This window comes from Burkholderia sp. AU6039 (assembly GCF_002223365.1).
In the GTDB taxonomy this organism is placed as follows: domain Bacteria; phylum Pseudomonadota; class Gammaproteobacteria; order Burkholderiales; family Burkholderiaceae; genus Burkholderia.
This window is the reverse complement of record NZ_NKFK01000049.1, coordinates 1-57242: the sequence shown is the minus strand read 5'-3', so window position 1 is coordinate 57242 and position 57242 is coordinate 1. Positions and strand designations below refer to the sequence as shown.

Sequence of the window (57242 nt, the reverse complement as noted above, 5' to 3'; positions counted from 1 at the left end):
CAACGAAGCTGTCGACGCCATCGCGCGAGGCAGTCGACGCGAATGGAAGCAGCAAAGCCATTACCACCGTCGTTCGCTGGCCGAGAACGCGATGTACCGGTTCAAGACGCTCACGGGTCCGTGCCTGTGGGCACATCGTACCGATACCCAGGCGACCGAAGTTGCCGTTCGAGTGGGCGTGCTCAACCGCATGGCCGAACTCGGCCGCCCGCAGTCCGTCCGCATCGCCTGAGATCATGAACAAAGGCATCACTTCGCCCTCACACCTGATTTGTGCAACAACGCCCCTGCGTGGCACTGGATTTACGATGCCAGAGTGGGCAAACGTCGGGGCGAGACTCGACAGAATGAACGGGACGCCCGGTTTCTCTGTCAATCTCGACGGAGGTGCGTCGTCGACGATGGGTGTTATCGGCGCGGAGGGCAAGACCGCATTGGAGGTGAAGGCCGAAGTTATCAACAATCGTTACTTTCACTCGCTCCAAAGAAAATTGATCTGTCAGGCTCGACAGGTGACAAGCGCACCCGAATTGGTGCTGCGTCGATTGCGACGGACCCAATCTACCTGCGGAGCGACGAGCTCAAGCGAGCCCGCCTGTGGGATTTTTCCGGCTAAACGTGCTTTATTTCCCGTTTCCTGAAGCGTCCCCCATTTGCGCGGTAACACCGGTCAGGACCGTGGGTTCGAAAAAACCATGCCCAAGCACGTGGCGCTTGCCGCCCGTAGCGAGCGTTGCTCCTTTACCCACCGCATCCGCAATATGCGCTTCAACCTTCCTGACCGCCGCCTCGTTGATGAGCGGTCCCAGCGTGACGCCGCCCTCCGTGCCGTGTCCGACCTTCAGCCCCTTGACGGCTGCGGCCAGCTTGGCAGCGAACGCGTCATAAACCCGCTCATGCACGTAGAAACGATTCGTGCAGACGCACGTTTGCCCGTTGTTGTGGTACTTCGAGGCGATTGCGCCCTCCACTGCGGCGTCGAGATCGGCATCGTCGAACACGATGAAGGGTGCATTGCCGCCGAGTTCGAGCGTCACCTTCTTCACCGTGGGCGCGCTTTGCGCCATCAGCAATCGGCCCACTCCCGTCGATCCGGTGAACGAAAGTTTGCGAACCACAGGACTGCTTGTCATCGCACCGCCAATCGCCTTGGGGTCGCCGGTAACGATGTTGAGCACGCCTTTTGGGTACACCGGCGCGCTCGGCAAGAACTGCAAGTGCGAGCGCGGAGTACGGTGTGGCTTCAGCGGACTTTACGACGATTGGGCAGCCCGCGGCGAGGGCCGGGCCACCTTGCGGGTAATCATTGCCGTGGGGAAATTCCACGGCGTAATGGCGGCGCAAACGTCGATCGGCGCCTTGATCACCACGAGCCGTTTGTCCGAAGCCGGCGTGGCGAGCGTGTCTCCGGCCACACACTTACCTTCCTCGGCGAGCCATTCGATGAACGAAGCGCCGTAAGCGATTTCGCCCCTCGCCTCCGCGAGTGGCTTGCCCCGCTCCAGCGTCAAGATCAGCGCGAGGTCGTCGGCGTTCTCGATCATGAGGTCATACCAGCGACGCATCACATTCGCACGCTCCTTGGCCGTGCGGGCGCGCCACGCTGGCCACGCGGCATTCGCGGCGGCGATCGCGCGCGATGTTTCAAACTCTCCCATCAATGGAACGCTGCCGAGCGATGCGCCCGTTGCGGGGTCGAACACTTCGAAACTCGCGTCCGAGTCGGCAGAGCACCATTGCCCATCGATATAAGCCTGATCGCGCAAGAGCGCCGCGTCCTTCAACATGGTCTTCAATTCCACGTTACTTTCATTTGATGCAAAAATGCGAGTTGATGCCGCGCTCCAGGCCAAGCGACTCGCCAAGGCGGAGCGCCCTAACGATCAGAACTGGTGATACATGCCTACGCGTACCGCGATCTGATGATTGTTGGACGACGCCGATCCCACCACGCCATCGAAGATGTCCGCGTACGTGGCCGCACCGGCTGCCTTCTGCCACACGCCGAGTACATAGAGCGCCGTGCGTTTCGAGAGGGAGTACGATGTCGTGAGCCCCACCTGGTGATAGATGGGAACTTCCCGGCTGTAGCCGATGCTGCCGTGCGTGTAGGCGTATTGTGCGCCGACGTACCAAGACGGCGTGATGTTGTAGCGCCCCCACGCCTCATAGTTGGTAAAGATCACCGTGTCGTTTGTGCCGTTGGCGTCGTTGAACTTCGTGTTCGTGTAGTCGAGGCCGAGTGTCGCGGAGGCGAGCACGTAGTTCACGCCCGCACCGAATATTTGCTCGTTACGCGGATTGCCGACATAGCTAAACGGGCCGCTCGCGCCGATATTCGCGCCGGTTGTATTGCCGACATAGTTGCCGTCGCTCAGGAGCAGCACAGGGTTTTTCGCGTACAGGTACGCACCGGCGACGGTCAGGGAACCGAGTGAGTAACTCGCGCCAAGGCTCCAGAGTCCCGTCGTACCGCGCCCCGGAGCGTTGGTGTTGGTGAACGAATACATTCCGCCGAACGTGAGGCCACCGATCTTCGGGCTTGCGTACTTGATCGCGTTGTCCACACGGAATGAGTTGTCCGTGTTGTCGATGTCGCCTGCATGCACGAGCAGTCCGCCAAGCTGGCCGGGCGCCGTGAGCGGCTGCAGGAAATCCACCACCGAGTCGTACTGGCGGCCGAGCGTAAGCGTGCCAAGGCGCGTATCCGAAAGGCCAACATACGCCTGGCGGCCGAACAGGCGACCACCCTGACGCATCTGCCCGTTTTCGGTGCTGAAGCCCGACTCGAGCTTGAACAACGCGCTCAGCCCGCCGCCCAAATCTTCCAAACCCTTCAGACCCCAGCGGCTGCCGTATACGCCGTCGTACGTGCCGTCGCGCATGCGCCATAGTGAATGGCCGCCGCTATTGCTGACGTAGTCGATCCCCTCATCGATTACGCCATAAAGCGTGACGGACGATTGCGCATGCGCTCCCGGCGCCACGAACGAACTTCCCAGCAGCGCCAACACCAGTGTTATCTTGAGTCCCCTTCTCTTCACGGCTCCTCCTTCTTGCTACAATTAATTCGCATTACTATTAATAGGAAAAGATCATGCCTCCGGTGTGATCAACCAAATCAAAGCTCGCTATCCCGCATGACGCGTTAACTCCTGCTCACGCCCCACCGCCAGAAGCCTGCGCGCAATCTCGGCCACCCTTTCCACATGCGCAATCGCGGCCTCTCGCGCACCGACTGCGTTTCCGGCATGAATGGCCAAGAGAATCTGGCGCATTTCGTTGACGGCCTGGCGGCCGCGGTCGTCGGATGCGATCGTCAGCGCTCTCAGGCGGTTGATGCGCGCCGTCAGCGACTGCACGATTTCCCAAGCCACTCGCTTTTTCCCGCTAATGAACATACGCTCGTAAAAAGCCGAAGTCAGCGCCCTGACTGCCTGATGGTCCTGCGCTTCGAAGGCCGCCTGAATCTGGTCGATGAAGCCCGCGAGATCCGCGACGGTGCGCTCGTCGGCATGCTGTGCGCAAGCCATGGCCGCCTCGCCTTCGAGCAGTGCGCGTATTTCGTAAATCTCCGCGGCTGTCTCGCAGTCGAGCACGGCGACGATCGGCCCATGATTCGGAATCGAATCGACGAGCGCTTCCGTTTCCAGATGCCGCAAGACTTCGCGCACCACGGTGCGGCTCACGCCGAGGGTCTCGCACAGCGAGCGTTCGACGAGCCGCTCTCCCGGATGAAAATGCGCCTCCAGGATTGCCGTGCGCATTTTCTCGAGTGCGAGTTCCCGCAGCGTGGCCGTCGGGCGTTCGACCTTAAGCGATGGCAGTGCGTTACTCATGGCTGCCGCCGTCAGGCTTGCGCGAAGAGACGCACATCACGCGCATCCCAGTCGACGAGCGCCTGCGTGCCGATCGCAATACCGCTGTCGTGGCGATGCGCCGCCGGCATGCGGATCGAGATTTCCTGCTGCCAGGGTGTTGCCACCGCGTAGTGCATCGCGTCGCCGAGATACGTGATATCTCGCACAGTCACGGGCAAACCGCTTGGTGCTTTTGCGGCGCTCGCGCCTTGCAGCGCGCTGATACGCATCTGCTCCGGGCGAATCATGAGCGTGCCATCGTCGCCAGCGGCGAGCGTCGGATGAAACACGTCCGACGCCAATTCGAGGCCGTTGGGAAACACGCCACTCATGCGACCGTCGCTGTTCCTCGTCACCTTCAGCGGCAGGAAATTCGAATTGCCGATGAAGCTCGCGACGAACCGCGAAGCCGGGTTCGCATAGAGCTCTTCCCCGGTGCCGACCTGCTCGATGCGGCCCTGGTTAAACACGGCGATACGGTCCGACAGGCGCAGTGCCTCCTCCTGGTCGTGCGTGACATAGAGGATCGTCACGCCGGTTTCCTGGTGAATGCGGCGCAATTCCAGTTGAATTTCCTCGCGCAGTTTCTTGTCGAGCGCGGAGAGCGGCTCGTCCATCAGCAGCACGGGCGGATCGTAAGCAAGCGCACGCGCGATGGCGACGCGCTGTTGCTGCCCGCCGGAGAGCTGGGCGGGCATCCGGTTGCGACACTCGGACAAATGCACGAGCTTGAGCATCTGCTCCACTTTCGCACTGATTTCGGCTTCGGGCCGATGGCGGACCCGCAGCGGAAATGCGACGTTCTCGCCCACCGTGAGATGCGGGAACAGCGTATAGCGCTGAAACACCATGCCGATGTTGCGCTGGCTCGGCGCGACCGACAGCAGCGACTTGCCGTCGAGCAGCACGCGCCCGTCGGTGGGCTCCTGAAAGCCCGCGACGATGTAGAGCGTGGTGCTTTTACCCGAACCCGACGGTCCCAGGAAAGTCATGAATTCGCCCTTGCGCACGTCGAGCGATACCTGGTCGATCGCGACGACATCGTCGTAGGTCTTGCGCAGGCGCTGGATTTGCAGGAATGCAGTCATGGCGTGTTACCTCAGTTAGCACGTGCGCGGCGCACCACGGCGCCCGCCAGCATCAATACGGTCGTCAGTCCGACCAACAGCGACGACGCGGCCGCGACGACGGGAGTCAAGTCTTGCCGCAGCGTCGCCCAGATCCGCACGGGCAGCGTTTGCAGCGTCGGGCTCGACATGAAGATCGATACCACGACTTCGTCCCACGACGCCAGGAACGCGAAGATCGCGGCGGCGAAGAGGCCGAGCCGGATCGCGGGAAGCGTGACCCGCAACTTCACCGTGAGCGGCGACGCACCGCAGATGAGCGCGGCATCCTCGAGCGCCGTGTCGAAGCTCACGAGTGAGTTGCTGATCGAAATAATCGAGAACGGCAGCGCGATGATCAGGTGGCCGATCACGAAGCCGGTCATCGTGCCGTTCAGGCCGATGCGCAGGAAGAACGCGTAGAGCGCGACGGCGAGCACGACGACGGGCAGCACCATCGGCGTGAGGAAGAAGCCCCGCACGGCCTCGCGGCCGCGGAACTTGCCGCGCACGAGCGCCAGCGACGCGAGAAACCCTAGCAGCACGGACAGTGCGGTGACGATCACCGCCAGCTTCGCGCTGGTGAGCAGCGCGTCGATCCAGCCCGCGTCGGTGAAAAGCTGCCGGTACCATTCGAGCGTCCAGCCCGGTGGCGGGAAGATGAGCCACTGCGAATCGCCGAACGACAGCGCGACGATGAAGAAGATCGGCAACAGCAGAAACATGGCAACGGCCGCGCCCACGGCCACGAGAATCCAGCGCAATGCGCCCAGGCGATCGAAATCGAGCAACATGTCAGCGACCTCCCGTGGTTGCGCGTGCACTGCCGGTAAAGCGCAGCTGCAACGCATAGAGCGCGAGCGTCACGGCGAGCAACACGAACGCCGCGGCGCTGGCGAGGCCCCAGTTCAGCAGTTCCTGCACGAGCTGTGCGATGAGTTCGGCCAGCATCATGTACGACGGGCCGCCCAGCAGCGTCGGCGTGACGAAGTAGCCGAGCGCCATCACGAACACCATCAGCGCGCCCGAGGCCACGCCCGGCATCGCGAGCGGCACGAGGATGCGCCAGAACGCCTGCCAGCGGCTCGCGCCGCACACCGCGGCGGCGCGCAGCGTCGACGGGTCGATGCCGCGCAGCGTGGCATGCAGCGGCATCACGAGGAACGGCAGCATGATGTACGTCATGCCGATTGTCACGCCGGTGAGGTTGTTCACGAGCGAAAGTGGCTCGTGAATCACGCCAATCGCCATCAGCGCACGGTTGATCGGCCCGGTCCCCTGCAGCAGCACCATCCACGCGAACGTCCGCGCGAGCAGGTTGGTCCACATCGACAGCAGCAGGATCGCGAACAACACGGAACTGAGTTTGCGCGGTGCGATGGCGAGCAGCCACGCCATCGGAAAGCCTACGATGAGCGTGACGAGCGTCACGACCGTGGCGACGAGAAACGTATTGCCGAACACGCGCACATACATCGTCGAGCCGAGCAGTTGCTCGTAGTTGTGCAGACCGGGCGTCGGCTCGAGCACGCTGCGCAACAGCAGCGACAGCACCGGCAGCAGGAAGAAGATCACGAGCAGCAGCATCGCCGGGATCAGCAGCCGCATGCTGCGCCAGTCGCGCCGCTTGTGCGCGTTCGCCGCGGGCGGATGCGCGATGGTACTCAATACGTTGGGCATGGTGGCTCCTTTGTCGGCCAGGTTGGCGCTTCTGGTCCTGTTACCCCTGGCCCAATGCAGGTTCGTTGCTCAGCCGAGCCGGTTCGGCATCCTGAACGGCGTCCAGTTCCGTACGTCGTTCCGCGCGCGCTTACTTCGACTGCCACGCGTACCAGCGCTTCGCGATCGCGTCGCGATTCTCTGCCCAGTACTTCATGTCGAGGTTGATCTGCGATTCCTTGTACTGGTCGGGCAGCGTCTTGGCGATCGCCGGCGGCATCAGCGCGGCCGACTTCACGTTGATCGGCGCATAGCCCGTATCGGTCGCGAATTTCGCCTGGGACTGCGCGCTCGTCGCGGCGGCAAGGAACTTCATCGCCGCGTCGCGATGCTTCGCGCCCTTCGGAATCACGAGCATGTCGGCGGCGGTCAGGTTCTGGTTCCACGACATCCCGACCGGTACGCCGGTCTGTGCGAGCGCATGCAAGCGGCCGTTCCAGAACATGCCGATCGGCGCTTCGCCCGACGCAAGCAACTGCTGCGACTGCGCGCCGCCGCTCCACCAGACGATGTCGCCCTTGATCGAATCGAGCTTCTTGAGCGCGCGGTCGAGATCGAGCGGATACAGCTTGTTGAGCGCCACGCCGTCGGCGAGCAGCGCGATTTCGAGCACGCCCGGCGCCGACCACTTGTAGAATGTGCGCTTGCCCGGGAAGCGCTTGGTATCGAAAAGGTCCGCCCAGTTTTGCGGCTGCGCGCTCGTATACTTCGCCTTGTTGTAGCCGAGCACAAACGAGTAGTAGAAGCTGCCCACTGCGGACGGCGTCGTGAAGCGCGGGTCGAGCTCGGCCTTCTTCACCACCGAATAGTCGATCGGTTCGATCAGCCCGGCCTTTTCCGCTGCGAACGCGAAGTCGCCTTCCACGTCGACCACGTCCCAACTCACGTTGCCGCTGTCGACCATCGCCTTGAGCTTGCCGTAGTCGGTCGGCCCGTCCATCAGCACGTTGATGCCGCTCGCCTGCGCGAACGGCTGCGCCCAATCCTTCTGTTGCGACGACTGGGTCGTGCCGCCCCAGCTCGTGAACACGATCGGGTCCGCAGCCAGCGCCGGCGCGGCGCAAAGAACGGCCAACGGTGCGATGCATGCCAGACGCGACGCTGCGAAACGCGGGATGCTTCTGCTGCTCATGGTCTCTCTCCGAGGGGAAACGGTTGCGGGCTCGCGGCCACCGGGACGGTAGCCGCTCGAACACGCGTACTCAGGCCGGCAGCACCAGTCGCGCCAGCTTCTTGATCTTGTCTTTCATCACTGTGGCGCACCGCTCCCAGCCGCTGTCAATGCGCGAAGGCCAGCGCCTGTACCGTTCCAGCTTCCGTATCGCCGACATAGATGCCGTACGCGTCCTGTCTGCGTTCGCGCACGTAGCGTTCGAGCATTGAGCGCACGGCGGTGTCGGCGATCTCGTCCCACGGAATCTGCCAGAGCGGCACGATGCGGATGCTGCTGTCGAACCAGGGCGAACCGGTGTGAATCACGCGGCCGCGATAATAGATGTGGACACCCGGCTCGCGCTCGCCGACAGCCTCGAACACCGCAAACAGGAAGTCGAGATGCGCGTTGAGGCCGAGCTTCGCGAGCACGCGGTGCAGGCTCGCCGCGTCGCTCGCCGGTTCGAGCTTGATGCCGACCGGCAACGCCAGGCCCTGCGGCGTATCGACCAGCACCAGCCCGTCGCGATGTTCGAGAATCGCGCCCACATGCGCGCGCCCCGCCGCCGCGGACAACGCATCCTGCGACAGGCTGAAATTCATGTACGCGCCGCGGCAGTAGCCGAGCGGCGACGCGCTCGTCTGCGCGAAGTCGATCACGCGTCCGATCAGAATGATGTGGTCGCCCGCGTCCACGACCTCATGCGTCAGGCAGTCGAAGCTCGCCGCGGCATCGTGGATCATCGGGGCGCCCGTCTTGCACGTGCCCCACGGCACTTGCGCGAATTTGTCCTGCGCCTTCGATGCAAAGACGCCCGAGATGTCGGTCTGGTTCTCCACGAGCACGCTCACGGCAAAACGTTGCGTGGCGGAGAACACCGCATGGCTCGACGCCGTCTTCGCGATACACACGAGGATCAGCGGTGGGTCAAGTGATACCGACGTGAACGAATTTGCGGTGAAGCCGCGCGGCGAACCATCGGACTGGAGCGTCGTGACGACCGTCACGCCCGTGACGAATGCGCCGAGTGCGCCGAGTGCGCGGCGGAATTCGAGCGTGTCGAATGCCTGTTGCGCGGTTTGTCCGGTCATCGACTCAGCCATGGAGTGCTCCCGTGATCACTGCGTTATTCGATGATATTATGGTATTCCATCTTATGGCCCACAACAATACGCCAATAATCATGGAAAACCATGATGCGACGACAGACAGGCCGTGCATTCGATTTTGTCCGGTCAATCGACAGACAAAACAAAAGGCCGCCGGCTTTTCGTGCCGGCGGCCTTTCATGTCGAACCGCGCGCTTTAAAACCCGCGCTCGGGATTCCGTCAACTGTCGGCGACTGCCTCGTCCTGCTGCGCAAGCGCCGACAGCGCCAGCTCGGAAACCCGCTTGATATGCGCGGCTGATGCTGCCGAAGCCGCGTCGCCGTCGCGCCGCTCGATCGCGTCGAGCAGTCGGTTCATCTCGATGTTGGAGTCGTCGCCGCGCCCCGGCATCGCGATGGTCAATGCGCGTAACCGGTTGATGCGCGCGTTGAGCGTCTTGACGACCGTCAGCGACACCTGCTTTCCCGCTGCTTCGAACAGCGTTTCGTAGAAGCGCTCGGTGTACTCGAGTACGCGCGGCAAATCCTGCTTCGCGAACGCATCTTCGATAACGGCGCGGACCTCGCGCAGTTGCCGCACGACCTCGGGTGTCGCGCCCTCGGCGCACGCGCGCGCGGCATTGGCTTCAAGCAGGCCGCGCAGTTCATAGATCTCGCCCACCTGCGCCGGATCGAGCCGCGCCACCACGGGCCCTTGCCGCGACACGGTCTCGACCAGCCCTTCGGTCTCCAGATGTCGCAGCACCTCGCGCACCACCGTGCGGCTTACGCCGAGCTCGTCGCACAGCGTGCGCTCGACGAGCCGGGCGCCCGGCCGGAAATATCCCTGCACGATTGCACCGCGCAGTTTGTCGAGCGTCAGTTCGCGCAGGGTCTTGGCATTGCGGTCGATTTTGAGGTCTTGCATGGGCGGTACTCTGGAAACGGGTATTGGCCTGCCGCCGGCCATGAGCCAGGCGCAAGCATGGAATGCCATATTATGACCCAACTGTCAGGGCTTTCCATCCCGCGCGCCGCGAGCGCGCCGTCAGCCACGCGATCAGCCCTCCAGCCCCTCGACGATCGCGATCTGCGCTCGGCAATGCCCGTCCCGCTTCGATTTCGCCGCCTGGTATTCGAGCGAGTGATAGCACGCGAGCGCCGTCTGCATATCGGGAAAGCGGATCACGACGTGGCGTTCGAACGCCTCCCCCTCCAGCACCTGCGACGTGCCGCCGCGCGCGAGGAATACGGCGCCGAACTTCTTGAACGCCTGCGGTGCGATATCCGTGTAGTCCTTGTATTTCGCTGCATCGAGCACAGTCACGTGGGCAATCCAGTACGCAGTCATTTTCCATCTCCGTTTTCCGGAATTTTCCGACAAGGGTTAACACTCATGGCATGCCGTAACATGGTATACCACAATGAACTCCACAATCAACGCACGAAAGGAAGGTGCCATGAGCCTGATTCGGAAATCCGTCCTCCATGTCGAGACGCTCTACGTGGATGGCGACAAGGTCGCTGCCAAACCGCTGAAGATGATCGGCGCGGTCGCCGTGATCAAGAACCCGTGGGCAGGCCGCGGGTATGTCGAGGACCTGTCGCCGGAGATTCGCTCGCTCGCGCCGCAACTCAGCGAACACCTGACGAAGATGATCCTCGACGAAGCCGGTTCGGGCGACGCCGTCGAAGCGTTCGGCAAGAGTGCGATCGTCGGCCTCGACGGTGAAATCGAGCACGCGTCCGCGCTGATCCACACACTGCACTTCGGCAACACCTATCGCACGGCCGTCGGCGCGAAGTCGTACCTCGCGTTCAACAACACGCGCGGCCCGGCCAATGCGCCGCTCCTGATCCCGATGATGGACAAGAACGACGAAGGCCGCCGTTCGCACTACCTGACGCTCCAGTTCTCGATTCCCGACGCACCGGCCGCCGACGAACTGGTCATCACCATCGGCGCCGCCACCGCCGGCCGTCCGCATCACCGCATCGGCGACCGCTACAAAGATCTCGCAGAGCTCGGAAATGACGTCAAGAACCCTGCCGCTGTCAAATAACCGCACCGCCCATTATCTCGATCAGGGTGCCGGCGAACCGCTGGTCCTGATTCATGGCGTGGGCATGCAGGCAAACGCGTGGTATCCGCAAATCGAAGACTTGTCGCGCGATTTTCGTGTGATGTCAGTTGACATGCCGGGCCACGGCACGAGCGATTCGCTCGATACCGACGCCGACCTGCAGCAGTTCGTGCAGTGGGCGATCGAGTTCATCGAGGCGCTTCAGGTCGGCCCGGTCAACCTGGCCGGCCACTCGATGGGCTCGTTGATTGCCGCCGGCGTCGCCGTGACCCGGCCGGATCTCGTCAAGCGCGTGGCGGTGCTCAATGGCGTGTACCGCCGCACCGAGCAGGCGCGCGAAGCCGTCCTGCAACGCGCCGCCGAACTGCGCTCGGGGACGATCGACGTCGAAACGCCGCTGCGGCGCTGGTTCAACGCCGAGGAAGCGCAGCAGGCCGCCGCGCAGAAGGTCGAATCGTGGCTGCAGTCCGTCGACCTCGCCGGCTACGCCACCGCGTACACCGCATTCGCGAAAGGCGATGAGGTGTATGCCGACGGCTGGCACCGGATTGCCTGCCCTGCCCTCGTGCTCACAGGGTCGGACGACCCGAATTCGACACCGGAGATGGCCAGGCAGATGGCGCAGGCCGCGCATGACGGCAAGGCCGTCGTGATCGAGAACGAGCGCCACATGGTGAACCTGACCGCGCCCGAGGAAGTCAATCGCGCCCTGCGTGCCTGGTTGCAGACCGAGCCGCAGGCGGAAACCCTGACATCGGAAGTGTGACATGAGCCAAGCAACCAGCCAGGAAGCCCCGGCGATCAACACCCGGGAACTGCGCGATGCGTTCGGCGCGTTCATGACCGGCGTGACGATCGTCACCACCGCCCGCGACGACGGCCGGCCGCTCGGCTTCACGGCGAACTCGTTCTCGTCCGTGTCGCTGGACCCCGCACTGCTGCTCGTGAGCATCGCGAAGACGTCGAGCAATTTCCAGACGTTTTCCACCACGGGCCACTTCGCGATCAACATTCTCGCGGAAGGGCAAAAGGACCTGTCCAACACGTTCGCGCGGCCCAGCGACGATCGCTTCGCGAAGGTCGGCTGGCAGCTGAGCGTACATCGCAACCCGCTGATCGACGACGTCAGCGCGTGGTTCGACTGCACGACGCACGCGGTGATCGACGCGGGCGATCACGCGCTCATCATCGGCAAGGTCGAGGCATTCCATTCCGCCGGCTACGCGGGGCTCGGCTATTACCGCGGCGGCTATTTCACGCCCGCGAAGCTGTCGGCCGAAGTGATCGCCGGCCCGAAGGTCATCGTGAGCGCGCTCATCACGCGCGACGACAAGGTCCTCATGGTTCGGACCGTCGACCGCAAGTGGGCGCTGCCCACGAAGGAGATCGGCAACGAAGGCGCCGACAAGGCGCTCGCCGAACTCTTCAGGCAATACCAGCCGGACGCTTCGGCAAGCTTCATTTATTCGGTCTACAACAATACCGAAACGCACTACCAGTACATCTCGTTCCTGTGCAGCGCACCGGACGAAGCGGCGGTCGCTGGCGAATTCGTGAGCCTCGACGACATCGAGGCCGACGCATTCCAGGACAGCGCCCTCGCCAGCATGCTCGAACGCTATCGCAAGGAGAGCCAGTTGAAGAGCTACGGCCTCTACTTCGGCGACCACAGCACCGGCACCGTCCGCCCGCTTCTTTCCTGAAAGGTCACATCATGCGTTTTTCGCTTTTCGTACACATGGAGCGCGTCTCCGACCAGACCAGCCAAAAGCAGCTGTATGACGAAATGGTCGAGCTGTGCCAGATCGCCGATCGCGGCGGCATGCACGCCGTCTGGACCGGCGAGCACCACGGCATGGACTTCACGATCGCGCCGAACCCGTTCATCAACCTCGCCGACCTCGCGAACAAGACGAAGCGCGTGCGGCTCGGCACGGGCACGGTCGTCGCGCCGTTCTGGCATCCGATCAAGCTCGCTGGCGAAGCCGCGATGACCGACATCATCTCCGGCGGCCGTCTGGAACTCGGCATCGCGCGAGGCGCATACTCGTTCGAATACGAGCGCCTGATGCCCGGCCTCGACGCGTGGGGCGCGGGACAGCGCATGCGCGAACTCATTCCGGCGGTGAAGAAGCTGTGGGAAGGCGACTACGCGCACGAAGGCGAGTTCTGGCAGTTCCCGTCGACGACGTCGTCGCCGCTGCCGCTGCAGCGACCGCATCCGCCGATCTGGGTGGCCGCGCGCGACCCGAACAGCCACGAGTTCGCGGTGGCGAACGGCTGCAACGTGCAGGTTACGCCGCTGCACTTCGGCGACGAGGAAGTCGAGAAGCTGGTCGGCCACTTCAACGCCGCGTGCGAGAAATTTCCCAATGTGCCGCGCCCGCAGATCATGCTGCTGCGTCACACCTACGTGGCGAGCAGCGAGGACGACGCGCAAGTGGCCGCCGACGAAGTGAACGTGTTCTACAACTACTTCGGCGCGTGGTTCAAGAACGAGCGTCCGATCAGCCGCGGGATGATCAAGCCGCTGAGCCACGAGGAAATCGCCGCACACCCGTTCTACACGCCGGAAGCGATGCGCAAGAACAACGTGATCGGCACGCCCGCCGAGGTCATCGAGCGCCTGAAGGCTTACGAGGCGCTCGGCTTCGACGAGTACTCGTTGTGGATCGATACCGGCATGAGCTTCGCGCGCAAGAAGGCGTCACTCGAACGGATGATCCGCGACGTGATGCCTGCGTTCCAGTGAGGTCCTGACGCCATGAATGGTCACTTTCAGCTGTATATCGACGGGCAGTTCGAGCCCGGTGCCGCGACCTTCGGTAGCATCAATCCGGCGACCGGCGCCGTGTGGGCACAGATGCCCGAAGCGCGGACCGACGAGGTCAACCGTGCGGTGACAGCGGCCGGCCGCGCGTTGACCGATCCGGCCTGGGCGGGGTTGTCGGCATCCGCGCGCGGCAAGCTGCTGTACAAGCTGGCCGAGCTCGTCGAACGGGCCGCGCCGCGGCTCGCTGAAATTGAAACGAACGATACCGGCAAGATCATCCGGGAAACGTCGAGCCAGATCGCGTATGTCGCCGAGTATTACCGCTATTACGCCGGCATCGCCGACAAGCTCGAAGGCAGCAGCATCCCCGTCGACAAGCCCGACATGCAGGTGTGGCTCGAGCGGCAGCCCGTCGGCGTGGTCGCCGCGATCGTGCCCTGGAACAGCCAGCTGTTCCTGTCCGCGGTCAAGGTCGGCCCGGCCCTCGCCGCCGGCTGCACGGTGGTGCTGAAGGCGTCCGAGGAAGCGCCGGGGCCGTTGCTCGAGTTCGCACGCCTCGTGCACGAGGCAGGGTTCCCTCCGGGCGTCGTCAACATCATTACCGGCTTCGGCCCGGAATGCGGTGCGGTGCTGAGCAGCCACCCGGGCGTCGACAAGGTCGCGTTCACCGGTGGACCCGAGACCGCGCGCCACATCGTGCGGAACACAGCCAACAACCTCGCGAAGGTGTCGCTGGAACTCGGCGGCAAGTCGCCGTTCATCGTGTTCGCCGATACCGATATCCAGAGCGCGGTGAATGCGCAGGTCGCCGCGATCTTCGCGGCGAGCGGCCAGAGCTGCGTGGCGGGTTCGCGTCTGCTGATCGAGTCCTCGGTCAAGGAGCGGTTCCTTACGTTGCTGGTCGAGCGCGTGTCGCACATTCGCGTGGGATCGCCCAACGAGATGCAAACCGAGTACGGGCCGCTGTGTACCGAGCGCCAGCTTCGCAACATCGAGGCGGTCGTCGCGAACTCCGTGCGACAAGGCGCGAAAGTGCTCGCGGGTGCGAAGCAACTGGAGCGCGACGGGTATTACTACGCACCGACGATCCTGGACTGCACCGGTGTCGAGCAAGCCGACAGCATCACGACGGAACTGTTCGGCCCGGTGTTGTCGGTCGACACATTCGACTCCGAGCAGGAAGCGATCGACAAGGCCAACAGCACGGTCTACGGCCTCGCCGCCGGCATTTTCACGACGAATCTCACGCGCGCTCACCGGGTGTCGAAGCGCGTGCGCTCGGGCATCGTGTGGATCAACACCTATCGGGCGGTGTCGCCGCTCGTGCCGTTCGGTGGCTTCGGCCTGTCCGGGCACGGCCGTGAAGGCGGCCTGAGCGCGGCGCTCGAATACACGACGACGAAGTCCGTGTGGCTGCGCACGTCGGACGAGCCGATCAGCGACCCGTTCGTGATGCGTTGAGCGGGCCGGCATTCGCCTGCAGTACCGACTCGAAGCCGTACAGATCCTGCCGTGCCATGTCGCGTCGAACCGCGCGCATGGCGCGGCACGGTCCGGCAATAAAGATGGAGACAGAATGAAGCAAGCGGAAAACGATAACGGTGTTCTGGCGATCGAGAGCAACTCGATCGAGTACGTTGCCCCGGAGGCGCGGCACGGCAAGCCGACCGACCTCTTCACCCTGTGGTTCTGCACGAACGTCGCGCCGCTGGCCGTAATCTCGGGCGCCACGTCGGTGCTGGTGTTTCACCTCGACCTGGTGAGCGCGATTCTCGCGATCGCGGCCGGGCAATTCTTCGGCGCGATCTTTCACGCGCTCACTTCCGCGCAAGGGCCGCTGGTCGGCGTGCCGCAGATGATCCAGAGCCGCGCGCAGTTCGGCCGGTACGGGTCGCTCCTGGTGGTGGGATTCACCACGCTGATCTACCTCGGCTTCTTCGTGTCGAACATCATTCTCGCGGGCAAGACGCTTCATACGGCCGTGCCCGCAGTGCCGGTGCACGTCGCGACGGTCATCGGCGCGGTGCTCGCGACGCTGGTCGGCGTGATCGGCTGCCACTTCATTCACCGCTTCAACAAGGTGGGCGCGTGGTTCATGGGCAGCGCGCTCGTGATCGGCATCGCGCTGATGGCGCCGAGCCTCGACGCACACATCCTCGCGCAGGGTCATTTCGATCTCGCGAACTGGTTCGCGATGTTCGGGCTGTGCGCGGTGTGGCAGATCAGCTTCGCGCCCTATACGTCCGACTATTCGCGCTATCTGCCGATTTCCGCCGGATTCGGGAAAACCTTTGCGTACACGTACTTCGGCACGTCGCTGGGCACGATCTTCGCGTTCCTGTTCGGCGTACTCGCCGTCAGCACCGGGCATTCGACCGACGCGATGCAGGCGATCCGCGACCAGACCGGCGCGTTCGGCTACGTCCTGATCTTCCTGTTCCTCGTCAACATCATCGGCCACAACGGGATGAACCTGTATGGCGCGGTGCTGTCGTTCATCACCGCCGCGCAGACCTTCCGCCCGCACTGGGTGCCGGGCCGCAACGTGCGCGTCGGCGTGTCGGCGGCGCTGCTGGTCGCGTCGACCGTGACCGCGCTGTGGGCGTCGAGCAACTTCATCTCGATCTTCCTCAACGCGATCTTCGCGCTGCGCATCGTGCTGGCGCCGTGGATCGCGATCAACCTGATCGACTTCTATCTGGTCAACCACCGTCACTACCGCGTCGCTGAAATCATCAGCAGCAATGGCGGCGTGTACGGAGCATTCAACGTCAAGGCGCTGGCGATCTACGTGTTCGGCATTGCCGTCCAGGTGCCGTTCATGGACGAGAGCTTCTTCCACGGCCCGTGGGCAGCGATTCTCGGTGGCGCAGACGTGTCGTGGATGGTGGGCCTCGTTGTCACCGCTCTGGTTTACTACCTGTTTGCGTCGAAGGACGGTTCGCGTTCGCGCGGCCGGTGTCCGGCCGCCGCCGAGGTTTTGGAATAACAGAGGAATTCAATCATGAACGACGACGATGCGCTGTTTCAGAAGGGATTGCCGATCCGCCGGGAAGTGCTCGGTCCCGAATACGTCGATGCATCGATGGAAAAGGCCGACGCCTTCATGATGGCGTTTCAGCGCGCCACCACTGCATGGGCGTGGGGCTGGGCATGGAGCGACGAAACGCTCGACCGGAAGACGCGCAGCCTGCTCAACCTCGCGATGCTGACCGCCGGCGGCCATACGAACGAACTCAAGCTGCACGTCAAGGGTGCACTCAACAACGGCGCGAGCGTTGATGAAATCAAGGCGACGCTTCTGCACGCGACCGCTTATTCGGGCATCCCACACGGGCTCAACGCGTTCAAGGCTGCGCATGAAGTGCTGGTGGCGGAAGGCGCGTTGAAGTAAAGGAAGTACCGGATCCGGGCACCGCGGCCAACCGGCGCAGCGGAAGCTGTGCTCGGGCACGCACCACCCGTGTCGCAGCGTTCCAGATCTCCGTGAGCGCTGACTTGGCCTTGCTCTGCTGCGACTTCGGCAAGGCATTGAGCAGGTTGCCGATCTCGTGAAACCAGCAGCGCTGGTGTCGCGTCTGCGGGAACACTTCCTCGAGCGCCGCCCAAAGGCCCATCGCGCCGACACCGACGGCTGATATGACTCCCGTGGTCAATCTGGTTCAGGTTTCGGTTTTTTCAAGATGTCGTTCGAATTTCCTGAGGGCGGCGCAGCAGTACGTCTCGACGGTGGATCACGCTGATATCCGCGGGTTGGATCCCGCATTACAGAGGTCCGCCCGATGAGCCTGCCGCTATCTAGCGTCGCAAGTCGAATCGGATTCGGTGCGTAGCCATATCGCGGGTTACTCGTGCGCCGGGCTACGCCGCCTTCAGGAAACTCTTTGCTTGATGGTTAAAAACTTTCGGTCTGCCGCTCAAGCCACATGCGTGCGCGGCTCCAAGACAAGTGACGTGGCGAGCTGGCTAATGTCCCAGATAAACCCACTCAGTTCACGAGCGACCGCAACCACGGCGATGTTCGTCTGCTTGCCGCGTGCCACGAGCGTTCGATAGCGTCGGCATAAGCGCACCAGCTCATTCCACGTCCGATCCACAATAGGTTTCGGAATTCCTTCGTGACGGCGCTGAATCTCGGGACTGACGCGCGCCGGATGCTGATAGCTCCATGCCGATTCGACGAGAACTTTCCTGGCATAACTGTTGCCATTCTCGGTGATACTGCCCTGACGACGATTCTCGCCGGGCGAGTGCTCGTTCGGCGTTACCCCCAGCCAAGCCATCAACTGGCGTGGATGAGTGAAGCGTGACAGATCGCCTAATTCGGCGAGCATGCCGTCTGCCTTGGTGAATTGCATCCCGCGCATGGTTTGCAGGCCTAGTACTGCCGGGTAAAAGCGCCAAGCAACCACTGCTTCGCGCAGCGCGGCCTCCAATCGATGGCATTGCGCAAGACAATCCTTGATCGTGCGCCGATGCTCCTCGAATGCCAGTTGCTGCCACGCGCTGTCAAACGCAAACGTGCTCAGCACAGCGTCGGTCTGCTGCCCCAGTCGGCTCGACCGGTATTACTCACCCCGTGCGAAAGCAGAAATACCTTCAGCCGCTGCCGCGCACGCTTCAGATCATCCTTGGCGCTCACCCATGCTCGAGCCAGATCGCGGAACGCTTCGTCTTTGATGGTGGGGACATAGACCGCTGACAAGTTGCCGGCACGGAGTGAGCACACGAGTCTGATCGCGTCGCGTCGATCGGTCTTGCCCCGCTCCCGTGGCTTCCTGGGAATCAGGGACGACGCACACACTATGCCGAATTTCTCTACTTTTAAACCGGACAATTTATTGGGTCAGGGTCAATTCTGGTGGGAACCTGATTGCTGCCTATGGTCCTTCATGAACAGCCACCTCATGCTGAGCGCCATTTGCGGAACCCAGCGGGAGAAGCGCTTCAGGCATCATCCCTTCCCCAGCCAAAGCTTCTCCGGAAAGCCGAAATGGCGCCGCCACCATGACTGCCGCGGCCCGCAGACCCATATGGATTCTCGTTAGCAGGAAGGTTACACCAGTCGCGCACGGCTTGCTGGGCATAGGTCGAACTGGTCGAATTCAGCACTTTCTGAAGGCTATTGTCGCCTGCCCAATTCGCGAAATGCCTTAGCCGTGACATCAGTGCGTTTCTTGTGCTGCTAGGCATCCCTGTCTGCTGGCTAAGTTGCCCAAACTGCCGTATCAGATCATCATTGGTTCCGCTGAATGGATGCCCCGGGGGTACCTGCACGGCGGAAGCAGAAGCCGCCGCTGGAGGGTTGACATCGCGGGCTTGAGAGGCGCCTTGATAGCTTTGAAGCCCGCCCAGTTGAGGTGGCACGTATGGTTCTCTTCGTTCCGTTACCGTTCGTGGCGCTGGCATGTGGTCTTGATAACCGGGTGGGGTATAGGCCTCTTGCTGGTAGGAATAGTGATTCGAATATGAATTCGGCAAAGAAGGACGATCTGACATTGGTCGTTTTGGGGGTGAATGAGTAAGCCCGTAGATTTACACAACGCCTGGGCCGCGTGCCATGCTGTAAGCGAACAACTAACTCCGATCGCGAATCAGTCACAGGCTGAGTTTCGGTCCGCGATCCGGTTCCGGTCCGTCCGGATCGGCGTTGGTGCATGGAGGTGAGGCTGTGCGCAATGCGCCCCTTGCTCCCCGGACTATGCACCATGAACATTACAGCGGACGGAGTTCGGGCGCGCGGTGGCCAGCATGCGGTTGAGCATCACTAGGCCGATGGCCGCTTCGGTCTGCTGGGCATCGGGGTCGCGAGCCCGCAAACGCGGGCCGATTAGCGCCTTGTAGCGACCCGTCATCGTTTCGACCCGCGCCCGCCGGCCATAGCCAGTCGCCTTTTGCAGTAACTTAGCGATAAATGGCGGTGTTGTTTCAGCGCTATGTGGCGCCGATGATCAGCGTGCTGTACGCTTCAAAATGTAGTGCTCTAATGACGCTGGTCACTGTTTTAGGCGAGATCAGTTTGGCCTTCCCCCGTTCGCCCGGACAGGTTCACTAGTCTTACCGTGTCAGTAAACTCATGCCAGTATAGAAACTCCTTCATCCACGGCGTGAGGAATGATGGACTGGGAGACGTCATTCGAGTTGTATCTGGGACATTTGTGCGAAGCGCTTGGGCATAACGATCGCGAATCAGGATTGAGGGGCTATTGCCAAGGGCTGATGCTGCCAATTCGGCGCAAGAGCGTCGAGCCGCTGGCGGCACATCTGGAACCTGAGCATGTCAGCGCGCAACACCAGTCGCTGCATCATTTCGTGGCGAAGTCGGAATGGTCCGATACGGCGCTGCCCGAGCAGGTGCGGCGCTGGGTGTTGACGCACATGGACCCGACTGACGGGTTGTACTGGATCATTGACGACACGGGATTTCCCAAGAAGGGCAAGCATTCGGTCGGCGTGGCGCGGCAATACTGCGGTCAGTTGGGCAAGCAGGACAACTGCCAGGTTGCGGTGAGTCTGTCGGTGGCGACGGAAGACGCGAGCCTACCGGTGTCGTATCGCCTGTATCTGCCGCGTGAATGGAGCGACGATCCCGCGCGACGACAGAAGGCCGGCGTGCCCGAGGAAATTGAATTTGCAACCAAACCGGAGATTGCAACCGGGCAGTTGCGCGAAGCACGGCAAAGCGGCACGCCCGACGGTATCGTGTTGGCCGATGCGGGCTATGGAGACGACACCTCGTTTCGTGAGGCCGTCATCGAGTTCGGGCTGCAGTATGCGGTGGGAATTCGCTCGAACACGCGCGTATGGGCGCCGGGCACCGCTCCTCTACCGCCCGAGCCCTCCACGGGGAAATCGGGCCGGCCGCGTAGCTTGTTAAGACGAGCGCCGGGACATGAGCCGATCGGAGTCAAAGATCTGGCCTCGACGCTCGATGCCTCGCGCTATCGCAACGTGATATGGCGCGAAGACACGTGTGCCGCGCTTAGTTCGCGCTTTGCCGCCGTGCGTGTGCGTGCTTCACACTGCGATTACTGGCGGTCAACACTGCGCGATGAGGAATGGCTGCTAATCAAATGGCCTGAAGGTGACGCGGAGCCATTCAAATATTGGCTTTCGACTATGCCCCCGGACGCGACGCTCGAACGTATGGTGCATGTCGCCAAGATGCGCCGGCGTATCGAGCGGGACTATCAGGATCTCAAGCAGGAATTCGGCTTGGGACACTTCGAAGGGCGCGGCTAGCGTGGATTCCATCACCATGCATCGTTGTGTATTGCTGCCTATGGGTTTCTTGTTACTGTGCGATTCACGGACATCGTTTCACTTCTTGGTGCGCCTTTTTCGTTCCGTGGTGGAGCTCGAGGCTCCGTTAGGTGACGCGAGCTCCACCACGCACCGGTGATGTTCTGCGAGGGTCTTGTCGACGCGCCATTCACGGTGGCGAATTCGTTCTTTCGTTTCGTCGTAGGCACTTTCCACCTCCTCCGCGAGAGGCGTAATTTCGCTTAACTCCGCTATACGATCGATCGGCGTCTTGCCACCAAGTGAGCCGTGCGGGCGCCGCCAGTTATAGTCGAACTGCCACTCCTCAATTCGTTGGTCGATCGCATCCCTGGTCGGTGGATGATCCGACCAGAATTCGTTGAGGTCGGTGAGCTGTGAACGCTCGACCTTGCCGTTGAGGTGTGGCGAACGGGGCGGAATCGGTCGGAATTTGATGCACTCGCTCGTCAAGCGCCGCTGCACTGACTCGGCGAAGAACTCACCGCCTCGGTCGGTCTGGATACGCTGAATCGGGAACGGCATCTCCTCAATGACGCGATCAAGAAAAAGCAGCGTATTTCGGGCATTTCTGCATGGGTAGATCGCCAGTACCCGGAATCGCGAACAGTCGTCGATCGCCGTGTACTGGTACGCACATCGAGCGATTTTCATCGTGTCCATCTGGACGCGGTCTCCAGGCACCGGCCGGCTATAGCGTTTCGGCTACGTCGGTCGCCTGGATCGAACCAACGGTTTTACACCCGCCTCGCTCAAGATCTTGTGAATGGTCGCGAGGGATAGCTCTCGTTGCTCGTGCAGTCGCAGTTCATTCTGGATCCGCCGTGCGCCTTTGCGCTCAGCGCGTAATCGGAGCACCGTCGCCCGATCAGCCTCGGAGACCTTCCGGTTTGGGCTGCGCAGTGGGCGACGGCTTTGAGACTGGAGACCTGCTTCGCCAGCTTCCTGATAGCGACGTAGCCATTCGCGAATGCCGGCCGAGATATGCCGCACCGTGCGCACACGAGGTCGGCATTGCCGGTCTCGTGATACATGCGCACCCAACGTAATCGCGCGGCGATCTCTCGGTCCATCGGTTCATTCTAGTTGAAACGATGTCTACGAATCACACAACTGATCCGCCAGGCTCGAATGGGGCCGTTTCCGGTTGTACAACTCGATGTATTCGCCGATGGAACGCCGAGCATGGCTGACCGACTCGTACGCTTTCAAGTAGACTTCCTCGTACTTGACGCTGCGCCACACCCGCTCGACGAACACGTTATCGCGCCAGCTTCCCTTGCCGTCCATCGACATCCGGATGCCCCGGCCCAGCACGACCCGGTGAACGCGCCTGCCGTGAACTGGCTGTCCTGATCGGGGTTCACGATGTCCGGCAGCCCGTAACGGGCGAACGCTTCTTCCAGTGCTTCGCCTGCGTGCACGGCTTCCAGCGTGATGGCGACCAACTTCATGGCCTTCCCGGCGCAACAGGCGCGCCAGCATCCGTGCCCCGGCAAACGGAAACTCCATGTGCAGTTCGTCGATTCGGCGCATCAGCAACTGATCGGCCTCGCTGACCGGCTGCGGTCGGTAATATGCGCTCGATCTCGCGATGCCAACCAGCCGCGTCTGTTGCGATACCGGCAGCGTATGCCTACGGTCGATCATCGCTTTGCGCTCAGCAATCCCGACTTGGTGAGCGCGCCGCTTAAAAAAATCATTCTCCAGCGTCAATTGGCCGATCTTCGCGTGCAGCGTCTTCACATCCACCGGCGGCTCGCTCGACGGCGTGCCTGCCGCACCAAACACGTCTGCCGCGCGGTCCTGGAACTGCCGCTTCCATTCCGTGATCTGGTTCGGATGCACATCGAACTGCTGCGCCAGTTCGGCCAGCGTCCGTTCGCCCTTGACCGCTGCCAGTGCTATCCTCCCTTTGAACGCCGCTGAGTGCGTCCGTCGGGTTCTTTTCGTCATTCCCTCGGTTCCTTTGCCAGCATTATCGCTGGCTCAGGCCCCGGACAAAGCACTTATCCGACTGTCCGAGTTTGCGCGGCCATCTATCGTCACGCCCGCATCCGATCCCAGGTTGTTTTCGGCCAGATTTGTCATTTCGTGCGCATCGACCGACGCGAGCGCATTCAGTATCGGTATGGCTCTTTCAGGATTCTTGCCAAGAAAATTCTGATGTAACTGCACCGATCTGAGGTCAAGCCTCTCTTGCAGCATAGCCACCAGATCCGCGGTTTCGGTCTGTATCATTCTCGACGAATCTCGCACTTTAACGACGGCACCCGCATTTTTCATTCCGGGGTATGCGCTGGCGTCAAGGTCCCTCAAGTCCGGATAAATCCGCCCCAAATGCCGCAACCCGCTTCGATCATGTCCCCGGACAGCGGTCGTAAAACCAATCGTCAGCGCGCGAATCGTCGTGGAAACCTCCCGCAACGCTTGACGGTCCTTCAGGGGCGTCAGCCCGGCCACCAGTCCAAACAACTCGGGCGGCAAGGATTCCAGCATGCTCCGCTGTGCCGCAGGCGGGCCCGAAGTCCGGCTCGTTGCTTCGATCTCTTCATGCCGGACGTGCTCGACGCTCCCGGCAGACGGTTGCTCTCCGGACGGCTTCAGCCCCATGACGACTCCCGCGAAAAAATTTTCGTGCTCGAAACCAAACCGATCGCACATGGCGCGCGCTCGCAGAGCATTCGCCATAGTCAGAAATGCAGGATTCGCGGTGTCAGCAGGAACACGCGTTCCATGTGCTTGTGCGACCGGTTTGTATCGCGGAATAACGCGCCGACCAGCGGAATCTTCGACAGCCACGGTACGCGCGCGACGCGGTTCGAATCGTTGTCGGTGCTGTAGCCTGCGATCAGCAGGCTTTCCCCGTCACCGACGAACGCCTGCGTATTGATCTCGCTGCTCGTGATCACCGGCAACGTATCGACCTTGTCGCCCGTGATCTGGCCATCCTCGATGTGCACGTCGAGTTTGATTCGCGTCACGCCGTCATCCTGAACGACCATCGGCAGCACCCGTAACGACACGCCGGTCGACACCGCGTACAGATCGCCCGCCGTATAACCCTGGACACGCACGAAAAAGCGGGTCTTGTTGTCCATCACCGCCTCGACGTTGTCGAGCGTCGCGACCTTCGGGCTCGCGTCGATGCGCGCTTCCGACGTCGATTCCATCGCGGTGATCCGCGCCAGCAGATAACGTCCCGCATTGCCGAGTACCGCCGTGATCGCGCCGCCTACCGGCGTGGTGGCAACGGCGGTGGTGCCGTCGGACAGCGTCGTGACGCCGAATTTCGGGTTGATGTTGCCGTTGTACCCGTTCTGCTGCAATGTCCCGCTGCCCGTCTGAAGGTCGATATGACTGTTGTGTGCTCGCCAGTCGACGCCGATCTGTCTCAACAGGTCGTCGTTGATTTCGATGATGTGCGCTTCGATTTCGATCAGATTGGGCCTTGCATCGAGTTTCTCGATCAGTGGCGCATACAGCCCGATCCGCTGCGGCGTGTCACGGATCAGCACCGAGTTGGTCGTCGGATCGGCTTCCACCACGGGCAGACTGTCGTCGCCCCGCCCCGAATCGGCCATCGAACCGTCAGAACGGGTGGATTGCGTATCGATCACCGCCCCGTTCTTTCCGCTGCCTGACGAAGGCCCGCTTCCGAGCAACCCGCTCACAAGACTGTGTGAAGCGTCGCTACGCTCCATGCCCGGCGGCAGTGGCGGTCGCAGTGGCGATCCACCATCGGTGCCGCCGTTCACATCGGACAACCCCGACAGTCGTTGCAGACCGCCAATCGCTGCTTTCGAACCGGCGCCGGCCGTGCCGGATTGCTTCGGATGATAAAGATTCGACACGACCGTCGCCACGCCAGGCACGACGATAGGTTTGCCGTCGATCTGAACCTTGTGATCTGCGGCCCACGCGCTGCGAAGCTTGAATGCGCGCACGACCGTTCCGTTCGCGCGCTGCATGGTCTCGTCGAGATGCTTCGCCACGCTGCTCACCATCTGCACAAACTGCGGCGGCCCGCTGACGATCAGCGTGCGCGCCCCGTTGTCGTAGGTGATCGGAAATCGCTTGTCGTCGAGACCCACGCTTCGCAAGGTCGAGTTGAGATCGCCGATCGACGCGTTGTCGAGGCGGACGATCTGCCGCGTCACGTCGTTCGCGTTGCTGATCGACATCACGCTGCCGTCGTAGAACCACACGAATCCGAACGTTGCGGCGAGCGTGTCTAGGATGCGTTGCGGCGGCATGTCGAAGCGCCCGGTTACCGTTCCCTGGACGTTGTCGGCAATCGACACCGTCACACCCTGACTGGCAAGCAGGTCGCGCAGCACATCCTTCAGGTCCTTTCCTTCCGCCGTCACGTGCGCGACGCCGTTGCGCCAGCGCACCGCATCAGCATGCGCGGCCCCCGAGGCCGCCAGCCCGATCACCCCCGCGGCCCACGCCGCGCAAAACATCATCGTTGGTCTCATCGCAGTCACACACTCGTCACGGAAAGAAGAATCGGTTCGTTATCGTCCGAGCGTGTGAGACGGCGCTTCGTCAAACTGCTTTCGATAACCGTTAATGAGCGTCGAACGGCTCTGCACGCCCCAGCGAATCGCCGTGGCGAGCACCCCGCCGTCGGATGCCACCCCGTCCACGAGTTCAGAGCGGATGCGCTCCATGCGCTGGCGGCGGATCACCTCGCTCGGCGACATGTTCAGAAACTTCCTGAACGCACTCTGCAACGCACGCTCCGTCACGCCGACCGCCACCGCGATGTCACGCACGGAAAGATCGGCATGTTCGAGGTTCTCGAGCAGGAAGCTGTACGCTCGACGGTACCGGGCAGGCAGCCGCGCACCGATGTCGTCGAGCTGAGACGTTTCGCGGATCTTGCGTTCAAGAAACGGAACCCGCACCGACAACGCTTCACGCAGGCACTCCATCGATGTCAAGGCATAGCGACTGTAGAGTTGCTGCGCGTCCTGCATGCGCCCCTGTGCCTGGCGGGTCTTCGCTGCGCAATACAGGTACTCGATCTGTCGATGCCCGGCAAGGCCAGCTTGGCCGGTGCCGTACAGGGGCTCGAGGATCAGGTCTGCCGCTTGTGTCGCATTGCATGCGAGCATCGCGAGCGCGATCTCTAGCCGCAGCGTCCTCTGGTAGTCGTGGAGGTTCTGATCACGCGCCCAGTTCACGTGTTTCAGCAACTGCTCGCCCGCATTTCGTTCCGATCCGGTCGATTCGCGCAGTTGACCGAGATAGTCGATACGGGCTCGCAACACGGGCACCTGCACACACGCAACATCTGCTGCGCTCTCTTCGGATTGAAGATAATCGTGCAGCGACATGCGCGCCAGGCGGCCATGTTTCGAACCGGACTGCCAGTAGACGTGATCCTGCAACGCCGCGGACGAGCGCAGCGAACACTGCATCGCGATGTCTAGCTTCAGCGTCACGATGAGCTCCCGCCAGTACGGCATGGTCGGCTCCTGCGTGTGTTCGACAAGTGCGCGCAATTCGTCCAGTTCAGTCAGCGCCTCGGTTACGCGGCCCAGTTCGTAGAGCACACAGACGATGCCGACGCGAACTTCGACGAGGCGGTTCGTCGTGATGCTGTCCTCGTCCGCAGCACGGCCAAAGCACGCGAGCGCAGTGCTGAACCGATAGTGGATAAACGCCTGCCATGCGGTGTTGCGGCACGATTCCGCCCGCATTGCCTGACGCGACGCGCTGCTCATACGCTGTGCAGTTCGATAGACCTCCTCGGCCTCCACGTCGCCGCCGGTCAACAGCTGCATATCGGCATGCAGTTGAAGGCCGCTGGATCCGGCGGCCGGCGCGTCGACGTCATCCGCCCATCGACTCGCGAGTTGCCGTGCAATGCCGATATCGCCGGCGAAAATCAGGGTTCCGAAGCGCTCGCGATCCGAACTGAAACCCGGTGTCCCAAGATACGCGGCGAGCGGAAAATAAAGTGTCGAGAACATGTCTGATCCCCAGTTCATGCAGGCGTTAAAGCACTGCAATGCAGATCAGCATAACGCAATGAAATATTAAGAACCTCAACTAATCTTCTTTTTTAATGTTTATTGAGAAATATTGAGCGTGAATTCTCCGCAGCGAAAATGACGCGATCATTTCGTATGACCCTGGAAAACACGATGCCACTGCGCTCCAAGCGAATGCAGCGCCAATTGGCCCTGCACCTGATCGACGAACAGCCCGATGAACATCGCGAGCATGGCAATCGCAACGGCGGCCTTCACCGGCTGGCTCAACGTCGAGATATCGAGCTTCGACGCGGATTTCGATATGAAGCCGAATGCGATGTCGATCAGCACGAGGATGAACAGCAACGGCGCGGCGAGCTTGGCGATCGACTGCATCAACGTATCGGTCTGCTGGAGGACGAACGACTCCACGACATCGCCGAAGATCGGCATACTCTGCGACACCGGCCACCAGTTGTATGATTCGTAGAGCGTCCCGAGCAGGAACGTCATCCCGCCGAGTGCCCAGAAAGCCATGATCGCGACCTGTTGCAGCAGCGTGCCGACCGGCGTGCTTTGTACCTGACTGACCGGATTGGTGATCTGGATGTTGTTGTGTCCGGTCAGATCGTCGATGTAGACACCCACGCTTTCGGCAACCCAGAATACCGTCGACGCCGCATAACCCAGCACGAGGCCGATCGCGGCCTCGCGCAACATCACTTCGATCAGGAACACACCATGCAGCGACTCGCTGAACGAGTTCGGCTGACCCACCGCGACATAGGCGCTGAACACGATCGCCAGCGCATTGCGCACCAGCCCCTGGATGACACCGTCCGCGGTTGGCGGGAACACGAACATCAACACGTACAGCCTGAGCGCGCAGACCCCCGTGACGGTCAGATAGCCGATAAAGAGGCCATGCAGGGTAACCAGCGGTTCGAGCGTCTGCATCATCGGGGGTCATCCTTGCAGCGCGCGACGCCGGATGAACCGGGAGGTCGCCATTTCTTCGTTCTCTTCATCCTGCTCATCCTCACGCGCAAGATCCAGCGCCCGGCGGATCGCCGCGATCCGCTCATTGCATCGCTCGATCTTCTGCATGGCGGTCGCGATCTGTCGTTGAAGCGTCGAGATCGCACTTTCCGCGCGCTCGAGTTCGCCGTCGAGCTTTTCCAGTTCCGCCACCATCCCGCGTTTGCGGTCGCTCACGACGCCGATATATCGCACGCACTGATTGAACGACTCAATCGAGAACCCGTCGCTGTCGCTCGTCATGCGATCGATACGCGCTTGCTGGCCGGCGATGATCCGGTCTTCGCCATCGATCTGTTCGAGCTTCACCGCACGGCGTTCCAGCAACGCGCTTCTTTCGCCAAGTCGCGTAGCGAGGTCGCCGCGCCATCCGTCGATCTCTCGGGTACGGCGGGCATTCGCATGAGCGAGAGCGGCAATCCGACGCTGGCTGACAGCCGCCATCAGGCGCCGACCAACGCATAAAGCTGCGCTTCCGTATCGGACGGCTCGACGATTTCGTCGGTATGCTGCGACAGGAATGCCTTGATCGCGTCGTGCCGCGCGATCGCCTCGTCAGCCAGTTCATTCGCACCCGGTTTGTATTCGCCCATCTGCAACAGCATCTCGATTTCACGGTACTTCGCCATCAGGGTGCGCACCCGCGCGGCTGCATCGACATACGATGCGGGCATCACCTGCGACATCACGCGCGACAGGCTGCCGAGCACGTCGACGGCTGGATACTGGTTGCGGGCCGCGATCTCGCGCGAAAGGATCATGTGCCCGTCGAGAATCCCGCGCACTTCTTCCGCGATCGGATCGCTGCTGCTTTCGTCCTCGGCGAGTACCGTGTAAAGCGCCGTGATCGAGCCGGTCGCCCCCATGCCGGCGCGCTCCAGCAGGCGCGGCAGCTCGGCGAAGATCGATGGCGGGAAGCCGCGCCGGGCAGGCGGTTCGCCCGCTGCCAGACCGATCTCGCGCCCGGCGCGCGCGAAACGCGTCAGCGAATCCATCATCAGCAGCACGCGCAGGCCACGGTCGCGAAAGTACTCGGCGATCGCGGTTGCCACGTAGGCGGCCTTCGCGCGTTCCATCGACGAGCGATCGGATGTCGCACACACGACCACCGAGCGCGCCATGCCGGCGGGCCCGAGAATCAGTTCGACGAACTCCCGCACTTCCCGGCCACGCTCGCCGATCAGCGCGATCACGTTGACATCGCAATCGGCGCCCCGCGCGAACATGCCGAGCAGCGTGCTTTTACCGACGCCCGCCGGCGCGAAGATACCCATCCGCTGCCCTTCCGCGAGCGTCATCATCGCGTCCACCACACGCACCCCGGTGGCGACAGGCGTATCGATCAGCCGCCGGCTCATCGGTTCCGGCGGGGAGGCGAACACCGGCTGCCACTCGTCGGATTCGATCGGCGGGCCGCCATCGACGGGACCGCCGAAACTGTCGATGACGCGACCGAGCAGCATGTCGCCGACCTTGACCGAGAGCGATCGCCCGAGCCCGATCACCTGGGTCGAGCGCGAAATGTCCGTCAATCTCGAGAATGGCGACAGCAGTGCGAAATCGCGCGCGAACCCGATCACCTCCGCATGCTGCAGCAAAAGGCCGCCCGGCGTGCGCAGCTCGCACAGTTCGCCGAGCGATACATCGAGGCCACCGACCTTGACGAGCGTGCCGATCACTTCGATCACCTTGCCGGTGCGCGACACGCCTGGCTGCAAGAGGATCTCGCGCTCGATCTCGTCCGTCAGTCGCTCGAACCTCAGCGTCTGGTCAAACCATTCTCTCTTCATTGCGATACCTCGGCGGGCTGCACGCCATCGGGCTCGACGTCATCCGCGCCCGTCCACGCGCGTGCGTCGCCTGCATCGACCTGATCCTGATAGATCGAACGCTTCAACGCGCGGGAAACCGCCCGGCGCATCGCCTGCAATTGCGTTTTCAGGCTCGCGTCGACCGAACCGAAATCGGTTTCGCAAATGCACGCGCCCGGCGCAAGCTGCTTGTCGGCGATGATCGACACGGGAATCGGCCGGCCGAGATCGCGCCATTTCGCCGCCAGCTGATCGAATGCGGCGCGCGCCGATTCGTAATCCTGCGGATTGACCGAGACGCGAAGATACGTGGAGTTTTCGATGATCCGGTCGACGGTCGACAACGCGCGCGAGAATAGCGCCTCGCGATCCACGCTCTGAACGATGCTTTCGACCGCCGACGCGATGATGTCCGCCAGTCGCTCGCGCATGCGAATCTGCAGACGATTCTGCGCATCGGTTGCATCGGCGAGACGCTCCACCCACTCCGCGAGCGCGCGGTTCGAGCCTTCGCGATAACCACGCTTCGCGGCTGTCTCGTAGCTGTCGTGGGCCGTTTCCAGCAACAACCCCGCCTGTTCCTCGGCCGCCGCGATGATCTCCGCGGCCTCGGACCGCGCCTGCGCAAGCACGCGTGCCCGATCGTCGTCGAGTTGCCTGTAGGCGTCGGTGATCGACAAAAGATGCCCTAACGTCTCGCGCCGGACCACGTCCCCGTGCAAGCCCAATTGCACGTCCTCGCCAGCTGCGAGCCGGCTGTTGTTCAGCCAAATAACCATGCCCACTCCTGAAGCAAATCCGGCAGGCGGCGAAACATGCCAGTCGTGCCCGCCTCATCGTGTTGCGTCGGCAATGCATTGAGCCATGCCGGAAGCGCCAGATGCCGGGGCAGTGCCAGTCGGGCCAATGGAAACGGCAACGCGCCAGTCACTTTCAGGTCGCGAAGTATCAGCAACATGCCCTCGACCGCCAGCTTGTCCGCGTCGACGGCCGCCAACGGCGGCATCGACGCCGCCGCGAGCCGCGCGATATCGTTCGCGCTGTCCGGATTCGCGCCGCTCATCAGTCTGTCCAGATCGAGTCCGGTCCACTCGGCGAGCCGCCGCTGCGCACGCCGGTCGATCAACCGCCTGACCTCGCCGCGGCGCAGCAGCAACGCGCGCATTCGGCAGATCTGCATGGCCAGCCGCGCCGGCACGACATCCAGCAGCGACGCATTCGGTTGCGCCGCGAAGACCGGCCCGGCACGCATGAATCCCCCTTGCGACAACGTGGCGATCGCTGGCGGCGCCACGCCCAGCACGCGGACCAGTGCCCGGGAGCAGCGGACGGCAATGTCCGGCGACGCGCATGCCAGCATGTCGCGCCAGTTCGGCAACGATTGCTCCGGCACGTCGAGCGACGCCGCCACCCACGACGGGTGCACCCAGTCCGCGACCTGATCCACGTTGCTCCGGTAACAATCGAGCGCGGCCGCGACGCGCACGGCCGGCGCACCTGAGTCGAACTTCGCCGGGGGCGCGAGTCCAGCCACCGCCTACGATTCCTTCCGGGCCGGCCGCAGGCGCGCGGCGAACGTGTCGAACCAGCCCGGCAGCATCGGCACACGGCGTTTCAGGCCAAAATAGTAGGCCGCGAATCCGGCGCCCACGACCAGCACGACAAGGCCGGCGAAGAGCATCGCGATCGACCACGGGGTCGACGCGGGCGCGGCGAGCCGCGACAGTTCTAGCGGGTCGGCAGCAACGGTCGTGACGCTCACATGGTCGTAACTCAGCCCTTCGACGCTATGCATGACGAGCGTCTTGATCTGCGGGATCAGCGTGTTGATGTCCGTGTCCGGACGATACTTGATGAACACGGCGGCCGACGACGGCTTGATCTCCTGCGCGAGCGGATCGTTATTCGGCAGCACGATTTGAACGCGCGCGACCAGCACGCCGTCGATCTTCGACAAGGTCGACGACAACTCCTGCGATACACCGTAGACGAATCTGACGCGCTCCTCGGTCGGTGTCGATACAAGGCCGTCCTTCTTGAACAAATCACCCAGATCGTCGAACTTGCTGCGCGGCAATCCGTGCGCACGCAGCACCTGCATCGCGCGCACCAGCTGGCGGTCTTCGACGTCGAGCGTCCAGCTCTTGCCGCCATCCGAACTGTCCTTGCTCGCCTCGACACCCTGCTCGAGCAGCGCAACCAGCATTTCGTTGGCATCCTGCTCAGTAAGATTGCCGTATACCTCTTTCTTGCATCCTGCCAGCACGACTGCGCAAAGCGTCACGATCATCAGACTCGAAACTAGCCGGCCCGACTTCACGGAGGCATAGGCGGCCTTGCTTGCACGGTCGATCGCGACGTTTCGCCCCGTACGATTGCTGGTCGCGGATTTCATTGGTTCTTCATCAGGGTCTGAACCGACGACTTCGACGATTCCACCAGGCTCATCTTGACTTGCATGTTCATCTGCATGCTCGCCAGTTCGAACATCATCTGCACCGAACGGTCCGTCAGCTCCGTGAGCGACATCCCCGGTATCTCCTCCGGCAGCCGCTGCACATCCGCCATGGCCTTCATGAACTCCGCATCCTGCGCCGCGATCGCATTGGCCACGGGTGAGGGCTGGCCGGCATAGTCATGCAAGGGCGGCGCCATTGACGCACGCTCCATCAACATCCTGAATTTGTCGCGAAGCTCGGACGTTCCGGCGACTGGGACCGGTGCAGGCGCCATTGCCTCGGTGGCGGCAGTCAGCGCAACATCGGGCACGGTTTCGAGAGACATGTCGAATCCTCCGTGGTTCAGGCGCGCAGAAAGGGTCTGCCACCCTGGAAAACTTCGGCCGCGCTAGCGTGATCGTGCCGCGCGTCGCTTTCCGGCTCGCCGGTATCGGTGGCCACGGCGGATTCCTGCAACGACGCGGGAACAACGAACGGGTGGCCCGGACGATGGTCACGCACCGCGCGATTCACCTCGTCCTTCACTTCGAGCGCCCGCACCAGCGCGCGCGTCTCCTTGTTGTCAGGATCATCTGCGAGCGCTTCGCTCGCGACCTGCCGCCACGCCGGATCGTTCATGGACGACAGCGTGAACGCAAGCAATGCCTTGGCATAGCCGAATTTCGGCCGCAGTTCGATCACGCGCAGCAGAATCTGGCTCGCCTCCTGCCACTGCCCCTTCACCATGCGCAGGATGCCGTCGAGCGTATCGATCTCGACGACCCGCGGGCGCAGGACTCGCAACGCGTCGATCACCTGCTCGATGTCGAACAGGTCGACGTGCGTATTCGGAAAGTTGTCCAGCAGCGCCACGGAAGCCGTCTCGATCAACCCGCCGATGATGTCCGGGCTACAGTTCAGATAGTCGGGCGTGTCTGCAGTCATGGCTTGTGCTCCTGCGATGGAATTGAGACTGACGCGGCAGCGTCGTCGGACCGATATCGGCAGCTGCGACCATAACAATTCCATCTCACCGCTCCGATACGGGTGCGAAGCCAGTACGCGCGACGCGAAGCGAGCCGCTGTTGCGGCACTCTCTCCCGGCGAGCTTCGGCTCACCCCCCCGCCGCTTCGCATCACACGGCCGTGTCATCCCGGGCAAACGTTAGTGTCGGGCCGGAAGCACCACGGCGCACGCCCCGTTTCGCCGGAACCCGTAACCGCAGACCGCCATGAGCGACGAGAAAACCGAGCAACCCACCGACAAGAAACTCGAGGATGCGCGCGACGACGGCGAGGTATCGCGCAGCACCGATTTCTCCGGTGCGCTGTCGATGGCGGGCGCGCTCGTCGCGCTGGTCGCGTCGGTGCCGCTCATGCGTGACGGACTGCACGAGATCGTGTCGATCCCGCTGTCGTTCGTCGCGCAGAAGCATACGCTGCAGACCGTCGAAGACAACCTGCTCCGGATCGGCGCCGCGGCCCTGAAGATGATCCTGCCGTGCGTGCTCGCCGCCGCGCTCGCGTCGATAGCGGGCAGCATCGCGCAGGTCGGCTTTCGCATCGCCACCAAGCCGGTCACGCCGAACATGGAGGCCGTCAGTCCGGCAAGCGGCCTGAAGCGGATGTTCTCTGCGAAAAGCCTGATCGATTGCGTGAAGATGATCGTCAACGCGATCCTCATCGGCTGGGTGATGTGGCAATCGATCAAGTGGCTGTTCCCGCTCGTCGTGGGATCCATCTACCAGCCGCTCGCCGGCCTGTTGCTGATGTTCTGGGACATGCTCGCGAAGCTTGCCGCGATTTCGATCGTCATCTTCCTGCTGATCGGCGCGATCGACGTCAAGCTGCAGCGCTTCCTGTTCATCAAGAAAATGAAGATGAGCAAGGACGAGGTCAAGCGCGAAAACAAGGAGCAGGACGGCAGCCCGGAAATCAAGCGGGAACGCCGCCGCATCGCGCGCGAGCTGGCCACGGCGCACCCGCAGCCGAGGATCGGACTGGCGAACGTACTCGTCGTCAATCCAACCCACTTCGCGGTCGCGGTGCGCTATGCACCCGACGAGCATCCGCTGCCTTTGGTGATCGCGAAGGGCATGGACGCGAATGCCGCAGCGTTGCGGCGCGCCGCCCGCGACGCCGGCGTGCCGATCATTGGCAACCCGCCCGTCGCGCGGGCGCTCTACAAGGTCACGCTGAACCATCCGGTGCCGGAAGAGCTGTTCGAGGCGATCGCCGCGATCCTGCGCTGGGTCGACGCGATCGGCGCGAGCCGCGAGCCCGATTCGTACGCCCCCTGACTTCTTCGCGGAGCACTCCGATGACCAAGTTTCTCAAGATTCCGGCAGGCGGCGAAATCGGCGTCGCTTTGCTGGTGATCGCGATCATCTCGCTGATGATCCTGCCGCTGCCGCCCGAGCTGATCGATATCCTGCTCGCGATCAACATCGCCATCAGCGTCACGCTGCTGATGGTGACGATGTACGTGCCGGACATCGTGTCGTTGTCCGCGTTCCCCTCGCTGCTGCTGTTCACCACGCTCTACCGATTGTCGCTGAACATCGCGTCCACCAAGTCGATCCTGCTGCATGCGGACGCCGGCCACATTATCGACAGCTTCGGCAAGCTCGTGGTGGGCGGCAATCTCGTGGTCGGGCTGGTCGTGTTCATCATCATCACGACCGTGCAGTTCATCGTCATCGCGAAAGGCTCGGAACGGGTCGCCGAGGTCGGCGCCCGTTTCACGCTCGACGCCATGCCCGGCAAGCAGATGAGCATCGATGCGGATCTTCGTGCGAACCTGCTCACGCCGGAGGAAGCCAAACACCGGCGCGCGACGCTGGCGATCGAGAGCAAGCTGCACGGCGGGATGGACGGCGCGATGAAGTTCGTGAAAGGCGACGCGATCGCCGGCCTCCTGATCACGACGATCAACATCGTCGCCGGGGTCGCGGTCGGCGTCGCCTATCACGGGATGAGCGCGGCCGAAGCGGCCAACCGCTTCTCGGTCCTGTCGGTCGGCGATGCGATGGTCTCGCAGATTCCGTCGCTGCTGCTGTCGGTGGCTGCCGGCGTGATGATCACGCGCGTCGCTGACGAACGTCATCAGAAACCACGCTCGCTGGGCGAGGAGATCGGGCGCCAGCTCGGGTCGAGTTCGCGTGCGCTGTATTTCGCGGCGCTGCTGCTGGTCGGCTTCGCGCTGGTGCCGGGCTTTCCGGTCCTGCTGTTCCTGCTGCTTTCGGCGACGCTCGCCTTCACCGCACACCGGCTCGACCGGCGGCAACCGCAACAAGGCCCGGCGGCCGACGGGCTGCAAGCCATGCAGCGCTCGGGCGCGAAAGCCGATGCGCCGTCGATCATGTCGCGCGCACCGCAGTTCGCGTGCCCGATCGGCGTACGTGTCGCGCCCGACCTGATGCCGCGTCTGGTACTGCCCACGCTCGACAAGTCATTCGGCGAAGAGCGGGCGCGCCTGGAGGAGGAGCTGGGGTTGCCGTTCCCGGGCATCATGATGTGGACGCATGCGGCGCTGCCAGCCATGCACGCGGAAATCCTGATTCACGACGTGCCGCACCTGCTTATCGAACTGCCGCCAGGCATGGTCATGCTGCCGGAACCGGAGCGCGTCATGTCCGGTGTCGCGCTGTCGCCCGACGAGATCCGCCAGCGCGATGCGCTCGTCTCGGCATGCGAGCCGCGTCATCCGATCACCCCTGACGGAGAAGCCACCCACTGGGTCGAAGCGCGCGATGTGCCCGCCCGAATCCCGGCATGGGGCGCCGAGCAGGTGCTCGCCCACGCGTCGATCGCGCTGATGCGCCGCCATGCAACGCAGTTTCTCGGCATTCAGGAAGTCCAGTGGATTCTGGATCAGCTCAGCAAGGACCATGCCGGGCTCGTCACCGAGGTTCAGAAGGTCCTGCCGCCGCCGCGGATCGCCGACGTACTGCGGCGCCTGCTGGAAGAACAGATCTCCATCCGCAACGTGCGAACGATCATGGAAAGCCTCATCTCCTGGGGGCCGAAGGAGAAGGACATGCTGATGCTGACCGAGTATGTCCGGGGCGACCTGTCGCGCTTCCTCGCGCATCGGGCGACACGCGGCGCGCGCACGCTGCCCGCGGTACTGCTCGACCTGCCCGTCGAGCAGCACATCCGGCAGTCGATCAAGCAGACGCCGACGGGCAATTTCCTCGCCCTCGCGCCCGACGAGATCAGCCTGTTGATCGACAAGATCCAGTCCGTCGTCGGCCAGCGACCGACAGACGGCGTGGTACTCGTCACATCGATGGACATTCGTCGCTACGTGCGAAGAATGATCGAAAGCAAGCTCGGCTGGCTGGCCGTGTACTCATACCAGGAACTGGGTGAGCACGTGGATCTGCGCCCGATCGGCAGAATCTCGGACTGACGCCGCGTTGCCGTGAGCCGCATCGATTCCGCCGACATCCGCCCACCGTCGAACCAGGACGACCCGCCGCCGCTGCCCGGCCGCGGGTTCGACTATGCGGCGCTGCTGGCCAGGCGCCGCACGGTCGTGAGGCCCGTGTCCGACGCGCCGCGGGCAGCGCGCTCGCGAGACGATCGAGACGCCGCGCCCGATACGGCCGTACCGCTGCCCGGCACCTTTTCGTCCCTGCCAATCGAGTACGAGACAGCCGATTCCGAGTTGCATCTGACGCCCACGGAGCTGCTCGAATGCCGGGCGGTCGGCACCCGCATCGCGAGTGCCGCCGCCCCAATTGCGTCGGTCGCGCTGCAGGCGCAGCGCGATCGCCTCCGATTGCTCGATTTGCTGTCGCGCGAGATCGCCGCGTTCTGTTCCGATGGCGCTGTCGCAACCAGCGGGCAATGGGAAGCCCACATCGTGCTGAGCGACCGGATTCTCGCTTCCACCGAGCTGCAGTTGTCCCTTTCGCATTTCGACCTGCAGCTTCGGTTCGATGCCAAGGATCTCGAGGCCCGGCAGCTACTCTTGGTCCACAGTACGGCGCTCGAGCAAGCACTCGATACCGTGTTGCGCGCATGGGGACAACCGAAACGCGTCCGCATCACGGTGTGGTAGCCGGGCTCGAACCAGTCCTTCGAGCGCGGCGTCCATCGGCGCGCCGCTCGCAGGCATCACGACATTGCCCGACACGGGATGAAATTGATTCGGCATTCGATTACTGTGGGCCGCGGTACGCCGCTTGCGGTCACCCGGCTCGACCCCGCGTGTGCGCACGCGTCGCGCCGGCTGTTCGACGCGCGCTTGCCGGCATTTCTGCAAGGCACGCTCGGCATCGACGATTTCCGCTGCGAATTCGCGACCGGCGCGCCGGATCACGCCGACCCGGCTGTCGCTGAATTGCGGTTCGACACGCCCGCCGGTCCGGCAAGCGCACACCTGCTGATCGATCTCGAGCAATACCCGGCGCTGTCGATCTGCGCGTGGTCGGTGGAACAGGCAGCCGACGGGCGCACCGGCGCGGACCTGACGCTGCGTAACGCCGTCGCCAACGTGCTGTGCGGTCCCCTGCTGGATTGTCTTGCCACACTCGGCCTGAAACGCGTGCAGGTCGTTGCGGTACGGCGCGGCGTGTTGCAGGGTGCGCGCCCGCAAGACGTGACCGTCGCGCTGTCGCTCGCGCTGCACGGCCGGCGGCACGACGTCGTCGCCCGGTTGCCGGGCCGCTGCGTCGAATGGCTGGACGCTTGCCTGTCCCGCACCGCACGCCCCGCGCGTTTCGGTACGGCACTGCGTCTGCCCGGCAGTCTCGTGCTCGGCACCAAGCGGCTGTCCGTCGACGCGTTGCGGAGCCTGCGAAGCGGCGACATCCTGCTGCGCGCACTCGATGCAGCGTGGCTGCAAGCGATGCATGACGCACCGGACGGCGCGCAACGTCACGTCGCGTTTGCGTCGTGGGGCAACGCCGGACTCATGCACTGCCGCGTTGCCGTGGCGTTGCACGCTCGAACGATCACTCTACTGAAGGAACCCGTGATGACCGAAAGTACCGAGCCGGGCATGCCAGAGCCCGGGCACGACACCGACGAACATGCCGTTGAAGTCGGCGAACTCGAACTGCCGGTGCAGTTCGTCGCCGATACCGTCGCACTGACGATCGACGAGCTGTCGTCCCTGGCACCCGGCTATGTCATCGAGCTGCCCACCGCGATCACCGAGCTGACCCTCAAGCTGATCGCCCACGGCCAGGTGATCGGCCACGGCGAACTGGTCGGCATCGGCGAGCACGTCGGCGTCCGCATCCTCCGCATGGCGCACGAGCATGGTTCAGTACAGTGATCTTTCCGGCTTGATGCTGATCATCCTCGCGATCGGCCTCGTGCCGTTCGTCGCGATGGTGGTGACCTCGTATGCGAAAGTGGTCGTCGTGCTCGGGCTGCTGCGCAACGCGCTGGGTGTGCAGCAGGTGCCGCCCAACATGGTGCTGAACGGCATCGCGATCCTGGTGTCGGTCTACGTGATGGCGCCCATCGGCATGACGGCGGCCAAGACGCTGAGCAGCCAGCCGATGGCGGCACAATCGTCCCAGGCCGTGTTGCAGGCCGCCGAAGCGGCGCGCGAGCCCTTTCGCCAGTTCCTGATCAAGCACACGCAGGAGCGCGAGAAACGCTTCTTCCTGCGCTCCGCGTCGATCGTGTGGCCGAAGGAGGCGGCTCAAGCGCTGCGCGAGACCGACCTGATCGTGCTCGCGCCCGCGTTCACGCTGACCGAGCTGACCGACGCGTTCAAGATCGGCTTCCTGCTGTATGTGACGTTCATCGTGATCGACCTGATCATCGCCAACGTGCTGCTGTCGATGGGGCTCAACCAGGTGTCGCCCACGAACGTTGCGATCCCGTTCAAGCTGCTGCTGTTCGTCGTGATGGACGGATGGTCCACGCTGATTCACGGGCTCGTGCTGACCTACAAGTAACCGGAGCCAATATGGACGTCGATTCGCTCGTCCGTGCCGCCACCCAGGGCATGGTGCTGTGCCTCACCGTCTCGTTGCCGTTCGTGATCGCGGCCGCCGTGGTCGGCCTCGCCGTGTCGTTCGTCCAGGCGGTCACGTCGCTGCAGGACCAGACACTGCCATTCGCGGTCAAACTGATCGCCGTGACGATCGTGCTGGTGATCGCTGCACCGCTGTCCTGCGCGGCGGTCCTGCAGTTCGCGAACGAAATGATGCGGATCGCGTTTCCGCTCTGATCCTGGGGGCCGGCATGACACGCATCACGCACCGCTTCACGCCGATTGCCCAGCAAGCGGCGACACGCAAACGGCCGGCCGGCGCGCAGCGTACGACTGCCGCGAAATTCGCGGTGCTCTATCGCGGTACGCGTTTCGCACCGGGCGGCGCACCGTCTCAAGCGTGCGCCGCGCAGACGCAGCGCACGAAAGGCATGATGGCGCGACTCGCGCGCCGGCGCCGCTTCGCGCGCGGCAGGCGCTCCGCAATGGCAGCAGGCGATGCGGAGGGCGCGGACGCCGCGGATGCCCTGCAGGAATTCGAGGTCGTCAGTGAAGAACGCGAACACCATTACGGCGGCGGTCGCGGGCGTGAAGATTCGCATGACGGACAGAAGGACGCATCCGACGTGACACCCGCCGTCACGTTTAAGGCCGAGGGACGCCGGCCCGTCATCGCCCCGACTGCGCATCGCCATGAGCATGAGCTGCCGCCGGTCGACCCGGCTGCCGATCCATTGACGCTGCGCGACCAATACACGCGCGAGCTGCTCGACTTGCTGACCGATTCGAACGCGCAGCCCGACGCCCGGCGCGCCGCGCGCATACACGCTTGGTCGGCACGCTGGCTGGGCCTGCAGCAAGCCGGCGTGGCACTGCCCGAATCCAGTCTCGAGATGTTGCGCGCGCACGCCGTACCGCGACCGAACGATGCGAACGGCACGCCCAGGCTGCCGGACTCGGCACGCCACTTCAATCTGCTGGCCGGTTTGCTGCTGCGTCAGTTCGACCGTCCGCGAACGCCGCGCCAGTGCGCATGCGCACTGGATACGCTGCGCGTGCTCCAGCGATAGTCATGGCGGCCGGCACGAACGTCCGCACGGCAAGTACCGGTCACGCACCTCGCGGCACGCGCCGGCACCGATACTTCGCTCAAAGCGCGAAGTGTTCGCATTCCGCATCGATACTGCACGTTCGCCATCTATATTTACCCGGTAATCGGCAATTCGTGAGCGGCAGAAACGACGACACGGATTCCACATGCAACCCTGAGATCACCAGCCTCGTGATGAAACAGCTACGAATACTGACGGGATTCCACGCCGGCGCGACGCTGCAGCTTGCGCCGGGGCGGCATGCGGTTCACGGCGGCGCCGATGCCGACATTCGCCTGATGGACTGGAAGTCCGCCGACGTGATGCTTGACATCGATACTTCGGGGGTCGTGCGCGCGACCACGTATGCGGACGTCCCGGCCGAGCCCCCGGTCGCAGAAAAAAGCAGCAACGCAATCGTAGTACCGGCCGGCGAAACGGTGATCCTCGTGGATTTCGCTCCGATGCAGTTCGGCGACACGATCCTGTGCATCGGGCCGGACGACGTGACGTGGCCATCGGATCTCGATCTGTTGGCGACGCTGCTGATCCGGCCCGTCGACGTCGAACGCAAAAAGCGCTGGCGCTACTATGGCGCGCTCGGCACCTGCGTCGTGCTCGGGACCGTCGCGGGCGCAGCCGTCCTGCTCACCACCGCGCCCGCTAGCGAAGCCGCGTTGCGCCACGGCCCCGCCTATCGGACGACGCGCATCCAGGAGGCGCTTGCGGCAGCACACATGACCGAGCTTCAGGTACGCACGGTCGGCAATACGAGCGTCGTCACAGGCATGGTCCCCAACCTGTCCGACGATCAACTCGTGAAATCAACACTCGCGAAGATCGCGCCGAGGGACATCGTGCGCAGCTACGACGTCGCGCAAAATGCGGTGCACAGCATCGAGGATTCGCTCGGCATCGCGGGCGTGCACGTCAAGTATCTCGGCAACGGCGACTTCGCGATCACCGGCGCCGTCGACAGCAAGGACGCCGTCGACAAGGCCGTCACGCGCCTGCGTGCCGACCTAGATTCGAACATCCGCCGGCTCGACGTCCAGGTCACGGAGAATCCGGGCCACGCCGCGCCGGTGACCGGCCAGTTCTCGGAGATCGTGTCATCCGACTCCGTGCAGTACACGCAGACACCGGATGGCGTCAAACACATCTACGCCGTGGAGGTTCCCGCCGATGCCGCGCCGGCATCCGGCGCGACGGACGTGGCGGCGTCGTCTGTCGATGACGACACGACCGCACGCAGCGCCACGTCGCCGAACAGAATGCCGGCGTCTCCGTCCACATCGGCCGGATCCACCCCTCCCATACCGAACTCGTGATTTTCCGTGGACTCGCAACAGGACCAGTGACATGTACGATCCGATCGCACCTTATGCAAAGCAGTTCGACAGCCTCTCGTCGCTCGTCAAGGATCCCAATGCGGCACCGACGATCGAGCACATCCGGCACGCGCTCTTCGACGTTGCAGAGAACGTGAACAACGCAGCGCCGGGTTCCGAGGCCGACAATCGAAATCGTGCGACGCTCTATCGCGGCCTGCTTGCAGCAGCGCGCGTGATCCAGCAGATCCGGCGCATGTAGTCGTTTCAATTCTGCTCGATGGCGGCGATCGTCCGCATGAGGGCAGGTTATCCGCAGCATCACTAATCAAGGAGAAACATCATGGCAGCACCACTAGCAATGGGTGGATCGACAGGAGCAGCAACGGCAGCCATCGAACAAGCGACAGCAGCAAACACTGCCATGACGGCGGCAAACGTCCAATCGCAAGCGGTCCTCGGGGCAAATGCTGCCGTGTCGTCTGCCGCCACGACGGCCACCAATTCGATCAAATCCGCTTGCGAAGGAATGGAAAAGGCCTCGTCGAAGTGATGGCCCGATCCTGATGTCGCATGGCATCACCTACGCCGGCACGGTCCGACGCACCGAGCGTCGCCGTGCCGGCCTCTGTATTTGCCGGTTGTCGCCTTCATGCTCATGAGCGATCCCCGCTATCTCGATCTCGTCGCGGAGTTCTGCGAGGTCGTCGGTCTTCACGACATCGAATACATTCAGGAAACAGGGGTAGTCGAGGTCGAGGGGTTCGAGGTGCGCTTCCTGCACGTCGAGCGTGACCAGGATGCGATCTACGCGAACTTCCACTTCGGCGCCGTCACGGCGGGCCGCACCCTGGTCGTTTTCCGGTTGATGTTGGAAGCGAACCTGCTGATCTATGCACAGGATCAGGCGCAACTCGGCGTCGACGCCGACACCGGCTCGATCATCCTGATCATCCGGCTGCCCTTCGATCCGTACTTCGGCGGAGCAGACCTCGCGGACCTGATGTGTCACTATGCTGAGCACGGTCGCTACTGGCGCCAGAACATCATCGAATCGAGCGATGAAATGTTCGAGGGCATCGCATCGGGTGAATTTCTGTGGCTGCGAGCGTGACCCATCAGCCGCGCCGTTCGTCACGCGCGCCGCCCAAAGGGGCGGGCCGCCGCCCTGATGCGACTACGGCCCGATATTCGCCCGCTGAAACAGATTGATCGCACTCCATTCGATCAAGGCGACAAAGCCATCCGGTACCGCAACAACAAACCAGCGCCGATAGACATGCGCGATCGTGCCCGGCTCGCAGGCATGCTGTTCGTGCCAGCCGATGGCACGCCGCACATAGAGCACGCCACCGCCCAGGTTTGCGATGCATTCGTGCAATCCGTATGCCCTGACGTTTGCCAGGACCTCGTTCAGCGGCCGCGTGAAATCGAGCGTGCGGTCGGCATCGGTCGGTTTCGGCCAGTAGTTGCCGTCCGCTTGCGGCGTGCGCGCGGCCCACAATGCATCGAAGCGGTACGCGATCTGCCGCGCCAGCCTGCGCCCGGCCATCTGTACCTTGAGCTGCAGGCTCTCGTGACACTCGTCGGCCGCGAGCGCAAAACGCTCTTGTGCGAGAACGTCGCCTGAATCGAACCCGCTCGAGATGCAATGGCAGGTCACCGCCCATTCCCGGTGGCCATCCTGGATCGCGCGCGTCAGCGGATAAGGACCGCGCGCGTCCGGCAGCGGCGCCGGATGAAAATTGATTGCGTGCCGCACATAGGGCGTCCAGTCCGGGATCTTCCAGCCGTATCCGGCGACGACCAGCACGTCGCAGTCGAGATCGCGCAGCGCACGCAGCGCCGCCTCGTCGATCCGTGACATCTGCAGCGGCAGACGATGGCTCGTCGCATACGAAACGATCTCGGCGTTCGAGTTGACCTGATCGTCGGTGACGAAGCTGAACAGGGACACGGGCGTCCATCCCGCACTCACGAGCGTGTCGAGCACGCCATGAAACATGTCGAAGCCGGCAAGGGCAAAGCGCATGGGTTATCTCCGTCGAGGTGCAGCGTCGGGCCGGCAGGATCGGTGTCGTTACGACAAACTGCACAAGCGATGCCCGAGCGGGCCCGCGTCGCGAATACGCGTCACATCACATATCGCGCGCATGCCGGATCGCGCCAGTAGGTCGCCTGGACGATCCGCTGCTTGTCGAACCGCACCTGGTACTGGCACGTCATGTACGCGGCATCCCCCCCGGTCCGGATTCTGAAGACGTAGTTCCACGCTCGCACGCCGTACGACCCCTCGCTGAAGTGCGGCTCACGAATCAGCAGATACACCTGATTCTCAGTGAGCCCCGGTACGATCTGCCTGAGGTTTTTTACGTCGGCATAGACGCCGCCGATGACCCAGGCCGTGCCCGGATCGGGAAATTCGGGCTCCTCGTTCGCCGACGACTGCGATGCGGTGTTGCAGCCCGCGAGCAGCATGGCGCCCAGCAGCACGATCGGCAGGCTTCGCATTCCATTGATTTTCATGTCGGATAGGCAAGTTGAAAGATTCGGTTGAATAACCACGAGGGCAGTCGCGATCACGTACCGCGCCGCATGCATCCCGCGCGACAGTACAGGCGGCAACGCAAGCCACGGTGGCGCCCACAAGCATTCGCCGGTGCGCGTGTCCGTTGCTCGCCCAGCCATTCGCGCGCCTGCGCGACGAACCGGGCCACGCTCACGACGCCCGCGGCTTCGTTGCCCGATGCCGCGGCCGACGCGTCCGCTTCGCTGCTGCTTGCAATGGCGGTTTCGGAGGAAGACCGGTCCGGCGTCGATATCCCGCTGCGTTCGGCCGTGCTCGCGCCGGTGGCGCGCAGGCCGGGAAATGCGGCGACGTGCTTCGACAACACACGCCCCGCGGTCGACGTTAAAGCTTCGACGCGCCGGGCCGACGCACCGGCAAAACGGGCCATCGTCCGCTTCGCTTCGGTAATCGTGGTTTCCGCTGGACGGATGCGCAGCGGAATACCCCTGTTTGAATCGACAGATGCGCGTGCGCCGGGAGGCGCAGGCGGCAACAGGGTCCGTGCCTGCCTCGCTCGCTGAACGGCATTCGCGGTGAACGCCGGCAGATCAGTCGGCGAGTATTCCAGCGCTGGCATCGGCTCGCCTGCCGTCGCTTCGGGAACAGGCACGACGCTCGGCCGGCTCCCGTCTCCGACGGCAGCCCGTACATCCACCACCGCATTCGGGGTTGCAGGGCCGGGAAACGAAATCGGAGCAAACGATGACGCTTGACCGGGTTCCATCAGGCCTGGCTGCGTCGCGCATGAAGTCGCGGCCTGCTGCTGTGTCGGGGGCGCGAAGCCTGCTACCTCGTTTTCCCCTGTGCTGTCCGGCGTCGTGTCGCCGCCGACGAACGGGACAACGCCAGCCTCGGGCGGCATGCCCGCCATCCCAGCAAGCACGCCGGGCATGACCCGCGTCGGCCATTGCGCGCCGCCCCCGCGCACGCCTGTCGTACCGGGCATGGCCCGGCGCGGCAGCCCCTGCCCCGGCACGTGACCATCCGTGGCCCCGGCCACCTCTCCCTGCCCGGGCCTGCCACCCGCCGCATCCTTCAGTTCCGCGCCGCGCCCATCGATCAGGGTGCGCAGAATCGACATGGCGTCGTCGACACTTCGCCCTGCATCGGCCCGCGCGATGTCGTTTTCGTCATCCCGATCGGTATGTCGGGTGACGGTGTCCGATCGAGAAAGTGGATATGGCTGAGGCATCGCAAGGTACCTGACTATTGCAAGCGCGCGTGGTGTCCTGCAAGCCCGCAGTCGCGGGGGCGCGGATCGGCATTGACTCGCCTGCACATGACAAACGATCACGCATTTCGCCGAACGCACTGCCGGCGGAAGGCATCGAATCGACCAGCCGTCGCCGCTCGCGGATGAGACGGCATCCGGCTAGGCCAACTCGCGATTCATCGCCTCGAGGTAACGACCGTCAAGGAAGCGGCACTCATGCTTGAGCATCCCGTAGAGAATGAAGTCGGTTCGGTCGGATGCGCCTTCACGAATCACGCCTTCGCGCTTGAAACCCAGATGTTCGTCCAGTCTCTGCGCGGCGAGGTTGTCGGCGCGAACGTAGCCGCTGATCCGGTTGCAGCGCAGAAGAATGAACGGAAAGCGGAATGCCGCACAAATGAATCCAGGTGTAATGACATGCGGGGACCCCGACACGGCCACGTGCATCACGATGCTGGGCCCGTTGTAGGCCTGATACAGCACGCCGGCGACCAGTTCCCCGTCCCGCTCCAGACCGATCGCGTCGTCATAAGTCGGATAGCTTTCCTCTCCGGTCAGTGATGCGACAAACCGCATCACATCGTCAGTTCGATCCAGAACGAGTTGTTTCATGCCTGTCGTCTATTTTCCGCAGCCGGGTGTGCCGCGCCTGTCGCGATGCAAGGAACACCCGGCGTCGGCCTCCGTCGTCAGCCCGAACGACGTGTGCGTGTCAGACGATGACCGTCTGGCCGTTCGTGTGGACGGAGCCAGATTGCGAGATCTGCTCGATTTCGCCGGTGGCCTCGAGGTCGTCCTTCTCCCCCTTGCTGCCGCGCAAATCGCCAGCCGACGCGGTCAGTTCGCCCGGGCCGAACGTCTGGCGCCCCGACGGCTGATGTTTGCCGTTCGTCCCGCCTGTCGAGAGAACCGTGGCCGCCTCGCTCTTGCCGCTGTCGAATACGTACTTGGGCTCGCCGTTCACCGTTTCTTTTTTGCCGATGCTCTTGCCACTCTTGTCGTACAGGTTGCCCTTGCTGTCCTCCAGAACCTGGACCGTGCCTTTGTCCGAGCTCAGCTTGACCGGATGGAGCCCCTGGCCATCGGCGCCTCCATTGTTCCGAATGTTCACCGTACCGTTGGGAGAGCGGTCAGACTTCGCGGTAGACGTGTTATCGGCATTACCCTGCGCCGCATCGTCGTCGATATTGATCGTGATGGTTTTCGCAGGCTGGCCTTTGCTTCCGTAAACATCAGGGTTGTACGCGGAGTTGTACGCCTGATCCTTCGGCAGCGAGATCGTGATGCTCTGACCAGCCCCTTGCGAGTCGTCGCCTCCGTTGGCCGAACGTTTGACGATCGCCGCAAACTGACCGGGCTCGGTCGTGAACCCGTTGGTGGCACCGTCTGGCGCGTCGCTCACAGCGGAGCGGTTGGCGTTCGTTGGGGAGAAGTTCGTCGAATCCGGCTGGCTGCTCGTGATGATGTTGATCGTCGTGGACATTTCGGGCACTCCCGTCGTTGAATGGGGTACAGGCTCTGCTTGCATCCTGTCCGGTAATATAGGAGAGCGCCGCCGCCGCGCCGGCGCCAACGCGCATCAACGTGCACAAATACGAAGCCAGGCGTGGTTCGGAAACGGCCTTTTTGGGGTAACACAGACGAGCAGATTCCCGACGCGCATGAGGGTGGCGTTTAGATAAGCAATGCGAATCGGATCGGGGGGATTGACCGCTGCGCTCAGCCCTGACGGGATTGCGGTTCGCCGAGGCCGAGCAGGGTGAGCCAGTGCGGGTGGGATTGACCGGTCATCAGTTCGCGCGGGCTCTTGCCCTGGCGTTCGGCGCGACAGCTACGCACGAAGCGGCGGTGATTCAGGAAGAAGCGCAGCAGCTCGAGATACGGCGCGCCCAGATGGCGGCGTAGGGTGAAGTAGTTGCGTAGTCGCGAATTGAGGTTCTCCACGAGCGAACTGCTGCGAGGCGTGTGCTTCATCGCGTCTGACACGGCGGCGAACACCGCGTGCAATGCCTTGCCCAGCTTCGCGCGCAGACGCCCCCATCCCTGCCAGTACGCAGGCGAGGTGGACGGCTTGCGATGCAGCAGGCATGCAGCGCGCACGGCCTCCTCGGACACGCCACTGGCCTGGGCGATCGCCGCGAGTTTGCGGTCGAGTACGCCGGCGAACGCGAGCAGGTCATCGCGCTGGTTATGCAGGGCCACGCGCAACGGGCAGATGCGCGCGTATCGTGGCGCTCGCGCTCACGCAACTGTTCGACTACGAAGTCGAACAGCTCCTCGCGAACGGACAGCGGCGGCCCGGCCAGCGCGAGGATGTCGTGGCCCAGCCATTGGGCGAGCGTACGGATATCGCACGCCAGGGCCTGCGCCCGCATTTCAGCTTCGCGCGCCCGGCGCAGCCGCCGGCCGTCGTGCCGGGCGCGGCCACGCCTGCCCGGCCGGCTCACCCGCGCCTGGAGCTTCAGGCGTTGCGAGCGCGCCCCCACGGCCAGCCGCTTCAGGGTGTTGGCGAGCGTCTCGCACTGGCGCTGGATATGGAACACATCGCCGTGGCAGGGTGTCTCACCCCAGGCAGCCCGCTGCCCGGCGCGCAGGCCCTGGCCCGCATCGGCAATCGTGTACTCGGATGCGAGCCCCTGCTGCTCGGCATCGAGCAGGCGCACGCCCCACGTGTCACCATCGCGGTGGTCCTCGGCGGCCAGCAGGTAACAGTAGGTCGAATCCGCATCGACGCCGGCCAGCACCGGGCGATCACCGTGGAAGATCTCGTCATGCAGGCCCACGCGAATGCCCGAGAGGTCCTGCTCCCGGTTGATCGCCCCGGCCTGCTGCGCGACAGCGTGCAGCACCTCAGCACGCTGCCCACGCCGACCGTCACGCCCAGCAGATCGCGCATAAACTCAACCACGCCGCGATACGAACTGCGGCAGATCAGCGGTAGCCCGACCATCACCTGGCGCAGCCAGGTCCGGGTAACCGGCAACTGGAACAGCACCTCGTCATCGGCTACGGCTGAACAGAACGCGTCATCGAGCGCCTCGCTCGCCTTGTCCTTTTGCGCGTAGACGAACTTGCGACTCACCCCGAGCCGCGCAGACAGTTCGCTTATGGGCTCCTGACCTTGCCCCTGTTTCACGAATCCCATAGTCGAGGCGATCAGGCCGCTTGCCCGCGCTGACCGGCGGCCCAATTCTTCTCGAACCTCATAGGGCTGACGTAGCCTAATGTGAAATACAGTCGGCGGGAATTGTAAAACCAAGCCAGTCGACGATTTCATTTGTCGCAGCACGCCGTGTCGCGAAGTGCAATCGTGCGACCTTCAGCGAACCCCACAGGCTTTCGGTCGGCGCGGCCTTTGACGTGAGCCATCTGCCCCTTCTCTCCAAAAACCTTCGACTTCGCCATTGACGTAGACTAGGTCGCACTCCTTTTCGTTCGTCTATTATCCGTCGGTGAGTTTCAGAGATAGACTACGGCATTTTAATTTATCATTGCTAGGATTTTAGTCGATATAAAAAATGATCAAATTTTTAGATTGGGCCGCTACGGGCGCAGTAGCTTGATGTGTCGGTTGTGTTAGCCGCATTTAAACCAACCCACTCAACGATTCCCGATGCGGTTCATTTCCGGTACGTATCGTTCGCTTTCACAATCTGAAAATCAGACTTATCTTCGCTCCCCGTGCCGGCGATGCTTCGCTGATGGTGACCGTTCCGCCATGTGCCCGCACTATTTCTTTGGCGATGGTCAGACCAAGTCCGCTACCCTCTGCTTCCGAAGCCCGAAAAAACGGTTCGAACACGCGCTCGCGCAGTGCCACTGGAATGCCCGGACCTTCGTCGATGACGCTGACGTGAAGGGTACTATCTGTGAGCTTTGCCTCGATGGTTACCCGCGTGCCGTTGGGCGAATATCGGATCGCGTTGTCGATAAGATTGGACACCGCCGCAGACAACAGCGATTCGCTCCCTTTGATGACAAGCGCGTCGCCGAACGATACGGCTAGTTCAATATCTCGACGGCTCGCCACCAATGCAAGCTTCTCCACAGCGCGCGTGATCAGGTTTTCGAAGTCCACAGCTTCGCTCTCGAACGCCGCGTAATCGGCCGATTCTGCTTGGGCGAGCATCAGAAGCTGGTTGATCAATGTGACCATCGCGCGGTTGCTGTGATGCATTGCCCCCAGTGTTTTCCGCACATCTTCGAGGCTATGCTGGCGGCGCGCATACTGAAGTTGCGATCCGAGCACCGAGAGCGGCGTGCGAATCTGGTGGGCGGCGTCGGCGATGAAGCGCCGCTGCGTTGAGGTCTGCCGCTCAATCATGTCAAGCGATGCGTTGAAGGCCGCGACCAGTGGCCGTAACTCGACATGAAGATTGGAGGAGTCGATTCTGGCACGGCTTTGCAAAGGGTGCGCATTAAGCGCGATGGCTAGTCTATTGAGCGGCCTGAGTTCGTGTGCCAGGCCAGCGCAGATCAACACAATTGCGACGGCGATGCTGCCGAGAATGTACGCGCCCTGTGGCTTCCAGAGCGAGGCGATCAACGCATCTCGCGCCGTCAGGGTCCGCCCCACTGACACCAGCAATTTGATGGTTCGGCCATCATCGTACATCGGCCGTTCGAGCGATACAGCGCGGATCGGCAAATCGGCCACTTTTGCGTCATACCACTGTAGCGACCCGGTCAAGCGCTTGCTCGGGAAATCCGAAGTGCCGGCGATCACCGCTCCACCCTCAATTTCGACGCGATAGAACACCTGATCGCCCTCGGGTGTGCCGACGATCTGGATCGTGCTCGGTGAGACAGACGCGACCAGGCTATCCCCGCTCCAGCGCACATCGGCGGCCAGCACACGCGCCGCCGCCAACAACGCCTCATCTTGGAGCAGATCGGCGGTGCGCCGAGCATTCGCGTGCATGACCCACGCGGCGATCAGGCCAAACGCCGTCATTGGCAAGATAAGCCAAAGCAGTAGCCGCACGCGTAGGCTAAGTTTGTGGCTCTTCATGTTCAAGCAGGTACCCGAGCCCGCGCAGCGTGATAATTGCGGCCGTACTCTTCTCAATCTTTTTTCTGAGCCGCGAGATATAGATTTCGATCGCGTCACCGCTCGGCGGCGCATCACCGTCGTCGATGGCTTCGGCCAGCACCGTCTTCGATACCGTGCGGCCCGTCTGCAGGATTAGCGCTTCGAGCACCGCATGCTCGCGTGGCGTGAGCGACAGCGCGTCATCCCCGACAAAGAACTGCCGTCGGTCCATATCGTAGAGCAATGTTCCGCAGCGGATGCGATTTGAGCGCACCGGCGCGTGGCGCCGTGCCAGCGCTTTGATACGCGCGATCAGCTCGCGATCGTCAAAGGGTTTGACAACGTAATCGTCCGCGCCGTCGCTAAGACAGATGACCTTCTCGCCGATATCACCTGTTGCGGTCAGAACCAGCACTGGCGTGTCATTCGCGTTTTCTCGCATGCACCGCAGGATCGCCTTTCCCGATGTTCCTGGAAGATTAAGGTCGAGCAGCACCACGTCGTAGCGCGTGCCAGCGAGCGTCGCTTCGGCGGCCTCGCCATCGAGTACATGATTGACGATGAAGCCATCGTCGATCAGCGTCCTGGTAAGCCAGTGGGCGAGTTGGCGGTTGTCTTCGATGAGAAGAAGTTTCATTGCTCGGGAGCGCTTTGCCACCTGTATCCGTTGCGGGCCTCGCGCGAGCGATAAAGCACCAGTGTCGCCACCGCGCCGCATAGGGCAGCCGCGCCCATCCAGGCGCCTGGGGCGGCCTTGTTGCCAGTCAAATGGATCAACGTCGTCGAGATGGCGGGTGTGAAGCCGCCCACTAGCGTGGCGAGGCTATAGGCCATCGAAAAGCCCGTCGTACGCACGTCCGCGGGCATCAACTCGGCGAGCGCGACGACCATTGCGCCGTTATAGCATGCATATAGCACAGAGAGCCACAATTGCACCAGCAGCAAGCGCTCGAACGACGGCGCGGCGACGAGCCACTGCATCACCGGATAGGAGGTCAGCATAGTCAGAGCAGCAAATACCAGCAGAATTGGCGGACGACCGACGCGATCCGATACCGCACCGGAAATTGGCAGCCAGATCAAATTTGACACACCCACGCACACTGTGACAATGAGCGAATCGATCGAAGACAGATGTAGCACTGCCTTGCCGAAGGTCGGCGTATAGGTCGTAATCAAATAAAACGACGTCGTGGTCATGACGACTAGCCCCATGCCCGCGACGATCAACCCAGCGTTCTGCACCATCGACATCATGATCTCGCGCATGCGCGGATGATGCTTGCGCGCGGCAAATTCATCTGTCTCGCGCAGTGTGCGGCGAATCAGGAACAGGAACGGCACGATCAGGCAGCCGATCAAAAACGGAATGCGCCAGCCCCACGCACTCACATCCGCCGGCGGAAGCGTTTGGTTGAGCACCACGCCAAGCGACGCGGCGAAGATCACAGCAACCTGCTGGCTGCCTGATTGCCATGAGCAAAAGAAGCCTCGCTTGCCAGGCGTCGCGATTTCCGCGAGATATACTGAGACGCTGCCCAGTTCGACCCCCGCCGAGAAGCCTTGCAACAAGCGCCCGAGCAACACGACCACGGGGGCCGCGTACCCGATCGACGCATAGCCCGGCACGAACGCCACGCACGCGGTGCCAATGGCCATCAGCGTCAACGACAGTATCAGACCCTTGCGTCGCCCATACCGGTCAACGTACGCGCCGAGTACAAGCGCACCCACCGGACGCATGACGAAACCCGCGCCGAACACAGATAACGCGAGCAGCAGAGAAACGAATTCGTTTTCCGCGGGAAAAAACGTGTGTGCGATGGCGCTCGCGTAATAGGCGTAAACGGTGAAGTCGTACATCTCCAGGAAATTACCGCTGACGACGCGGAAAACCGCGCGAAACGATGATTCAGAACGACGGTGAGTTTCGGGTGTCATGGAGGTCCCCTGAGACCGGAAGGGCGAGTCGCGTCACCGGCGAGACGTCGTGCCGCCGGATATGAAAAAAGCTTCGGAAAGTCTCGCCGTCTAGCCGATGTCCATTACGGCCTTGCCGAACTGGCGTCGTTCCTCGAGCGCGGCATGCGCTTCCTCGACGTTGTCCAGCGTATAGCGACCGTTAACCTCGACACGTAGCGCGCCTTGCTCGATGGCGGCGAATACGTCGTCGGCGCGCAGTTGGACGGTGACGGCATCGGCAAGGTGATCGGCTAGGCGCGGGCGTGTCAAGAACAACGAGCCTGCCTCGCCGAGTTCGTAGGGGTCAAGATCGCACATCGGACCGGTCACCGAGCCGTAATTGACGACCAACCCGCGCACGCGTGTCGCGCGGAAGCTGTCGCGCAAGGTGGTCTTGCCGACCGCATCGAACACCACGTCGACACCTCGACCATCGGTCAGGTCGCGAATGCGATCCGCGAATGCCCCGTTCTCGTAGGCCAGCACATGATCCGCGCCGCGCGTGCGCGCGATGGCCGCCTTCTCGGCCGTGCTGGTCGTCGCAAACACCTTGGCGCCGCGCCGCTTTGCCAACTGCACCAGCAATTGGCCTATGCCACCCGACGCCGCATGCACGAGACAGGTCATGCCCGCCTCGAGTTTCGCAACGTCTTCCAGCAAATAGTGCGCCGTCGAACCCTGAAAGATCGCCGCGGCCGCGACGTCATAAGCGATGCCGTCGGGTATTCGCGCAAGCCGCGCTGCCGGCACCACCGCGTAGTCGGCGTATGCACCCCACGAAATGCACCACGCGACCCGATCGCCCGTGCGGCATGACGAGACGCTAGGCCCGACCTCGACGACCTCGCCCGCGCCCTCCATACCGAGCGTGCACGGAATTCGCACGGGATAGGTGCGTGAATCGCGGTACTTGCCCTGCCGAGTATGAACGTCCATAAAGTTGATGCCTGCCGTGACGACACGCACGAGTACTTCACCTGGCCCCGGTTTCGGAATATCGATCTCGACGCGGCGCAGCACTTCTGGACCGCCGTACTTGTGAATCTGGATGGCCCGCATGAGCACGTCTCCTGAATTTTTAAGATAGTTAAGCTTTGGGAACGTGACTCACTTGTTACGGCACGTCCGCGACGAAGCGGTCAGTCCAGGTGCGTGCCAGGTCGACATGTCTTCGCGATACATCGGCATCGACTTCTGCAAGAATCGCGAGCACGGTCGACGGCGCATCGACGGGCATTCGACCTGTCGGCGAGAAGGTCGGCTTCATGACTGCCAACGCCTGCAGATAGACAGACGGGTCGCCGCCCTTGAGCGACGCTGGCATCGCGGCCGCGATGTCCTGTTCATTGTGAGTCTGGATGAAACGCAAAGCAGTCAGTACTGCGCGCACGAGACGGGCCGTCTCATCAGGATGAGAATCGATCCACTCGCGGCGCAAGTAGATGCACGCCCCCACGAATGAACCGCCTAGCTGCGCGCGCGTGTCTGACATGCTGCGCAGATCAAGGAGCGGCCGCACCGCGCCGCGCATCAGGAGGCGGGTCGCGGTCGGCTCCTCCGTCATGCCTGCATCGATGTCACCCGAGGAGAGCGCCTGCTCGAAGGCCCCCTCGGTAGCAAGCGGCACAACGACGTAGGCGTCAGAAGCCACGCCTGCGCGCGTTGCCAGGTACCGCGTCAGGAAGTAGGTCGATGAACCAAAGCCGGTCACGCCGAGCCTACGTCCTTTCGCATTGGCCATCGACTGCATGGCGCTTGTGCTGTGGGCCAGTTCGACGAGACCTGCCGATTGCCCCAGTACGATCACAGATTGCACGTCCATGCCGCGGCTCTGCAGCCCGATGGTATGGTCGTAGTAGCCGACCGCGCCCTGAATTGCGCCCGCGACGAGTTCTGTGGAGGTATCAATGCCCGCTGGTGACGAGAGCACGCGGACATCCAGCCCTTCCTTGCGGAAATAGCCAAGTTGGTCCGCGAGCATTACCGGCAGATAGATCAACTTGGCGGTGCCGCCTGTCATGAGCCAGATCGGCTGTGCGTAACTCGCCTGCGCCGCGCACAGCGCAAACATACAGACGAGCGCACGGGCGAGCGACGATCTATCAGCTGCCATCGAACATCTCCTGAAGATCCGGGTAAATGCCTGCCGTGGTAGGCATCGCGATGTCAGAAAGTATAAAAAACTGTCCCCTTCTGTATGCTTTCCGCAAGCGCGTTGTTTTCTAAGTAGTTTCCCGATGCAATCGTCGCCAACCCTGCGGATCGAGTGAGATCTCAGACCGCGGGGGTGAATTGGCGCGGCGGTGTCGACTCGTGGAGGAGACAAGCAACTCTTGCTGGTTTTGCGCAGACGGCGAACCCCAACTGGCAACTCATTGCCGACTGCCGAGCCAAGATTTACGGGAGGGCGAGTATGAGAATGAATGCGTCATTCGAAAGTCGCCTCCGATGTGAGGACGAATGTCGCTGATTGGCTATGCACGATGCTCGACGGACAGACAGGATTTGACGGCCCAGCAACGGGCGCTCGCGGAACTGGGCGTTGCCCCGGATCGCATCTATATGGATCGCGGTCCGACCGGCACCCATCGTGCGCGTCCGAGGCTGAATAAGGCGCTGGCTGCCGTGCGGCGGGGCGATACACTCGTGGTGCCGAAGCTTGACCGGGTGGCACGTTCGGTGCCGGATGCACGAGATATCGCTGATTCACTCGTCGCGCGAGGCGTGAAGCTGGCTGTTGGTGGACGTGTGTACGACCCGACCGACCCGATGGGCAAGATGTTCTTCAATATCCTGGCGACCTTCGCGGAGTTCGAGGCCGATCTGATCCGCCTGTGCACCCGCGAGGGAATGGCCATCGCGCGCGCGAAGGGAAAGCTTCGGGGCAAGCAACCGAAGCTGTCCGTCAAGCAGCAGAAGGAACTGCGCCGGATGCACGACAGCGCAACCACTCGATCAGTGATCTGGCGGAACTGTTTTCGGTGTCACGTCCAGGAGAAATACCGAGGGAACCTCATAGTGCCTCGCATAGCGGATCCTATTTTCGCTTGAATGCAATATATGAAGCATGTTTGCGAGTACAAGTGAGCGTCTTTTGCCAATGTATGCAGTCTTGCGAGTATTCCCAACATGTCAGATCAGCGCGTCTCTGGAAATCCTTCCGGTCAGTGGCACAACTATTCCGAATTGGCACCCTCGCAGACCGGCAACGATTCTGTACCATCCTCTAGACTGCGTACCAGCGCCAGCCGGTTCAGCAATCTCGCCCCTGTTCGGCTAGCCGTTCAGCACCCGGCAACGCTTCAACCGGGCATGGTAAGTGGATCGTCTGCCGCGTGGCTCCACGCATATCGAGACTCCTGCGATCCCGGTGAGCGAGCGCTGGCGGCGGCGGTCATATCGGGCATTCAGAACGGATCGTTAACCTTGGGCAACCCCGCGTCGCAATGGACCACACGTGCACAATATGGGCAACGGCTAGAAACGAGTCAGGGCGCCGCCTCGCTCGTCGTCAATTTCAGGACACGCGCCGACGGACGTTTCGATCTTGTCTCAGCAGGCATGCGAGATTCAGCGAACCCAGGCAGGAAGGTAACCATTGCTGCACCCCGGAACGCCAGCACCTCGGGACAGGCGCAACCGGTCCTGACTCTGACACCGTTGCCACCTTCCGCCCCGCCGTCAGCCCAAACACCGCAGTTTCCTGTCCAGCATTCCGCAACCCCGGTGGTTAGTCCGTTTTCTCTACCATTACAACCCGAGGATGCGCCGCGTGCGTTTTCCCCACCGATCAGCCGTGGCATTACGCAGATCGTGAACGGACTGACACGCTGGGACCGGCAGGCGGCACGCACCCAGATAGAAACCAAACTGCGCTCCATGCCTGAGAACGAACAACAAATCTTTCTCATGCACTTGAAAACGCAACTTTCCGGAAAGGCGAGTGGTGCAAAGCCAGCCATCATCCAGAACTGGGCCGCGACAGGCTCAGTCGCCCCTGCCATGGCAAGGCCCGACATGCGGTCTGATCGCATGCGCGAACTGCAGAATGCGCTTGCAGCTCAATGCAAGATTCCCGCCTTTCGGGAACCTCTTGATGAAATACTTGGCATGCTGCCCTACGCTGAGAGGCACACAGCATCGTATATCACTATATCCAGGGACAACAATTACAATAGCCTCTTGTACCGTCGTGTTTTTCGCGACAGCCGGGGACCGGTGGCTGCGATGAACGATATCCGCGACTTGATCGCTCCACTTGACGAACAGCAACGCTACCAAGCGATCAAGGATTGGGTTCCTCGATAATTGAAACTTTTCGCCGTGGGGTTCTTTTTGCGATATGGCGATAGGTAATCGGGGCTGCTTGCGCAGCCTGTTCGCGAAGACGGTGGAACACGAGGCACGCGAACAAGACGTACGCCGATTAAAGCGGAACACGAATTCGCCCGGTTAGTGTTCTAAGAGACGGTTTCATAAAGGCTGTTCGGCGCGCCGGAGGGTATTCCAGCAGATCAGGCCGCAACCGAGTTTGAGGAACGCGCCGTGAATGTCAGCACGGCGCTCGAAACGAATACGGAGACGACGGAAGTGATGCAGCCAGGCATGCGTGCGCTCGACGACCCAGCGATATTTGCCAAGGCCGCTGCCATGTTCGGTACGGCGCTTGGCGATCACCGGCTCGATACCGCGATCGCGCAACGCGCGTCGATGTCGCTCGGAGTCGTAACCGCGATCGGCGTAGA

The 57242-nt window shown here is 62.6% G+C and carries 54 protein-coding genes and 7 pseudogenes (1 of these 61 running past the window's edge); 23 read left to right on the top strand and 38 right to left on the bottom strand.

What is annotated here, in order from left to right; all coding sequences use genetic code 11:
* Positions 1-232, top strand: partial view of an IS5 family transposase gene (locus CFB39_RS38885; RefSeq protein WP_089477019.1) — the 3' portion only. It extends 725 nt beyond the left edge of the window; the window shows 232 of its 957 coding nt (coding positions 726-957); its start codon lies off the left edge, out of view; it ends in the stop codon at positions 230-232.
* A 418-nt stretch (positions 233-650) separates the two neighbouring features.
* Here CFB39_RS38885 and CFB39_RS38880 read toward each other — a convergent pair.
* The 10 genes and pseudogenes from CFB39_RS38880 to CFB39_RS38835 form a co-directional block, all read right to left on the bottom strand.
* Positions 651-1787, bottom strand: a pseudogene (locus CFB39_RS38880) (NAD-dependent succinate-semialdehyde dehydrogenase); the annotation flags it as partial.
* 96 nt (positions 1788-1883) lie between these two features.
* Entirely contained in the window at positions 1884-2987 is a 1104-nt protein-coding gene (locus CFB39_RS38875; RefSeq protein ID WP_089477018.1) for a porin, read from the bottom strand.
* A gap of 144 nt (positions 2988-3131) precedes the next feature.
* The gene (locus CFB39_RS38870; protein WP_089477013.1) at positions 3132-3839 is read right to left on the bottom strand and encodes a GntR family transcriptional regulator; all 708 of its coding nucleotides are present in this window, start codon (positions 3837-3839) and stop codon (positions 3132-3134) included.
* Positions 3840-3850: 11 nt separating this feature from the next.
* A complete protein-coding gene (locus CFB39_RS38865) occupies positions 3851-4948 on the bottom strand; it encodes an ABC transporter ATP-binding protein (protein ID WP_089477012.1) in 1098 nt (365 codons plus the stop codon).
* Between the two features lie 11 nt (positions 4949-4959).
* The gene (locus CFB39_RS38860; protein WP_089477011.1) at positions 4960-5760 is read right to left on the bottom strand and encodes an ABC transporter permease; all 801 of its coding nucleotides are present in this window, start codon (positions 5758-5760) and stop codon (positions 4960-4962) included.
* A gap of 1 nt (position 5761) precedes the next feature.
* A complete protein-coding gene (locus tag CFB39_RS38855) occupies positions 5762-6646 on the bottom strand; it encodes an ABC transporter permease (RefSeq protein WP_089477010.1) in 885 nt (294 codons plus the stop codon).
* Positions 6647-6776: 130 nt separating this feature from the next.
* On the bottom strand, positions 6777-7817 hold the full coding sequence (locus CFB39_RS38850; protein ID WP_089477009.1) for an ABC transporter substrate-binding protein: 1041 nt from the start codon (positions 7815-7817) through the stop codon (positions 6777-6779).
* 146 nt (positions 7818-7963) lie between these two features.
* On the bottom strand, positions 7964-8941 hold the full coding sequence (locus tag CFB39_RS38845) for a flavin reductase (RefSeq protein WP_089477008.1): 978 nt from the start codon (positions 8939-8941) through the stop codon (positions 7964-7966).
* Positions 8942-9167: 226 nt separating this feature from the next.
* Positions 9168-9854 carry a GntR family transcriptional regulator gene (locus CFB39_RS38840; protein WP_179257821.1) on the bottom strand — a complete coding sequence of 229 codons (687 nt, stop codon included), beginning with the start codon at positions 9852-9854 and terminating at the stop codon, positions 9168-9170.
* Positions 9855-9986: 132 nt separating this feature from the next.
* Positions 9987-10277 (bottom strand): DUF1330 domain-containing protein, encoded by a 291-nt coding sequence (locus tag CFB39_RS38835; RefSeq protein WP_089477006.1) that lies wholly within the window; start codon positions 10275-10277, stop codon positions 9987-9989.
* A 109-nt stretch (positions 10278-10386) separates the two neighbouring features.
* On the opposite strand from CFB39_RS38835, the gene CFB39_RS38830 reads away from it, so the two are divergent.
* The 7 genes from CFB39_RS38830 (at position 10387) to CFB39_RS38800 (ending at position 17177) form a co-directional block, all read left to right on the top strand.
* The gene (locus CFB39_RS38830; RefSeq protein ID WP_089477005.1) at positions 10387-10989 is read left to right on the top strand and encodes an amino acid synthesis family protein; all 603 of its coding nucleotides are present in this window, start codon (positions 10387-10389) and stop codon (positions 10987-10989) included.
* Positions 10958-11776, top strand: a complete 819-nt coding sequence (locus CFB39_RS38825; protein ID WP_089477004.1) for an alpha/beta fold hydrolase — start codon at positions 10958-10960, stop codon at positions 11774-11776. The genes CFB39_RS38830 and CFB39_RS38825 overlap by 32 nt, the downstream gene beginning before the upstream one ends.
* Before the next feature lies 1 nt (position 11777).
* Positions 11778-12713 (top strand): flavin reductase, encoded by a 936-nt coding sequence (locus tag CFB39_RS38820; protein ID WP_089477003.1) that lies wholly within the window; start codon positions 11778-11780, stop codon positions 12711-12713.
* Positions 12714-12724: 11 nt separating this feature from the next.
* Complete coding sequence (locus tag CFB39_RS38815; protein WP_089477002.1) at positions 12725-13762, top strand: LLM class flavin-dependent oxidoreductase; 1038 nt, start codon at positions 12725-12727, stop codon at positions 13760-13762.
* A gap of 12 nt (positions 13763-13774) precedes the next feature.
* Positions 13775-15244: an aldehyde dehydrogenase gene (locus CFB39_RS38810; RefSeq protein ID WP_089477001.1), complete on the top strand. Its 1470-nt coding sequence runs from the start codon at positions 13775-13777 to the stop codon at positions 15242-15244.
* 115 nt (positions 15245-15359) lie between these two features.
* Positions 15360-16772, top strand: coding sequence for a cytosine permease (locus CFB39_RS38805; protein WP_089477000.1), 1413 nt, complete (start codon positions 15360-15362; stop codon positions 16770-16772).
* Positions 16773-16787: 15 nt separating this feature from the next.
* On the top strand, positions 16788-17177 hold the full coding sequence (locus CFB39_RS38800) for a carboxymuconolactone decarboxylase family protein (RefSeq protein ID WP_089476999.1): 390 nt from the start codon (positions 16788-16790) through the stop codon (positions 17175-17177).
* A 67-nt stretch (positions 17178-17244) separates the two neighbouring features.
* Here CFB39_RS38800 and CFB39_RS38795 read toward each other — a convergent pair.
* Together CFB39_RS38795 and CFB39_RS38790 are read right to left on the bottom strand one after the other, a co-directional pair.
* Positions 17245-17424: pseudogene (locus tag CFB39_RS38795) on the bottom strand (transposase); the annotation flags it as partial.
* Positions 17425-17700: 276 nt separating this feature from the next.
* A pseudogene (locus CFB39_RS38790) lies at positions 17701-18590 on the bottom strand (IS110 family transposase); the annotation flags it as partial.
* A 1310-nt stretch (positions 18591-19900) separates the two neighbouring features.
* Here CFB39_RS38790 and CFB39_RS38780 point away from each other — a divergent pair.
* Positions 19901-21088 (top strand): annotated as a pseudogene (locus CFB39_RS38780) (IS701 family transposase); the annotation flags it as partial.
* A 15-nt stretch (positions 21089-21103) separates the two neighbouring features.
* Here the strand turns inward: CFB39_RS38780 and CFB39_RS38775 are convergent.
* The 13 genes and pseudogenes from CFB39_RS38775 to CFB39_RS38715 all read right to left on the bottom strand — a co-directional run bounded on the left by CFB39_RS38775 (position 21104) and on the right by CFB39_RS38715 (position 33367).
* Positions 21104-22137 (bottom strand): annotated as a pseudogene (locus tag CFB39_RS38775) (IS481 family transposase).
* Positions 22138-22162: 25 nt separating this feature from the next.
* Positions 22163-23020 (bottom strand): annotated as a pseudogene (locus CFB39_RS38770) (integrase core domain-containing protein).
* 33 nt (positions 23021-23053) lie between these two features.
* Positions 23054-23755 carry a hypothetical protein gene (locus CFB39_RS38765; RefSeq protein ID WP_089476998.1) on the bottom strand — a complete coding sequence of 234 codons (702 nt, stop codon included), beginning with the start codon at positions 23753-23755 and terminating at the stop codon, positions 23054-23056.
* Positions 23756-23757: 2 nt separating this feature from the next.
* Positions 23758-25545, bottom strand: coding sequence for a type III secretion system outer membrane ring subunit SctC (gene sctC / locus CFB39_RS38760; protein ID WP_089476997.1), 1788 nt, complete (start codon positions 25543-25545; stop codon positions 23758-23760).
* 39 nt (positions 25546-25584) lie between these two features.
* Positions 25585-27048, bottom strand: coding sequence for a helix-turn-helix transcriptional regulator (locus CFB39_RS38755; RefSeq protein ID WP_089476996.1), 1464 nt, complete (start codon positions 27046-27048; stop codon positions 25585-25587).
* A 147-nt stretch (positions 27049-27195) separates the two neighbouring features.
* Positions 27196-28011 (bottom strand): type III secretion system export apparatus subunit SctT, encoded by an 816-nt coding sequence (gene sctT, locus CFB39_RS38750; protein ID WP_089476995.1) that lies wholly within the window; start codon positions 28009-28011, stop codon positions 27196-27198.
* Positions 28012-28017: 6 nt separating this feature from the next.
* Complete coding sequence (locus tag CFB39_RS38745) at positions 28018-28533, bottom strand: hypothetical protein (protein WP_089476994.1); 516 nt, start codon at positions 28531-28533, stop codon at positions 28018-28020.
* Positions 28533-29879: a type III secretion system ATPase SctN gene (gene sctN / locus CFB39_RS38740; RefSeq protein ID WP_089476993.1), complete on the bottom strand. Its 1347-nt coding sequence runs from the start codon at positions 29877-29879 to the stop codon at positions 28533-28535. The genes CFB39_RS38745 and sctN overlap by 1 nt, the downstream gene beginning before the upstream one ends.
* Positions 29876-30679, bottom strand: a complete 804-nt coding sequence (gene sctL / locus CFB39_RS38735) for a type III secretion system stator protein SctL (RefSeq protein WP_089476992.1) — start codon at positions 30677-30679, stop codon at positions 29876-29878. The genes sctN and sctL overlap by 4 nt, the downstream gene beginning before the upstream one ends.
* Complete coding sequence (locus tag CFB39_RS38730) at positions 30664-31434, bottom strand: type III secretion protein HrpB4 (protein ID WP_089476991.1); 771 nt, start codon at positions 31432-31434, stop codon at positions 30664-30666. The genes sctL and CFB39_RS38730 overlap by 16 nt, the downstream gene beginning before the upstream one ends.
* A gap of 3 nt (positions 31435-31437) precedes the next feature.
* The gene (sctJ, locus tag CFB39_RS38725; RefSeq protein ID WP_089477017.1) at positions 31438-32190 is read right to left on the bottom strand and encodes a type III secretion system inner membrane ring lipoprotein SctJ; all 753 of its coding nucleotides are present in this window, start codon (positions 32188-32190) and stop codon (positions 31438-31440) included.
* Positions 32191-32291: 101 nt separating this feature from the next.
* The gene (locus tag CFB39_RS38720; RefSeq protein ID WP_089476990.1) at positions 32292-32684 is read right to left on the bottom strand and encodes a hypothetical protein; all 393 of its coding nucleotides are present in this window, start codon (positions 32682-32684) and stop codon (positions 32292-32294) included.
* A gap of 17 nt (positions 32685-32701) precedes the next feature.
* Entirely contained in the window at positions 32702-33367 is a 666-nt protein-coding gene (locus CFB39_RS38715; RefSeq protein WP_256991572.1) for an HrpB1 family type III secretion system apparatus protein, read from the bottom strand.
* 203 nt (positions 33368-33570) lie between these two features.
* Between CFB39_RS38715 and sctU the strand changes: the two genes are divergently transcribed.
* The 11 genes from sctU to CFB39_RS38665 all read left to right on the top strand — a co-directional run bounded on the left by sctU (position 33571) and on the right by CFB39_RS38665 (position 42835).
* Positions 33571-34638, top strand: coding sequence for a type III secretion system export apparatus subunit SctU (sctU, locus tag CFB39_RS38710; protein ID WP_089476988.1), 1068 nt, complete (start codon positions 33571-33573; stop codon positions 34636-34638).
* A 20-nt stretch (positions 34639-34658) separates the two neighbouring features.
* Positions 34659-36752: a type III secretion system export apparatus subunit SctV gene (gene sctV, locus CFB39_RS38705; protein ID WP_089476987.1), complete on the top strand. Its 2094-nt coding sequence runs from the start codon at positions 34659-34661 to the stop codon at positions 36750-36752.
* 12 nt (positions 36753-36764) lie between these two features.
* A complete protein-coding gene (sctP, locus tag CFB39_RS38700; protein ID WP_089476986.1) occupies positions 36765-37406 on the top strand; it encodes a type III secretion system protein SctP in 642 nt (213 codons plus the stop codon).
* Between the two features lie 282 nt (positions 37407-37688).
* On the top strand, positions 37689-38627 hold the full coding sequence (gene sctQ / locus CFB39_RS38695; protein ID WP_179257820.1) for a type III secretion system cytoplasmic ring protein SctQ: 939 nt from the start codon (positions 37689-37691) through the stop codon (positions 38625-38627).
* Positions 38611-39261, top strand: a complete 651-nt coding sequence (sctR, locus tag CFB39_RS38690; RefSeq protein ID WP_089476984.1) for a type III secretion system export apparatus subunit SctR — start codon at positions 38611-38613, stop codon at positions 39259-39261. The genes sctQ and sctR overlap by 17 nt, the downstream gene beginning before the upstream one ends.
* An 11-nt stretch (positions 39262-39272) precedes the next feature.
* Positions 39273-39536, top strand: coding sequence for a type III secretion system export apparatus subunit SctS (gene sctS, locus CFB39_RS38685; RefSeq protein ID WP_089476983.1), 264 nt, complete (start codon positions 39273-39275; stop codon positions 39534-39536).
* Positions 39537-39730: 194 nt separating this feature from the next.
* Positions 39731-40369: a hypothetical protein gene (locus tag CFB39_RS38680; RefSeq protein WP_144030413.1), complete on the top strand. Its 639-nt coding sequence runs from the start codon at positions 39731-39733 to the stop codon at positions 40367-40369.
* Positions 40370-40371: 2 nt separating this feature from the next.
* Positions 40372-41721 carry a secretion protein gene (locus CFB39_RS38675; protein ID WP_144030412.1) on the top strand — a complete coding sequence of 450 codons (1350 nt, stop codon included), beginning with the start codon at positions 40372-40374 and terminating at the stop codon, positions 41719-41721.
* Positions 41722-41752: 31 nt separating this feature from the next.
* The gene (locus CFB39_RS38670) at positions 41753-41983 is read left to right on the top strand and encodes a hypothetical protein (protein ID WP_089476980.1); all 231 of its coding nucleotides are present in this window, start codon (positions 41753-41755) and stop codon (positions 41981-41983) included.
* 81 nt (positions 41984-42064) lie between these two features.
* On the top strand, positions 42065-42274 hold the full coding sequence (locus CFB39_RS40020; protein WP_144030411.1) for a hypothetical protein: 210 nt from the start codon (positions 42065-42067) through the stop codon (positions 42272-42274).
* Between the two features lie 105 nt (positions 42275-42379).
* Positions 42380-42835, top strand: coding sequence for a CesT family type III secretion system chaperone (locus CFB39_RS38665; protein WP_089477016.1), 456 nt, complete (start codon positions 42380-42382; stop codon positions 42833-42835).
* 63 nt (positions 42836-42898) lie between these two features.
* Here the strand turns inward: CFB39_RS38665 and CFB39_RS38660 are convergent, their stop codons facing one another.
* The 6 genes from CFB39_RS38660 to CFB39_RS38640 all read right to left on the bottom strand — a co-directional run bounded on the left by CFB39_RS38660 (position 42899) and on the right by CFB39_RS38640 (position 47711).
* Positions 42899-43678 carry a methionyl-tRNA formyltransferase gene (locus tag CFB39_RS38660; protein WP_256991571.1) on the bottom strand — a complete coding sequence of 260 codons (780 nt, stop codon included), beginning with the start codon at positions 43676-43678 and terminating at the stop codon, positions 42899-42901.
* Between the two features lie 176 nt (positions 43679-43854).
* Positions 43855-44247 carry an outer membrane protein assembly factor BamE gene (locus tag CFB39_RS38655; protein WP_179257819.1) on the bottom strand — a complete coding sequence of 131 codons (393 nt, stop codon included), beginning with the start codon at positions 44245-44247 and terminating at the stop codon, positions 43855-43857.
* Between the two features lie 53 nt (positions 44248-44300).
* Positions 44301-45482 (bottom strand): hypothetical protein, encoded by a 1182-nt coding sequence (locus CFB39_RS40015; RefSeq protein ID WP_144030410.1) that lies wholly within the window; start codon positions 45480-45482, stop codon positions 44301-44303.
* A 180-nt stretch (positions 45483-45662) separates the two neighbouring features.
* Positions 45663-46115: a GNAT family N-acetyltransferase gene (locus CFB39_RS38650; RefSeq protein ID WP_089476977.1), complete on the bottom strand. Its 453-nt coding sequence runs from the start codon at positions 46113-46115 to the stop codon at positions 45663-45665.
* Positions 46116-46215: 100 nt separating this feature from the next.
* Positions 46216-46986: a hypothetical protein gene (locus CFB39_RS38645; protein WP_089476976.1), complete on the bottom strand. Its 771-nt coding sequence runs from the start codon at positions 46984-46986 to the stop codon at positions 46216-46218.
* A 236-nt stretch (positions 46987-47222) separates the two neighbouring features.
* Complete coding sequence (locus tag CFB39_RS38640) at positions 47223-47711, bottom strand: hypothetical protein (RefSeq protein WP_089476975.1); 489 nt, start codon at positions 47709-47711, stop codon at positions 47223-47225.
* A 20-nt stretch (positions 47712-47731) separates the two neighbouring features.
* Between CFB39_RS38640 and CFB39_RS38635 the strand changes: the two genes are divergently transcribed.
* Positions 47732-48568, top strand: coding sequence for a hypothetical protein (locus CFB39_RS38635; protein WP_089476974.1), 837 nt, complete (start codon positions 47732-47734; stop codon positions 48566-48568).
* A gap of 91 nt (positions 48569-48659) precedes the next feature.
* On the opposite strand, the pseudogene CFB39_RS38630 reads toward CFB39_RS38635, so the two are convergent.
* The 6 genes and pseudogenes from CFB39_RS38630 to CFB39_RS38605 all read right to left on the bottom strand — a co-directional run.
* A pseudogene (locus CFB39_RS38630) lies at positions 48660-48853 on the bottom strand (IS3 family transposase); the annotation flags it as partial.
* 296 nt (positions 48854-49149) lie between these two features.
* Positions 49150-50514 carry a sensor histidine kinase gene (locus CFB39_RS38625; RefSeq protein ID WP_089476973.1) on the bottom strand — a complete coding sequence of 455 codons (1365 nt, stop codon included), beginning with the start codon at positions 50512-50514 and terminating at the stop codon, positions 49150-49152.
* Positions 50495-51172, bottom strand: a complete 678-nt coding sequence (locus CFB39_RS38620) for a response regulator transcription factor (RefSeq protein ID WP_089476972.1) — start codon at positions 51170-51172, stop codon at positions 50495-50497. Before CFB39_RS38620 ends, CFB39_RS38625 begins: the two co-directional genes overlap by 20 nt.
* Positions 51169-52476 carry an MFS transporter gene (locus CFB39_RS38615; RefSeq protein WP_089476971.1) on the bottom strand — a complete coding sequence of 436 codons (1308 nt, stop codon included), beginning with the start codon at positions 52474-52476 and terminating at the stop codon, positions 51169-51171. The genes CFB39_RS38620 and CFB39_RS38615 overlap by 4 nt, the downstream gene beginning before the upstream one ends.
* A gap of 90 nt (positions 52477-52566) precedes the next feature.
* Positions 52567-53556, bottom strand: a complete 990-nt coding sequence (locus CFB39_RS38610; protein WP_089476970.1) for a quinone oxidoreductase — start codon at positions 53554-53556, stop codon at positions 52567-52569.
* A 55-nt stretch (positions 53557-53611) separates the two neighbouring features.
* Positions 53612-54610 (bottom strand): ABC transporter substrate-binding protein, encoded by a 999-nt coding sequence (locus CFB39_RS38605; protein ID WP_089476969.1) that lies wholly within the window; start codon positions 54608-54610, stop codon positions 53612-53614.
* 347 nt (positions 54611-54957) lie between these two features.
* On the opposite strand from CFB39_RS38605, the gene CFB39_RS38600 reads away from it, so the two are divergent.
* Entirely contained in the window at positions 54958-55548 is a 591-nt protein-coding gene (locus CFB39_RS38600) for a recombinase family protein (protein WP_218829823.1), read from the top strand.
* A gap of 375 nt (positions 55549-55923) precedes the next feature.
* A complete protein-coding gene (locus CFB39_RS40010; protein WP_144030409.1) occupies positions 55924-56805 on the top strand; it encodes a hypothetical protein in 882 nt (293 codons plus the stop codon).
* Between the two features lie 165 nt (positions 56806-56970).
* Here the strand turns inward: CFB39_RS40010 and CFB39_RS38595 are convergent.
* A partial coding sequence (locus CFB39_RS38595) for a transposase (RefSeq protein ID WP_144030408.1) occupies positions 56971-57242 on the bottom strand: 272 nt, incomplete at its 5' end.

Excerpts from the sequence above, each read along its gene's own strand:
- CFB39_RS38870 (WP_089477013.1), bottom strand. The coding sequence starts at position 3,839 with ATGAGTAACGCACTGCCATCGCTTAAGGTCGAACGCCCGACGGCCACG.
- CFB39_RS38865 (WP_089477012.1), bottom strand. The coding sequence starts at position 4,948 with ATGACTGCATTCCTGCAAATCCAGCGCCTGCGCAAGACCTACGACGAT.
- CFB39_RS38860 (WP_089477011.1), bottom strand. The coding sequence starts at position 5,760 with ATGTTGCTCGATTTCGATCGCCTGGGCGCATTGCGCTGGATTCTCGTG.
- CFB39_RS38855 (WP_089477010.1), bottom strand. The coding sequence starts at position 6,646 with ATGCCCAACGTATTGAGTACCATCGCGCATCCGCCCGCGGCGAACGCG.
- CFB39_RS38850 (WP_089477009.1), bottom strand. The coding sequence starts at position 7,817 with ATGAGCAGCAGAAGCATCCCGCGTTTCGCAGCGTCGCGTCTGGCATGC.
- CFB39_RS38845 (WP_089477008.1), bottom strand. The coding sequence starts at position 8,941 with ATGGCTGAGTCGATGACCGGACAAACCGCGCAACAGGCATTCGACACG.
- CFB39_RS38840 (WP_179257821.1), bottom strand. The coding sequence starts at position 9,854 with ATGCAAGACCTCAAAATCGACCGCAATGCCAAGACCCTGCGCGAACTG.
- CFB39_RS38835 (WP_089477006.1), bottom strand. The coding sequence starts at position 10,277 with ATGACTGCGTACTGGATTGCCCACGTGACTGTGCTCGATGCAGCGAAA.
- CFB39_RS38830 (WP_089477005.1), top strand. The coding sequence starts at position 10,387 with ATGAGCCTGATTCGGAAATCCGTCCTCCATGTCGAGACGCTCTACGTG.
- CFB39_RS38825 (WP_089477004.1), top strand. The coding sequence starts at position 10,958 with ATGACGTCAAGAACCCTGCCGCTGTCAAATAACCGCACCGCCCATTAT.
- CFB39_RS38820 (WP_089477003.1), top strand. The coding sequence starts at position 11,778 with ATGAGCCAAGCAACCAGCCAGGAAGCCCCGGCGATCAACACCCGGGAA.
- CFB39_RS38815 (WP_089477002.1), top strand. The coding sequence starts at position 12,725 with ATGCGTTTTTCGCTTTTCGTACACATGGAGCGCGTCTCCGACCAGACC.
- CFB39_RS38810 (WP_089477001.1), top strand. The coding sequence starts at position 13,775 with ATGAATGGTCACTTTCAGCTGTATATCGACGGGCAGTTCGAGCCCGGT.
- CFB39_RS38805 (WP_089477000.1), top strand. The coding sequence starts at position 15,360 with ATGAAGCAAGCGGAAAACGATAACGGTGTTCTGGCGATCGAGAGCAAC.
- CFB39_RS38800 (WP_089476999.1), top strand. The coding sequence starts at position 16,788 with ATGAACGACGACGATGCGCTGTTTCAGAAGGGATTGCCGATCCGCCGG.
- CFB39_RS38765 (WP_089476998.1), bottom strand. The coding sequence starts at position 23,755 with ATGGCGAATGCTCTGCGAGCGCGCGCCATGTGCGATCGGTTTGGTTTC.
- sctC (WP_089476997.1), bottom strand. The coding sequence starts at position 25,545 with ATGAGACCAACGATGATGTTTTGCGCGGCGTGGGCCGCGGGGGTGATC.
- CFB39_RS38755 (WP_089476996.1), bottom strand. The coding sequence starts at position 27,048 with ATGTTCTCGACACTTTATTTTCCGCTCGCCGCGTATCTTGGGACACCG.
- sctT (WP_089476995.1), bottom strand. The coding sequence starts at position 28,011 with ATGATGCAGACGCTCGAACCGCTGGTTACCCTGCATGGCCTCTTTATC.
- CFB39_RS38745 (WP_089476994.1), bottom strand. The coding sequence starts at position 28,533 with ATGGCGGCTGTCAGCCAGCGTCGGATTGCCGCTCTCGCTCATGCGAAT.
- sctN (WP_089476993.1), bottom strand. The coding sequence starts at position 29,879 with ATGAAGAGAGAATGGTTTGACCAGACGCTGAGGTTCGAGCGACTGACG.
- sctL (WP_089476992.1), bottom strand. The coding sequence starts at position 30,679 with ATGGTTATTTGGCTGAACAACAGCCGGCTCGCAGCTGGCGAGGACGTG.
- sctJ (WP_089477017.1), bottom strand. The coding sequence starts at position 32,190 with ATGATCGTGACGCTTTGCGCAGTCGTGCTGGCAGGATGCAAGAAAGAG.
- CFB39_RS38720 (WP_089476990.1), bottom strand. The coding sequence starts at position 32,684 with ATGTCTCTCGAAACCGTGCCCGATGTTGCGCTGACTGCCGCCACCGAG.
- CFB39_RS38715 (WP_256991572.1), bottom strand. The coding sequence starts at position 33,367 with ATGGAATTGTTATGGTCGCAGCTGCCGATATCGGTCCGACGACGCTGC.
- sctU (WP_089476988.1), top strand. The coding sequence starts at position 33,571 with ATGAGCGACGAGAAAACCGAGCAACCCACCGACAAGAAACTCGAGGAT.
- sctV (WP_089476987.1), top strand. The coding sequence starts at position 34,659 with ATGACCAAGTTTCTCAAGATTCCGGCAGGCGGCGAAATCGGCGTCGCT.
- sctR (WP_089476984.1), top strand. The coding sequence starts at position 38,611 with ATGGTTCAGTACAGTGATCTTTCCGGCTTGATGCTGATCATCCTCGCG.
- sctS (WP_089476983.1), top strand. The coding sequence starts at position 39,273 with ATGGACGTCGATTCGCTCGTCCGTGCCGCCACCCAGGGCATGGTGCTG.
- CFB39_RS38680 (WP_144030413.1), top strand. The coding sequence starts at position 39,731 with ATGATGGCGCGACTCGCGCGCCGGCGCCGCTTCGCGCGCGGCAGGCGC.
- CFB39_RS38675 (WP_144030412.1), top strand. The coding sequence starts at position 40,372 with ATGGCGGCCGGCACGAACGTCCGCACGGCAAGTACCGGTCACGCACCT.
- CFB39_RS38670 (WP_089476980.1), top strand. The coding sequence starts at position 41,753 with ATGTACGATCCGATCGCACCTTATGCAAAGCAGTTCGACAGCCTCTCG.
- CFB39_RS40020 (WP_144030411.1), top strand. The coding sequence starts at position 42,065 with ATGGCAGCACCACTAGCAATGGGTGGATCGACAGGAGCAGCAACGGCA.
- CFB39_RS38665 (WP_089477016.1), top strand. The coding sequence starts at position 42,380 with ATGAGCGATCCCCGCTATCTCGATCTCGTCGCGGAGTTCTGCGAGGTC.
- CFB39_RS38655 (WP_179257819.1), bottom strand. The coding sequence starts at position 44,247 with ATGAAAATCAATGGAATGCGAAGCCTGCCGATCGTGCTGCTGGGCGCC.
- CFB39_RS40015 (WP_144030410.1), bottom strand. The coding sequence starts at position 45,482 with ATGCCTCAGCCATATCCACTTTCTCGATCGGACACCGTCACCCGACAT.
- CFB39_RS38650 (WP_089476977.1), bottom strand. The coding sequence starts at position 46,115 with ATGAAACAACTCGTTCTGGATCGAACTGACGATGTGATGCGGTTTGTC.
- CFB39_RS38645 (WP_089476976.1), bottom strand. The coding sequence starts at position 46,986 with ATGTCCACGACGATCAACATCATCACGAGCAGCCAGCCGGATTCGACG.
- CFB39_RS38625 (WP_089476973.1), bottom strand. The coding sequence starts at position 50,514 with ATGAAGAGCCACAAACTTAGCCTACGCGTGCGGCTACTGCTTTGGCTT.
- CFB39_RS38620 (WP_089476972.1), bottom strand. The coding sequence starts at position 51,172 with ATGAAACTTCTTCTCATCGAAGACAACCGCCAACTCGCCCACTGGCTT.
- CFB39_RS38615 (WP_089476971.1), bottom strand. The coding sequence starts at position 52,476 with ATGACACCCGAAACTCACCGTCGTTCTGAATCATCGTTTCGCGCGGTT.
- CFB39_RS38610 (WP_089476970.1), bottom strand. The coding sequence starts at position 53,556 with ATGCGGGCCATCCAGATTCACAAGTACGGCGGTCCAGAAGTGCTGCGC.
- CFB39_RS38605 (WP_089476969.1), bottom strand. The coding sequence starts at position 54,610 with ATGGCAGCTGATAGATCGTCGCTCGCCCGTGCGCTCGTCTGTATGTTT.
- CFB39_RS38600 (WP_218829823.1), top strand. The coding sequence starts at position 54,958 with ATGTCGCTGATTGGCTATGCACGATGCTCGACGGACAGACAGGATTTG.